Origin of the sequence: Vulcanisaeta distributa JCM 11217, from assembly GCF_001316005.1 — an archaeon.
Lineage (GTDB): Archaea > Thermoproteota > Thermoprotei > Thermoproteales > Thermocladiaceae > Vulcanisaeta > Vulcanisaeta distributa_B.
The window spans coordinates 1-53555 of sequence record NZ_BBBJ01000010.1; the positions used below are offsets into that span (position 1 = coordinate 1).

At 50.4% G+C, this 53555-nt stretch carries 82 protein-coding genes, 1 tRNA gene, 1 rRNA gene and 4 pseudogenes; 44 read left to right on the forward strand and 44 right to left on the reverse strand.

The window, feature by feature from the left end; translation table 11 throughout:
- The 9 genes and pseudogenes from JCM11217_RS16300 to JCM11217_RS16315 form a co-directional block, all read left to right on the forward strand.
- Positions 1–2180 (forward strand): 23S ribosomal RNA (locus JCM11217_RS16300); the annotation flags it as partial.
- 11 nt (positions 2181–2191) lie between these two features.
- Positions 2192–2365 carry a hypothetical protein gene (locus tag JCM11217_RS16305; protein WP_243679185.1) on the forward strand — a complete coding sequence of 58 codons (174 nt, stop codon included), beginning with the start codon at positions 2192–2194 and terminating at the stop codon, positions 2363–2365.
- Positions 2366–2401: 36 nt separating this feature from the next.
- Complete coding sequence (locus JCM11217_RS10495) at positions 2402–3232, forward strand: hypothetical protein (protein ID WP_243679186.1); 831 nt, start codon at positions 2402–2404, stop codon at positions 3230–3232.
- 134 nt (positions 3233–3366) lie between these two features.
- Positions 3367–4221 (forward strand): annotated as a pseudogene (locus JCM11217_RS10500) (S-methyl-5'-thioadenosine phosphorylase).
- A 5-nt stretch (positions 4222–4226) separates the two neighbouring features.
- Positions 4227–4808: a hypothetical protein gene (locus JCM11217_RS10505; protein WP_243679187.1), complete on the forward strand. Its 582-nt coding sequence runs from the start codon at positions 4227–4229 to the stop codon at positions 4806–4808.
- A gap of 58 nt (positions 4809–4866) precedes the next feature.
- On the forward strand, positions 4867–5226 hold the full coding sequence (locus JCM11217_RS10510; protein WP_054842896.1) for a translation initiation factor: 360 nt from the start codon (positions 4867–4869) through the stop codon (positions 5224–5226).
- Complete coding sequence (locus JCM11217_RS10515; protein WP_243679188.1) at positions 5223–5636, forward strand: hypothetical protein; 414 nt, start codon at positions 5223–5225, stop codon at positions 5634–5636. The genes JCM11217_RS10510 and JCM11217_RS10515 overlap by 4 nt, the downstream gene beginning before the upstream one ends.
- Before the next feature lie 32 nt (positions 5637–5668).
- Positions 5669–5992, forward strand: a complete 324-nt coding sequence (locus tag JCM11217_RS16310) for an RPB7/RPC8 family DNA-directed RNA polymerase subunit (RefSeq protein WP_243679189.1) — start codon at positions 5669–5671, stop codon at positions 5990–5992.
- Between the two features lie 23 nt (positions 5993–6015).
- On the forward strand, positions 6016–6273 hold the full coding sequence (locus tag JCM11217_RS16315; RefSeq protein WP_243679190.1) for a hypothetical protein: 258 nt from the start codon (positions 6016–6018) through the stop codon (positions 6271–6273).
- 9 nt (positions 6274–6282) lie between these two features.
- Here JCM11217_RS16315 and JCM11217_RS16320 read toward each other — a convergent pair whose 3' ends face one another.
- Together JCM11217_RS16320 and JCM11217_RS16325 are read right to left on the reverse strand one after the other, a co-directional pair.
- Positions 6283–7293, reverse strand: a complete 1011-nt coding sequence (locus tag JCM11217_RS16320) for a hypothetical protein (protein ID WP_243679191.1) — start codon at positions 7291–7293, stop codon at positions 6283–6285.
- Complete coding sequence (locus JCM11217_RS16325; protein ID WP_243679192.1) at positions 7208–8443, reverse strand: ABC transporter ATP-binding protein; 1236 nt, start codon at positions 8441–8443, stop codon at positions 7208–7210. The genes JCM11217_RS16320 and JCM11217_RS16325 overlap by 86 nt, the downstream gene beginning before the upstream one ends.
- Positions 8444–8706: 263 nt before the next feature.
- On the opposite strand from JCM11217_RS16325, the gene JCM11217_RS16330 reads away from it, so the two are divergent.
- The 4 genes from JCM11217_RS16330 (at position 8707) to JCM11217_RS16345 (ending at position 10472) form a co-directional block, all read left to right on the forward strand.
- Positions 8707–9138, forward strand: coding sequence for a hypothetical protein (locus JCM11217_RS16330; RefSeq protein WP_243679193.1), 432 nt, complete (start codon positions 8707–8709; stop codon positions 9136–9138).
- 172 nt (positions 9139–9310) lie between these two features.
- A complete protein-coding gene (locus tag JCM11217_RS16335) occupies positions 9311–9901 on the forward strand; it encodes an MFS transporter (RefSeq protein WP_243679194.1) in 591 nt (196 codons plus the stop codon).
- A 102-nt stretch (positions 9902–10003) separates the two neighbouring features.
- A complete protein-coding gene (locus JCM11217_RS16340) occupies positions 10004–10204 on the forward strand; it encodes a hypothetical protein (RefSeq protein WP_243679195.1) in 201 nt (66 codons plus the stop codon).
- On the forward strand, positions 10170–10472 hold the full coding sequence (locus JCM11217_RS16345) for a methyltransferase domain-containing protein (RefSeq protein WP_243679196.1): 303 nt from the start codon (positions 10170–10172) through the stop codon (positions 10470–10472). The genes JCM11217_RS16340 and JCM11217_RS16345 overlap by 35 nt, the downstream gene beginning before the upstream one ends.
- Before the next feature lie 105 nt (positions 10473–10577).
- Here JCM11217_RS16345 and JCM11217_RS16350 read toward each other — a convergent pair whose 3' ends face one another.
- From JCM11217_RS16350 to JCM11217_RS16360, 3 genes are read right to left on the reverse strand one after another with little or no spacing between them, the layout of a single operon-like run.
- Positions 10578–11369 carry a chloride channel protein gene (locus JCM11217_RS16350; protein WP_243679266.1) on the reverse strand — a complete coding sequence of 264 codons (792 nt, stop codon included), beginning with the start codon at positions 11367–11369 and terminating at the stop codon, positions 10578–10580.
- The gene (locus tag JCM11217_RS16355) at positions 11285–11722 is read right to left on the reverse strand and encodes a chloride channel protein (RefSeq protein WP_243679197.1); all 438 of its coding nucleotides are present in this window, start codon (positions 11720–11722) and stop codon (positions 11285–11287) included. Before JCM11217_RS16355 ends, JCM11217_RS16350 begins: the two co-directional genes overlap by 85 nt.
- 11 nt (positions 11723–11733) lie before the next feature.
- Positions 11734–12357 (reverse strand): chloride channel protein, encoded by a 624-nt coding sequence (locus JCM11217_RS16360; RefSeq protein WP_243679198.1) that lies wholly within the window; start codon positions 12355–12357, stop codon positions 11734–11736.
- 96 nt (positions 12358–12453) lie between these two features.
- Between JCM11217_RS16360 and JCM11217_RS16365 the strand changes: the two genes are divergently transcribed.
- From JCM11217_RS16365 to JCM11217_RS16380, 7 genes and pseudogenes are all read left to right on the forward strand, one after another.
- The gene (locus JCM11217_RS16365) at positions 12454–12861 is read left to right on the forward strand and encodes a hypothetical protein (RefSeq protein ID WP_243679199.1); all 408 of its coding nucleotides are present in this window, start codon (positions 12454–12456) and stop codon (positions 12859–12861) included.
- Positions 12846–13253 carry a hypothetical protein gene (locus JCM11217_RS16370; RefSeq protein ID WP_243679200.1) on the forward strand — a complete coding sequence of 136 codons (408 nt, stop codon included), beginning with the start codon at positions 12846–12848 and terminating at the stop codon, positions 13251–13253. Before JCM11217_RS16365 ends, JCM11217_RS16370 begins: the two co-directional genes overlap by 16 nt.
- Positions 13254–13291: 38 nt before the next feature.
- Complete coding sequence (locus JCM11217_RS10555) at positions 13292–14680, forward strand: hypothetical protein (protein ID WP_243679201.1); 1389 nt, start codon at positions 13292–13294, stop codon at positions 14678–14680.
- Between the two features lie 160 nt (positions 14681–14840).
- A pseudogene (locus JCM11217_RS10560) lies at positions 14841–15994 on the forward strand (cation:proton antiporter).
- A 254-nt stretch (positions 15995–16248) separates the two neighbouring features.
- A complete protein-coding gene (locus JCM11217_RS16375; RefSeq protein WP_243679202.1) occupies positions 16249–16443 on the forward strand; it encodes a hypothetical protein in 195 nt (64 codons plus the stop codon).
- Complete coding sequence (locus JCM11217_RS10565; RefSeq protein WP_243679203.1) at positions 16437–17597, forward strand: hypothetical protein; 1161 nt, start codon at positions 16437–16439, stop codon at positions 17595–17597. The genes JCM11217_RS16375 and JCM11217_RS10565 overlap by 7 nt, the downstream gene beginning before the upstream one ends.
- Positions 17594–17782, forward strand: a complete 189-nt coding sequence (locus tag JCM11217_RS16380) for a hypothetical protein (RefSeq protein WP_243679204.1) — start codon at positions 17594–17596, stop codon at positions 17780–17782. The genes JCM11217_RS10565 and JCM11217_RS16380 overlap by 4 nt, the downstream gene beginning before the upstream one ends.
- A gap of 125 nt (positions 17783–17907) precedes the next feature.
- Here JCM11217_RS16380 and JCM11217_RS10570 read toward each other — a convergent pair whose 3' ends face one another.
- From JCM11217_RS10570 to JCM11217_RS16440, 14 genes are all read right to left on the reverse strand, one after another.
- Entirely contained in the window at positions 17908–18315 is a 408-nt protein-coding gene (locus JCM11217_RS10570; protein WP_054842899.1) for a CoA-binding protein, read from the reverse strand.
- Positions 18316–18340: 25 nt separating this feature from the next.
- Positions 18341–18616: a hypothetical protein gene (locus JCM11217_RS16385; protein ID WP_243679205.1), complete on the reverse strand. Its 276-nt coding sequence runs from the start codon at positions 18614–18616 to the stop codon at positions 18341–18343.
- Positions 18606–18851 carry a hypothetical protein gene (locus tag JCM11217_RS16390; protein ID WP_243679206.1) on the reverse strand — a complete coding sequence of 82 codons (246 nt, stop codon included), beginning with the start codon at positions 18849–18851 and terminating at the stop codon, positions 18606–18608. Before JCM11217_RS16390 ends, JCM11217_RS16385 begins: the two co-directional genes overlap by 11 nt.
- The gene (locus JCM11217_RS16395; protein WP_243679207.1) at positions 18839–19213 is read right to left on the reverse strand and encodes a hypothetical protein; all 375 of its coding nucleotides are present in this window, start codon (positions 19211–19213) and stop codon (positions 18839–18841) included. The genes JCM11217_RS16390 and JCM11217_RS16395 overlap by 13 nt, the downstream gene beginning before the upstream one ends.
- A 28-nt stretch (positions 19214–19241) precedes the next feature.
- Complete coding sequence (locus tag JCM11217_RS16400; protein WP_243679208.1) at positions 19242–19433, reverse strand: hypothetical protein; 192 nt, start codon at positions 19431–19433, stop codon at positions 19242–19244.
- Entirely contained in the window at positions 19417–19884 is a 468-nt protein-coding gene (locus JCM11217_RS16405; RefSeq protein WP_243679209.1) for a hypothetical protein, read from the reverse strand. Before JCM11217_RS16405 ends, JCM11217_RS16400 begins: the two co-directional genes overlap by 17 nt.
- Positions 19859–21190 carry a hypothetical protein gene (locus JCM11217_RS16410; protein WP_243679210.1) on the reverse strand — a complete coding sequence of 444 codons (1332 nt, stop codon included), beginning with the start codon at positions 21188–21190 and terminating at the stop codon, positions 19859–19861. The genes JCM11217_RS16405 and JCM11217_RS16410 overlap by 26 nt, the downstream gene beginning before the upstream one ends.
- Positions 21160–21522 (reverse strand): hypothetical protein, encoded by a 363-nt coding sequence (locus JCM11217_RS16415; protein ID WP_243679211.1) that lies wholly within the window; start codon positions 21520–21522, stop codon positions 21160–21162. The genes JCM11217_RS16410 and JCM11217_RS16415 overlap by 31 nt, the downstream gene beginning before the upstream one ends.
- Positions 21519–21710 carry an AAA family ATPase gene (locus JCM11217_RS16420; protein WP_243679212.1) on the reverse strand — a complete coding sequence of 64 codons (192 nt, stop codon included), beginning with the start codon at positions 21708–21710 and terminating at the stop codon, positions 21519–21521. The genes JCM11217_RS16415 and JCM11217_RS16420 overlap by 4 nt, the downstream gene beginning before the upstream one ends.
- Positions 21707–22456 (reverse strand): hypothetical protein, encoded by a 750-nt coding sequence (locus JCM11217_RS16425; protein ID WP_243679213.1) that lies wholly within the window; start codon positions 22454–22456, stop codon positions 21707–21709. Before JCM11217_RS16425 ends, JCM11217_RS16420 begins: the two co-directional genes overlap by 4 nt.
- Positions 22432–22638, reverse strand: a complete 207-nt coding sequence (locus JCM11217_RS16430; RefSeq protein WP_243679214.1) for a hypothetical protein — start codon at positions 22636–22638, stop codon at positions 22432–22434. The genes JCM11217_RS16425 and JCM11217_RS16430 overlap by 25 nt, the downstream gene beginning before the upstream one ends.
- Positions 22639–22769: 131 nt before the next feature.
- Positions 22770–22970 (reverse strand): hypothetical protein, encoded by a 201-nt coding sequence (locus tag JCM11217_RS16435; RefSeq protein ID WP_243679215.1) that lies wholly within the window; start codon positions 22968–22970, stop codon positions 22770–22772.
- 1 nt (position 22971) lies between these two features.
- On the reverse strand, positions 22972–24423 hold the full coding sequence (locus tag JCM11217_RS10590; RefSeq protein ID WP_243679267.1) for an ATP-binding protein: 1452 nt from the start codon (positions 24421–24423) through the stop codon (positions 22972–22974).
- Between the two features lie 5 nt (positions 24424–24428).
- Positions 24429–24905, reverse strand: a complete 477-nt coding sequence (locus JCM11217_RS16440) for a hypothetical protein (RefSeq protein ID WP_243679216.1) — start codon at positions 24903–24905, stop codon at positions 24429–24431.
- Positions 24906–25012: 107 nt separating this feature from the next.
- Between JCM11217_RS16440 and JCM11217_RS16445 the strand changes: the two genes are divergently transcribed.
- The 9 genes and pseudogenes from JCM11217_RS16445 (at position 25013) to JCM11217_RS10620 (ending at position 29104) form a co-directional block, all read left to right on the forward strand.
- Complete coding sequence (locus JCM11217_RS16445; RefSeq protein ID WP_243679217.1) at positions 25013–25309, forward strand: hypothetical protein; 297 nt, start codon at positions 25013–25015, stop codon at positions 25307–25309.
- On the forward strand, positions 25282–25593 hold the full coding sequence (locus JCM11217_RS16450; RefSeq protein ID WP_243679218.1) for a hypothetical protein: 312 nt from the start codon (positions 25282–25284) through the stop codon (positions 25591–25593). Before JCM11217_RS16445 ends, JCM11217_RS16450 begins: the two co-directional genes overlap by 28 nt.
- Positions 25548–25952 (forward strand): hypothetical protein, encoded by a 405-nt coding sequence (locus JCM11217_RS16455; protein ID WP_243679268.1) that lies wholly within the window; start codon positions 25548–25550, stop codon positions 25950–25952. Before JCM11217_RS16450 ends, JCM11217_RS16455 begins: the two co-directional genes overlap by 46 nt.
- Positions 25953–25984: 32 nt before the next feature.
- Positions 25985–26167, forward strand: a complete 183-nt coding sequence (locus JCM11217_RS16460; RefSeq protein ID WP_243679219.1) for a hypothetical protein — start codon at positions 25985–25987, stop codon at positions 26165–26167.
- Positions 26168–26263: 96 nt separating this feature from the next.
- Entirely contained in the window at positions 26264–27172 is a 909-nt protein-coding gene (locus tag JCM11217_RS10600) for a CBS domain-containing protein (protein ID WP_243679269.1), read from the forward strand.
- A 23-nt stretch (positions 27173–27195) separates the two neighbouring features.
- Complete coding sequence (locus JCM11217_RS10605; protein WP_243679220.1) at positions 27196–27492, forward strand: hypothetical protein; 297 nt, start codon at positions 27196–27198, stop codon at positions 27490–27492.
- Between the two features lie 15 nt (positions 27493–27507).
- Positions 27508–27945, forward strand: coding sequence for a hypothetical protein (locus tag JCM11217_RS10610; RefSeq protein ID WP_243679221.1), 438 nt, complete (start codon positions 27508–27510; stop codon positions 27943–27945).
- Positions 27932–28506 (forward strand): annotated as a pseudogene (gene endA / locus JCM11217_RS10615) (tRNA-intron lyase). Before JCM11217_RS10610 ends, endA begins: the two are co-directional and overlap by 14 nt.
- Before the next feature lie 151 nt (positions 28507–28657).
- Positions 28658–29104, forward strand: a complete 447-nt coding sequence (locus JCM11217_RS10620; protein ID WP_243679222.1) for a DUF996 domain-containing protein — start codon at positions 28658–28660, stop codon at positions 29102–29104.
- Here JCM11217_RS10620 and JCM11217_RS16465 read toward each other — a convergent pair.
- The 5 genes from JCM11217_RS16465 to JCM11217_RS16485 are packed head-to-tail and all read right to left on the reverse strand — an operon-like array spanning position 29101 to position 31301.
- Positions 29101–29592 carry a hypothetical protein gene (locus tag JCM11217_RS16465; RefSeq protein WP_243679223.1) on the reverse strand — a complete coding sequence of 164 codons (492 nt, stop codon included), beginning with the start codon at positions 29590–29592 and terminating at the stop codon, positions 29101–29103. The genes JCM11217_RS10620 and JCM11217_RS16465 overlap by 4 nt on opposite strands.
- Entirely contained in the window at positions 29589–30212 is a 624-nt protein-coding gene (locus JCM11217_RS16470; RefSeq protein WP_243679224.1) for a thermopsin family protease, read from the reverse strand. Before JCM11217_RS16470 ends, JCM11217_RS16465 begins: the two co-directional genes overlap by 4 nt.
- Complete coding sequence (locus JCM11217_RS16475) at positions 30206–30373, reverse strand: thermopsin family protease (protein ID WP_243679225.1); 168 nt, start codon at positions 30371–30373, stop codon at positions 30206–30208. The genes JCM11217_RS16470 and JCM11217_RS16475 overlap by 7 nt, the downstream gene beginning before the upstream one ends.
- On the reverse strand, positions 30331–30660 hold the full coding sequence (locus JCM11217_RS16480) for a thermopsin family protease (RefSeq protein ID WP_243679226.1): 330 nt from the start codon (positions 30658–30660) through the stop codon (positions 30331–30333). Before JCM11217_RS16480 ends, JCM11217_RS16475 begins: the two co-directional genes overlap by 43 nt.
- 14 nt (positions 30661–30674) lie before the next feature.
- Entirely contained in the window at positions 30675–31301 is a 627-nt protein-coding gene (locus JCM11217_RS16485; protein ID WP_243679227.1) for a thermopsin family protease, read from the reverse strand.
- A 227-nt stretch (positions 31302–31528) separates the two neighbouring features.
- Between JCM11217_RS16485 and JCM11217_RS16490 the strand changes: the two genes are divergently transcribed.
- The 5 genes from JCM11217_RS16490 to JCM11217_RS16510 all read left to right on the forward strand — a co-directional run bounded on the left by JCM11217_RS16490 (position 31529) and on the right by JCM11217_RS16510 (position 33415).
- Positions 31529–31750, forward strand: coding sequence for a hypothetical protein (locus tag JCM11217_RS16490; protein ID WP_243679228.1), 222 nt, complete (start codon positions 31529–31531; stop codon positions 31748–31750).
- A gap of 64 nt (positions 31751–31814) precedes the next feature.
- Positions 31815–32261, forward strand: coding sequence for a hypothetical protein (locus tag JCM11217_RS16495; protein ID WP_243679229.1), 447 nt, complete (start codon positions 31815–31817; stop codon positions 32259–32261).
- Complete coding sequence (locus JCM11217_RS16500) at positions 32249–32518, forward strand: hypothetical protein (RefSeq protein ID WP_243679230.1); 270 nt, start codon at positions 32249–32251, stop codon at positions 32516–32518. The genes JCM11217_RS16495 and JCM11217_RS16500 overlap by 13 nt, the downstream gene beginning before the upstream one ends.
- Positions 32519–32564: 46 nt before the next feature.
- Complete coding sequence (locus JCM11217_RS16505) at positions 32565–33056, forward strand: hypothetical protein (RefSeq protein WP_243679231.1); 492 nt, start codon at positions 32565–32567, stop codon at positions 33054–33056.
- 8 nt (positions 33057–33064) lie between these two features.
- Entirely contained in the window at positions 33065–33415 is a 351-nt protein-coding gene (locus JCM11217_RS16510) for an EamA family transporter (protein WP_243679232.1), read from the forward strand.
- Here JCM11217_RS16510 and JCM11217_RS16515 read toward each other — a convergent pair.
- The 8 genes from JCM11217_RS16515 to JCM11217_RS16545 all read right to left on the reverse strand — a co-directional run bounded on the left by JCM11217_RS16515 (position 33410) and on the right by JCM11217_RS16545 (position 37870).
- Positions 33410–33730 carry a DUF1634 domain-containing protein gene (locus JCM11217_RS16515; RefSeq protein ID WP_243679233.1) on the reverse strand — a complete coding sequence of 107 codons (321 nt, stop codon included), beginning with the start codon at positions 33728–33730 and terminating at the stop codon, positions 33410–33412. The two genes, JCM11217_RS16510 and JCM11217_RS16515, sit on opposite strands and share 6 nt — an antisense overlap.
- The gene (locus JCM11217_RS10640; RefSeq protein ID WP_243679234.1) at positions 33619–34860 is read right to left on the reverse strand and encodes a TSUP family transporter; all 1242 of its coding nucleotides are present in this window, start codon (positions 34858–34860) and stop codon (positions 33619–33621) included. The genes JCM11217_RS16515 and JCM11217_RS10640 overlap by 112 nt, the downstream gene beginning before the upstream one ends.
- Before the next feature lie 175 nt (positions 34861–35035).
- Entirely contained in the window at positions 35036–35227 is a 192-nt protein-coding gene (locus tag JCM11217_RS16520; RefSeq protein WP_243679235.1) for a hypothetical protein, read from the reverse strand.
- Positions 35228–35256: 29 nt separating this feature from the next.
- On the reverse strand, positions 35257–36033 hold the full coding sequence (locus tag JCM11217_RS16525) for an amidohydrolase family protein (RefSeq protein WP_243679236.1): 777 nt from the start codon (positions 36031–36033) through the stop codon (positions 35257–35259).
- Positions 36033–36377 (reverse strand): hypothetical protein, encoded by a 345-nt coding sequence (locus JCM11217_RS16530; RefSeq protein ID WP_243679237.1) that lies wholly within the window; start codon positions 36375–36377, stop codon positions 36033–36035. Before JCM11217_RS16530 ends, JCM11217_RS16525 begins: the two co-directional genes overlap by 1 nt.
- An 80-nt stretch (positions 36378–36457) precedes the next feature.
- Entirely contained in the window at positions 36458–37219 is a 762-nt protein-coding gene (locus JCM11217_RS16535) for a hypothetical protein (RefSeq protein WP_243679238.1), read from the reverse strand.
- Between the two features lie 22 nt (positions 37220–37241).
- Positions 37242–37472 (reverse strand): hypothetical protein, encoded by a 231-nt coding sequence (locus tag JCM11217_RS16540; protein WP_243679239.1) that lies wholly within the window; start codon positions 37470–37472, stop codon positions 37242–37244.
- A gap of 26 nt (positions 37473–37498) precedes the next feature.
- Positions 37499–37870 (reverse strand): amino acid permease, encoded by a 372-nt coding sequence (locus JCM11217_RS16545; protein ID WP_243679240.1) that lies wholly within the window; start codon positions 37868–37870, stop codon positions 37499–37501.
- 231 nt (positions 37871–38101) lie between these two features.
- On the opposite strand from JCM11217_RS16545, the gene JCM11217_RS10655 reads away from it, so the two are divergent.
- The 4 genes from JCM11217_RS10655 to JCM11217_RS16560 all read left to right on the forward strand — a co-directional run bounded on the left by JCM11217_RS10655 (position 38102) and on the right by JCM11217_RS16560 (position 39908).
- A complete protein-coding gene (locus JCM11217_RS10655) occupies positions 38102–38680 on the forward strand; it encodes a gamma-glutamyl-gamma-aminobutyrate hydrolase family protein (RefSeq protein ID WP_054842901.1) in 579 nt (192 codons plus the stop codon).
- A 97-nt stretch (positions 38681–38777) separates the two neighbouring features.
- Positions 38778–38930, forward strand: coding sequence for a hypothetical protein (locus JCM11217_RS16550; RefSeq protein ID WP_243679241.1), 153 nt, complete (start codon positions 38778–38780; stop codon positions 38928–38930).
- A gap of 11 nt (positions 38931–38941) precedes the next feature.
- Complete coding sequence (locus tag JCM11217_RS16555) at positions 38942–39160, forward strand: hypothetical protein (protein ID WP_243679242.1); 219 nt, start codon at positions 38942–38944, stop codon at positions 39158–39160.
- A gap of 43 nt (positions 39161–39203) precedes the next feature.
- Entirely contained in the window at positions 39204–39908 is a 705-nt protein-coding gene (locus JCM11217_RS16560) for a hypothetical protein (RefSeq protein WP_243679243.1), read from the forward strand.
- A gap of 252 nt (positions 39909–40160) precedes the next feature.
- Here the strand turns inward: JCM11217_RS16560 and JCM11217_RS10665 are convergent, their stop codons facing one another.
- A complete protein-coding gene (locus JCM11217_RS10665; RefSeq protein WP_054842902.1) occupies positions 40161–40481 on the reverse strand; it encodes a phosphoribosyltransferase family protein in 321 nt (106 codons plus the stop codon).
- A 373-nt stretch (positions 40482–40854) separates the two neighbouring features.
- Between JCM11217_RS10665 and JCM11217_RS10670 the strand changes: the two genes are divergently transcribed.
- The 6 genes from JCM11217_RS10670 to JCM11217_RS10695 all read left to right on the forward strand — a co-directional run bounded on the left by JCM11217_RS10670 (position 40855) and on the right by JCM11217_RS10695 (position 43799).
- Positions 40855–41070 (forward strand): hypothetical protein, encoded by a 216-nt coding sequence (locus tag JCM11217_RS10670; RefSeq protein ID WP_054842903.1) that lies wholly within the window; start codon positions 40855–40857, stop codon positions 41068–41070.
- A 160-nt stretch (positions 41071–41230) separates the two neighbouring features.
- Positions 41231–41755 carry a hypothetical protein gene (locus JCM11217_RS10675; protein ID WP_243679244.1) on the forward strand — a complete coding sequence of 175 codons (525 nt, stop codon included), beginning with the start codon at positions 41231–41233 and terminating at the stop codon, positions 41753–41755.
- Positions 41756–41850: 95 nt separating this feature from the next.
- Entirely contained in the window at positions 41851–42108 is a 258-nt protein-coding gene (locus JCM11217_RS10680) for a hypothetical protein (RefSeq protein ID WP_243679245.1), read from the forward strand.
- 23 nt (positions 42109–42131) lie between these two features.
- Positions 42132–42335, forward strand: a complete 204-nt coding sequence (locus JCM11217_RS10685) for a hypothetical protein (RefSeq protein ID WP_243679246.1) — start codon at positions 42132–42134, stop codon at positions 42333–42335.
- Positions 42328–42588, forward strand: a complete 261-nt coding sequence (locus tag JCM11217_RS10690) for a hypothetical protein (RefSeq protein ID WP_054842907.1) — start codon at positions 42328–42330, stop codon at positions 42586–42588. Before JCM11217_RS10685 ends, JCM11217_RS10690 begins: the two co-directional genes overlap by 8 nt.
- Positions 42546–43799 (forward strand): hypothetical protein, encoded by a 1254-nt coding sequence (locus tag JCM11217_RS10695; protein WP_054842908.1) that lies wholly within the window; start codon positions 42546–42548, stop codon positions 43797–43799. The genes JCM11217_RS10690 and JCM11217_RS10695 overlap by 43 nt, the downstream gene beginning before the upstream one ends.
- A gap of 854 nt (positions 43800–44653) precedes the next feature.
- Here JCM11217_RS10695 and JCM11217_RS16565 read toward each other — a convergent pair.
- The 11 genes and pseudogenes from JCM11217_RS16565 to JCM11217_RS10725 form a co-directional block, all read right to left on the reverse strand.
- Positions 44654–44815: a hypothetical protein gene (locus tag JCM11217_RS16565; protein WP_243679247.1), complete on the reverse strand. Its 162-nt coding sequence runs from the start codon at positions 44813–44815 to the stop codon at positions 44654–44656.
- Positions 44816–44858: 43 nt separating this feature from the next.
- Positions 44859–45002: a hypothetical protein gene (locus JCM11217_RS16570; RefSeq protein ID WP_243679248.1), complete on the reverse strand. Its 144-nt coding sequence runs from the start codon at positions 45000–45002 to the stop codon at positions 44859–44861.
- 90 nt (positions 45003–45092) lie between these two features.
- Positions 45093–45173 (reverse strand) — tRNA-OTHER (locus JCM11217_RS10700).
- Between the two features lie 84 nt (positions 45174–45257).
- Positions 45258–46796, reverse strand: a complete 1539-nt coding sequence (ppcA, locus tag JCM11217_RS10705) for a phosphoenolpyruvate carboxylase (RefSeq protein ID WP_054842909.1) — start codon at positions 46794–46796, stop codon at positions 45258–45260.
- Positions 46797–47018: 222 nt separating this feature from the next.
- Positions 47019–47726: pseudogene (locus JCM11217_RS10710) on the reverse strand (prephenate dehydratase).
- 224 nt (positions 47727–47950) lie between these two features.
- Positions 47951–48631: a hypothetical protein gene (locus JCM11217_RS16575; protein ID WP_243679249.1), complete on the reverse strand. Its 681-nt coding sequence runs from the start codon at positions 48629–48631 to the stop codon at positions 47951–47953.
- The gene (locus JCM11217_RS16580; RefSeq protein ID WP_243679270.1) at positions 48592–49782 is read right to left on the reverse strand and encodes a glutamate synthase-related protein; all 1191 of its coding nucleotides are present in this window, start codon (positions 49780–49782) and stop codon (positions 48592–48594) included. Before JCM11217_RS16580 ends, JCM11217_RS16575 begins: the two co-directional genes overlap by 40 nt.
- 84 nt (positions 49783–49866) lie before the next feature.
- Positions 49867–50211 (reverse strand): hypothetical protein, encoded by a 345-nt coding sequence (locus JCM11217_RS16585; RefSeq protein WP_243679250.1) that lies wholly within the window; start codon positions 50209–50211, stop codon positions 49867–49869.
- Between the two features lie 68 nt (positions 50212–50279).
- Positions 50280–51686: a glutamate synthase gene (locus tag JCM11217_RS10720; protein ID WP_243679251.1), complete on the reverse strand. Its 1407-nt coding sequence runs from the start codon at positions 51684–51686 to the stop codon at positions 50280–50282.
- Positions 51665–52294 (reverse strand): hypothetical protein, encoded by a 630-nt coding sequence (locus JCM11217_RS16590; RefSeq protein WP_243679252.1) that lies wholly within the window; start codon positions 52292–52294, stop codon positions 51665–51667. The genes JCM11217_RS10720 and JCM11217_RS16590 overlap by 22 nt, the downstream gene beginning before the upstream one ends.
- Before the next feature lie 195 nt (positions 52295–52489).
- Positions 52490–53509 carry an isocitrate/isopropylmalate dehydrogenase family protein gene (locus tag JCM11217_RS10725; RefSeq protein WP_054842910.1) on the reverse strand — a complete coding sequence of 340 codons (1020 nt, stop codon included), beginning with the start codon at positions 53507–53509 and terminating at the stop codon, positions 52490–52492.
- Positions 53510–53555 lie beyond the last annotated feature (46 nt).

Sequence of the window (53555 nt, forward strand, 5' to 3'; positions counted from 1 at the left end):
ATGCAGGGGGCCGAAAGGCCCCGGTCCCCCCCGGTCAAACTCCGAACCCGTGGGCTCCGAAGAAGGGGGGGGAGGCGGGTTCCTCGGGGGGGTAAGCCTGAGGGCCGAGAGGGAAACAACCCAGACCGGGGGGGTTAAGGCCCCCCCTAAGTGCGGGCTAAGTGTCAACCTAGAAGGGTGTCCCCCCCCGCCCAAGACAGCGGGGCCGTGGGCCTAGAAGCAGCCATCGGCTAAGAAGTGGGTAACACCTTACCCGCTGAGGCGGGGGGGGCCCCCGAAGATGTCTAGGGACTCAAGCCCGCCGCCGAGACCCCGGCCCGCGGACCGTTGGTCCGCGTGGGGTAGGGGGGGCGCGGCCATGGGGGCGGAAGCCGGGCCGTGAGGTCCGGTGGACCCGTGGCCGATGCAGATCCCGGTGGTAGTAGCAGCGAAGAGGGGGTGGGAACCCCCCCCTCCGCCGGAAAGGACCAGGGTTCCATGGCAACGACAATCAGCCATGGGTTAGCCGGTCCTAAGGCGGGGGCCTAATTGGTACCCGCCGAAGGGGGAAACGGGTTAATATTCCCGTGCCGTGGGGGTAGGCCTCGCGGCAACGCAGGCCCCCCCACCCTCGACGCCTCGGGATAGGGTGGGCGGGGGGGAATACCCCCGCTTAACCGCTGAAGGCCGGGGGGGAGTGCCGTAATGGCGAGAACCGGCTGAAGGCGGGAATAGCCGGGCCTTGAGCCCGGTCCACCCGACTCCCGGGGGGGCCCATGAAAAGGGGGGGTGGGGGGGAGCGAGCCCCCACGACCGTACCGAGAACCGACACAGGTGTTCCTGGGTGAGAAGCCCAAGGCGGCTCGGGTGACCCCGGGCCAGGGAACTCGGCAAATTAGCCCCGTAACTTCGGGAGAAGGGGGGGTGCCCCGCGGCTCTGGTGGTTACCACTGGAGCCGTGGGTCGCAGTGGCAAGGGGGGGACCTGACTGTTTAACAAAAACATAGGTCCCCCCCGCTAGCCCGTAAGGGTGTGTACGGGGGGGCTGAATCCTGGCCACTGGCGGTACGTGAAACCCGGGTTCAACCGGGCGAAGCGCCGCTGAAGGCCGGGGGGGGTAACTCTGACCCTCTTAAGGTAGCCAAATGCCTTGCCGGGTAAGTTCCGGCGTGCATGAATGGATCAACGAGGTCCCCCCCACTGTCCCGGCCCGGGGGGGCCCGGCGAACCCACCTCCGGGTGCAGAGTCCTGGGACCCCCCCCGACGGGGGGGCGAGAAGACCCTGTGGAGCTTTACTGCAGCCCGTCGTTGGGGGTGCGGGAGGGGGGGTGCATAGTGTAGGTGGGAGCGATGAAGCGCGGTCTCCGGGCCGCGCGGATGCGCCAATGAAACACCACCCACTCCCTCCCGCACCCCTAACCCCGGGTAGCACCCGGGGGGGGACAGCGGCGGGTGGGCAGTTCGGCTGGGGGGGCGGCACACCCCTGAAAGGATATCAGGGGGGGTGCCCAAAGCTCGGCTCAGGCGGGTCAGAACTCCGCCGTAGAGGGTAAGGCCAAATGCCGGGCTGACTGCGCCCTTGAACGCAAGGGGCGCAGGGGGGGGAAACCCGGGCCTAGCGAACGCTCGTGCCCCCCCACCAGTGGGGGGGCCGGGCATGACAGAAAAGTTACCCCAGGAGTAACCGGCTCGTCGCGGGTGAGAGTTCCCATCGACCCGCGGTTTGGTACCCAGACGTCGTCTCTTCCATCCTGGGGGGGTGCAGCAGCCCCCCAAGGGTGGGGGGGCTGCCCGCCCATTAAAGGGGGGGGAACGTGAGATGGGTTCAGACCGTCGTGAGACAGGTCGGACTCTACCTGTCGGGGGGGGTGCTGGCCGCCTGAGGGGGGGAAGGTGCCCTCAGTACGAGAGGAACGGGGGGGCGCCGCGGCCTCTAGTCTACCGGTTGCCTACAGGGCAGAGCCGGGCAGCCACGCCGTAGGGGGGGATAACCGCTGAAGGCATCTAAGCGGGAAGCCCTCCCCCCCGAAAAGAGGCGGCCGCTCGGTGCCCGGTGGGGGGGAAACCCGCCGGGTGCCGGGTGAGGGTCCCCCCCGTAGAAGACGGGGGGGTTGATGGGGGGGTGGGGGGGGTGTAACCCCCGAGGGTTTTCCCGAGGGGGGGGAGCCCGCCACTCCCAATCGCCCCAGGTGCGGGTGGTGGGGGGGTTTAATGGGTGGGTGCCTGGGTGTGGTTGGGGGGGTTGGGTTGCTTTGTTCATGTTTTCTGTCTGAGTTGCGTTTTAGCTGTGTGGTTGTTTGTTGGTGGTTTGGGGGGGAGTTTAAGGGTGTTGTTTGTGATGCTGAAGTTTTAAGGGGGGGGTTCTGTGGTGTGGGGGGGGTTTGATGGTTGTGGGTTTGAGGGTGGGGGGGGTGGTTTTTGGTGGCTGTGGTTGTTGTGGCTTCTTTGTTTGTTTTTAGGTTCTTTATTACGAGGCCTGTGGGTTTGCCAACCCCCGTCCCCAGCGAGGTTTCCTATGGTTACCTCCTTTGTTATGGTGATTATGTGGTTATTCCCGGCAACACCATGGTCATACTTTACTTTCACCCGCATGGTTCTGTGGTGGTTAATGGTGTTGGGGGGGTTTTCATAGCCTTCCCGCTGGGTATTATTAATGAGACCCTGTCTGCCTTATCGAGGTTGCCTAGTTGGGAGGGTTCGATGGTCATGGGTGTTTACGTAAATGGTAGGTTAATCGCCATTAATGATAATCAGTCTGTGCCGACTGAGTCGCTTATACACGCCGTTAACCAGCCATACCCATATGCCCAGGGTAACACCACGCAGCCCAGTCTCACCACGTTCTGGCAATTCGCGAGGTCTGTGAACTTGCCGGCGATATACACGGTGTTCAGTGTTGGTTTTTCGGCGATTAATGTTACGCCTGGCGACACAATCGCCGTTGTTATTTACTCCGCAGTGCCCTACGCACTGCCGGTGTGTAACATAACCAGTGAGGCTGAGGAGGTTCAGCTCATGGTTGGGAATGGGTGGATCGGCCACGTTGGCCCACCACCAAACGCAACGCCAACCGCGGAGCAGCTCTACATGGAGGGTGAGTACGTGATTGAGGAGCCCGTGATATACGTAGTCAATGCCTCAGGCTCCGTGCTGGGGGCTGCCTCGGGTGTTGTCGAGTGGTGCGAGGCCGTATGCCGTGGGTGTGGCGCCATCCTACGGGATAGGGCTGGCGTTGCCTCGGGGGTAAGATAGTTGTGTGTAATGCAACTGGTGGTTTCGGGTCATTGCCTTAGCTCCGGGCTTATCCCCCCCGGCTTCTTTCTCGTGTTGTTTCGTGGGTTGTGCGGGTAACGCTTTTATAGTTTGTTTTCCCGGCATTACCGTGGTTGGGGGTTAGGAAGTTGACGGTTACCAAGGCGCCCGTTGACCCGCGTGAGTTGGGTCTTGATGCCCTGCCTACGTGGGTGTTATTGGTGGTAGTGGGCTTTATGAGGCTGGTTTCTTCAGTGAGTATTTTGAGGTTCAGCTTCACACGCCCTATGGCTTGCCAAGCGATAATGTCGTGATTGGTAGGGTTGGTAATGAGTGGGTTGCCTTCCTGCCTAGCATGGCCGTGGGCATAGGTACCCGCCGCATAAGATTCCGTATAGGGCCAATGCCTGGGCCTTGTGGGCCCTTGGTGTTAGGGCTGTGATTAGTGTTAGTGCTGTGGGTAGTCTTAGGCAGGACTTCGCGCCTGGGGGGGATTTCGTGATTCCTGACCAGTTCTTTGATGCTACGAAGGGTAGGGAGTACACGTTCTTTGATGGTCCTAGGACCTGCCACATACAGATTGGCCTTGAGCCTTCAACCCAGTCATTAATCAATTGCTCTTTGAGGAGGCTAGCAAGGTTAATAGGACTCACCTCGGTGGTTGCTACGTGTGTATTGAGGGCCCGAGGTTCAGCACAAAGGCTGAGTCCAGGGTTTGGAGGGATGTCTACGGCTGTGACATAATTGGCATGACGCTCGTGCCCGAGATAAACCTGGTGCGTGAGTTGGGCATGTGCTACTCATTGCTTGCCCTGGTGACTGACTACGATATTTGGGTTCCGCACCAACCCGTGACTGCCGAGCTTGTGGAGAGGGTCATGAGTGAGAAGCTGGAGCTAGCCCGTAAGGTACTCATAAACGTGATACCTAGGATACCAAGGGACGTGCACGTCAAGTGCGAGGAGGCTTTGAAGAACGCCTGCGTCTGATGGCCATGGTTGTTAGGCAATTCGGCGGTAAATTCCCCCCCGCCACCTCCCTGGATGAGTTGGAGGCCCTGTTTAGGGCCTCGAGTGTTGAGTTGGGTAGGAGGTTTGGGGGGGCCCGTAGGGTTGGTGATAAGTACCTACTGCCCATTCAGGCGGTTCCCTGGTTTACCCTCGTAGACCTGGGCCGTGAGTACCCAATAAGTGGCCTCACCATTAGGGGTGTGGTGGTTGAGGGGCCCGTTGACAAGCCCTGGTTTGACCTGGTCCTTGGCTTTCTCGTTGGTGACTACGTGATTGGCGTCTCGGTGGTTGGGCGCAGGGCCGTTGGCTGTAGGTCACGCCCACTCAACCCACCGCTCGATCTTTGGGACCTCCCAGGGGCCTTGACTTCCCGAGGCCCATGGCGGTCACGAGGGATGTGGGTGGCGGCGTCGTCGATATCTCGGCCCCCCATGGACTGCGTGATGGGGGGGCTTGGGCTTAGCCCAGCCTCATTAACGCGCTTCCTCCTTGTTTACGTGGGCCTCGTTAGTGTTGGTGGTAGGGTCTTCATCGACCTCAGCGGTTCGTCGATTCTCGTTTCGTGATGCCGTCCTTTCCTGGACGCAAAAGATATAAATACATGCATTACTTACTTACCGGTCCATGAGTGGGGGGGAGGGTCAGGGAGACATAGTTGATGAGTTGCTTTCGTCGGTGCTTGGTGGTGAGAGTACGGCTGAGGCGGAGATTGCGAAGGAGCAGGCGTTGGTTAGGGTTAGGGTTGAGAGGAGGAAGAGGCATTTAGTTACTGTTATTGAGTTTGATAGTTCTGATGTTAAGGCTATAGACATCAATGGCATTGCCAAGGAGCTTAAGCGCAGGCTTGCGGCTGGTGGTACTGTTAGGGATAATGCCATTGAGGTTCAGGGTGACCAGAGGCAGAGGGTTAAGAAGTTGCTCGTTGAGATGGGGGGGTTTAGGGAGGAGAACATATTGATTGATGAGACTATCGTTGAGGCATGATGATTAGGAGGGATGAGGCGTTAATTAAGTACCTTAGGGATGAGTTGCCGGGTAGGATAAACGAGGCTCTCAGCGGCGATGGTGCATCAATAATCAGGGGCCTCTCGAGGCTATGCATCGAGGCGTTGAACAGGTCCTGCGGCGCCCTGGGCGTTGATTGCGGTGGTGATGAGTTGGTGAGTGCCTGGAGGGTTATGGAGAGGGTTGTTGAGTTGAGTGGTGAGTTTGTCCTGGCTAGGTACATGGCCATTGCCACCTCCTCAAGCCTCATAGCCTCCGTGGCGAGTCCAGCGATTGCGGATATGCTTGGTAGGGACCTGCTCACGTGTGTTGAGAAGGTTAGGGTTATGATACTTAGGATGGTTGAGGAGGGTAGGCCGTGGAGGGAGATTTACGGGTTGGGTGATTAGTTTTTTAAAGGGTTTATTAAAACGAACCCTGCATGTTTAGGGTTTTGACTCTCGAGGACTACATCAGGATCCCACCCAGCAGGTTTGGGGGGGAGCCGCTGGAGAGGGTTGCCTTTGAGGTTTTGTGGGGGGGTGAGTACGTGGGTAGGGTTGAGAGGGACGTGGGCGTCTACGTGGCGATATTCGACGTCGAGGTGAGCAAGAGGGGGGGTGTGATAATATTTGGTGATGGGGGGGCCACATACAACAGGGTTCGCTTTAAGGCCCTTGTCTACACGCCGTTGATTAATGAGGTTGTTGAGGGTGAGGTGGTTAGGACTGAGGACTTTGGTGCATTCGTGAGGGTTGGGCCATAGACGCCTTGATACATAGGACTCAGATGATGGAGGATAACGTGGTTCTTTATGACAAGCAGAGCGGTGCCTTTGTTGGTGAGCGTAGTAGGCGTAGGCTTGGTAGGGGGGGTGACGTTGTTAGGGCTAGGGTTGTGGGGGGGGTTAGCTATGTGACGGCGGGTAACAGGGACGTGGTTAGGGTTAGCCTAACCCTTAGGCAGCCAATGCTTGGTAAGCTTGAGTGGATTGAGGAGGAGTTGAGTGGCTCGAGGAAGGGTCAGAAGGCCCAGCAGAAGCAGTGACGTGGTTTGTTAGGCATTTTTGCAAGCCCTAAGTAACCAGATTAGGGCTAGGGCTAGCACCATTGTCTCCACGGCGCCCGTGATCACAAGCGCCATTGTTGAGTAGGTAATGCTCATGGTCAGCACCTGGGCAGTAAAGAAGGCTATGATGGGTATTGAGGTTGCGGTGATTATGAGCACCGTGTTCACCAGGTTAAGTAATGCCAATGCCTGGGAACCACTTAGGTAGTCCCTAACCTCCAGCTGGAACACTATGGCCGACATGACAGTGGAGGCGAGGGGGGGCGACACTGCGAGGGCTAGGACCGGCGGTATGGCGAATGAGCTGTGGAGGGCCGCCAGTATGGCGATCATCGGTGCCGCCAGCGCGTAGTAAGCCGTGACGGCCATGGGGATCTTAGCCAGCATCCTCCTAATCGGCGTTACCGGTATCGTGAGTATTATGGGTAATGCCGAGTACTCCGCGTTATACATCATGACTGGTAGGAACGAGGTTATGAAGGCGAGGGGCGCGGCGTAGGCCATGACGCCCATGACCAACCCAAACTGGGTTAGGCCCTTCATCGAGGTTGCCAGGGAAATATATAGGAATGCAGCCATCAGGAGCCCGCCAATAACCATGCCCAGGGAACCCCCCCTGGCACTGAGCAGCTGCCTCATGTAGTACCTAACGAGGCCGATAAACGCACCCCCCCTAAACCTGAAGCCCCCCCTGAATGGCTTGTTAGTGGTGATTAGGGACTCGGGACCACCTGGGATCCTCGGCATTAATAGCCTCGACCCAGCATTAATCACTAAGTATGCGTCGACGGTGGTTAACACGGCTGTTGTGGCCACGGAGTTTATGAGGGCCGTTGGGTGGCTCATGATTAGTGGATCGCTGATTAACGGTATGTACTGGGCAATCCCAGGGCTTATGATGCCGGGGGGGTCCTCACTGAGCATTAGGAGAGCCATCGCTATTACCCAGGGTATTGAGTTTGTGACCACCACCAGGGACCTTGTCAGGAACGCACTCACCGAGCCCCCTCCTCCTGACCACGGTGTCCAGGGCCACAATACCCATTAGAGGGCCAATGAGACCTAGGAGCAGGGCCTGCACGGTGATTAGTGCTGGGGGGGTTGGCGTGTGAATCACGGCCGTTATTGCCGCGGCTGTGGTTAATGACGATATTAACGGCGCGTCCACGGCCCTTATAATGGCCATTGTGGCTGCGAGCCTTATGGAGCCCTCATCAAGGCCCAGGGTCCTGAGTAGGTCGCCGATAACTGGGTAGCCCATTACAGAGGTTATCATTGGTGAGAGTAGCATGTATGTCATTAGTATTATGAAGTACATGGTCATGTACTCATACGGTGGTGATTGATACAGGTTAATCACGCCTCTCAGGTGCATGGTTGAGGCAATGATTAATGGTGTAATTAGGTAGGCGACCATTAGTATTGATGCTACGGCCTTAATAACCCTATAACCGCCGACAACCCTATCAATCCTGACGGGCCTAGCCCCAGTCCTCCTGACCTGGGTTATTGCCTGGACAAGCAACTCCCTATAGACCAGATCACCGAGCTCCCAGGGATTCATGGTCACAAACCCTCCAATAAGCCTTAATCTCGTCCTCAGCCTAATGGCCCTTAGGAAGGCATCCTCGAGACTACCCGCGTTGACTGCGTTCATTATTTCCATGGGCGTACCCTCCACGATCAACCTACCCGCGTTTATTATACCAATCCTGGTGCAAACCCTCTCGGCAACCTCCATTATGTGAGTAGTGAATAGTATCGAGCCCCCCCCAGACTCTAGGTGCCTCTGCATTAACTCCTTGACGATCCTCACGGACTTAGTATCGAGGTAGTTGAATGGCTCATCCATGAGCAGGAGCCTAGGCCTATGCATTAGGGCAGCCACTATGGCCACCTTCTGCCTATTACCCGCCGAGAGGGACATTATGGGCTTGTCAATGAACTCCTCAAGTCCCAGGGCCCTAACCAATGTCTCCACGTACCTCGAATCCCTAACACCCCTAACAGAGCCCACGAACTCCAGGAAGTCCCTTGGGCTCAGGGTTTCAAGGACCAACGGAGTCTCCAGGACAGCACCCACGTTGTTCATGACCTCGGGCCTTGGTGGTCCCATGCCCAGTATGTCTATGACCCCCTCATACCTCACGAGCCTAGCACGGCCTTAATAGTCGACGTCTTACCAGCCCATTAGCCCAGGAGGCAGTAGGTCTCTCCCTGCCTTACGCAGGTGCTTAGGCCGTTAACGGCGACCTTACTCCCGTACCTAACAGTCAATTTTTCAACTCTCAATGCACAACCCATTCAATTAATCACCAACACACCCACTTATATTGCTTTATTGGGTCATCACCCCCCCAATCTAACGGTGATTATGCTTAAATCGGTGATTCCCCCCCTCGCCCAGTTAGGATGCACAGGAGTGTTTACCTGATTTTATTTGTTAAGGGGTTGAGGACCTTTGTCTTCGGCATGGTCAGTGTGCTGACGCCGATTTACCTGGCAATGCTGGGTTTTTCACCAATCTATGTTGGTGCATCCATATTCCTGGTAGTCCTCGGTAATGTCTCCTCAAACATACTACTTACGTGGTTTGGCGACGTGATTGGTAGGAGGAGGTTATTAATCATTTTTAGTCTCCTCACGTTCGTCTCCGGCATCCTCCTATCCTCATCCTCGCTATACCCCCCCATACTAGCCCTGGCGCTGTTCATGGGCAACATAAGTACGACAGGGACTGAGGCGGGTCCCTTCCAATCCATTGAGGTTGGCGTACTGCCCAGGTTCACGGGCAATAGGTTGGGTAGGGTCCTGGGTATCTACAACCTAATCGGTTACACCTAATCGGTTACTCAGCATCATCCCTGGGCGCCCTCGCATCATCAATACCGGCCTACCTGGGGGATAAACTGGTGCTTGTTAGGTCGATGTACCTCATATACGCCATGGCCGGTTTGTTCATGGCGATAATCTACAGTGCGTTGGGTAATATTGAGGCTGGGGGTAGGAGGCCTGGTTGAGGAGTTTGGGTAGGGCTGCCGTTGTTGATATTAGGAATTTATCGATACTGTTCTCGGTGGATGCCTTTGGCGGTGGTTTGGTTACTCAGTCCCTACTGTCCTACTGGTTCTATGTTCGTTATGGGGTGACCCTGAGGGAGTTGGGGTTGGTTTTTATGGTTGTTAATGTGGTTACCGCGGTCTCGCTGGTTATTGCGCCGTTGATTGCTGAGAGGATTGGTAATTTGAGGACCATGGTCTACACGCATTTGTTATCAAACGTATTCCTAATCCTAGTGCCACTCGCGGGCTCCTTCATGGGGGGGAGTCTCGCATTCCTCCTACTTAGGCAGAGCGTTTCCCAGATGGATGTGCCGACTAGGCAGGCGTTCATGGCGCAGATATTCAGTGATGAGGAGAGGGTCCCGGCGAATGCAGTGACGAATACCGCGAGGAGCATAGGCTCCCTGCCCGGTCCATTAATTGTTGGTGATTTAATATCCCAGGGGGGGCTCTACTCCCTACCATTCATAATCAGTGGGTCCATGAAGATCATGTATGACTTGACGATTTACCTAATGTACAGGAATAGGGTTGTGGGGGGGTAGTGAAGCTGGGTATTGATGGGAATGACGCATTAGGGAGGTTGGGGGGGTATCTAGGTAATGAGGCTGAGACTTAAAGTGCAACCGCAGTAGTTAACAGTGGCTATGCTTGGGTATAAGCTCTATGTGCGTAGTTACTACGAGGCCCTGGGCACCAGGTACCTGGAGCTTTACCTAAGGGATAGCGTGCTTGGCTACCTAGGCGCCGCGGAGGCGCTGGGTGTTAGGGGGGGGTGCGAGGGTGTTGGATGTTGGTTGTGGGGGGGTTGGCGTGGGGGGGGCCGGCCTTCTGTCTGGTTCGGCTAGGCAGTACGTGTGCCTTGACATCGCCTGCGGTGTGCTTAGGTACGCCAATAACCTGCCAAGCGTTGACGTGGTGTGCGCAGACGCTGCATTATTACCCATTAGGCCTGGCTCTATGGACTACGCCCTGTTGATTAATGTGGTTAATGCGGAGGCCGATGGTGAGCAGGTGCTTAGGGAGGCCCTGAGCCTCGGTGCCCGCGTCTATGCGGTGTCGCCTAGGGCTGTGGATAATGAATTGATTAGGCGCTTGATTTTTCATAGTCTTTAATGCAGTGCCAGTTGGTGGTTTGGTAATGGGTTCTAAAGAGGTGATTATGGTGTTGAGGGACGGAGGGCCAGGGGGGGATTGGGAGGGCTGGATACACTCACCCCATCAATCATCCAGGAACGTCAACCCCCCTAATCTCTTCAATCCCTCTGAGTAAGCCTTATTCATGCTTTCCATGGTTAGTATCCCCAGGAATTCACCATTATTTACCACAGGCACCCACGTGGTGCCTGACTCACTCATCACACCCAATGCATCATAAAGCGTCGACTCCGGCGTTACGTAGCGCATGGGCTTCACGTAATCACGTACCCTACCCCCCCTGCCCCCCCCACCCATGTCGTAGAGGTTCACCACACCTATGAACCTGCCCTCAGAATCAACGACAGGTAGTGCTGTGTACCTGTACCTAAGCATTTTATTTAGTGCTGTGGCCGCATCCTCATCGGCGTGGGCGATGGGCTCCTTAACCAACCCGCACTCACCAACCCTAATCTCCATTAATAGCGGCACCCTGTACTCATTAACATGAGCCGGTGAATCCCTCCTCGTGGGCACCTGCGCCCTATAAATCGTGTAGTCACCTGAGATTAGGTAAGCTATTGCCACGGCAATCATTGCGCCGGGCAGTAGTTGATAGCTACCCGTCATCTCAACGACCATGAACATCACCGCCAACGGCGCCTTAGCCGCGGCGCCAAAGAGGGCTAACATGCTTATTATCACGAATGGGGCTGGGTCCGAGGCTAGGCTTGGCACCAGGTAGTGGAAGATCAACCAGACGTCAAATCCGGTGAACGCCCCCCCAATGACTATGCCTGGAGCAAAGACACCGCCACTACCCCCCCCGAGCCTATTGAGAATGACGTGGCCACTATCTTGAGGAAGGGTAGTAATACGAGGATTATCAACGGCGGTAGCGCGATTACCGGTGATATGAAGGCATTGGCAACGTTGAACTCCGCCAGGTTTAACCAACCATAACTCGTGCCCAGAACCTCGGGAAATAGCAACCCAATTAACCCGGTCACGGCCCCCCCACCCACCACGGGCTTTACGTAATTATTAACCCTCCACCTCTTGAACGCATCATGTACTGAGTAGAAGGTCTTAACGTAGAGCATCGCCATTAACCCATCGATCACGCCGAGCACGGCGTAGAGCGGTAGCCTCAGTGGGTTAAATGTACCGGTGTAATAACCAAATATTGGTGTGAAGCCCACCACCGAGCTAAATATTACGTAGCCCACCGCAGAGGCTATCAGGCTGGGAAGAGGACCTCCGACTCAAAGTCCCTCTTGTAGAGTATCTCCGCAGCCAGTATTGCACCGCCTATTGGCGCCTTGAATATTGAGCCTATGCCAGCCCCAATACCCACGGCAACGGCGACCCTCCTATCCTCAGGCGTTAGGGAGAATAGATCGGCAATGATAGACCCAATACCGGCGCTTAACTGGGCCGTGGGCCCCTCCCTACCAGCACTGCCGCCAGACCCAATGGTTATTGCCGAGGCAATCAACTTAATCGGTGGTATCCTCCTCCTAATCCTACCCTGGAGCCTATGGAATGCGTTTATGGCCGCATCAGTTCCGTGGCCCTCGGCCTCGGGAGCCCAGGTATAGACTATAAGCCCCGATAATAGGCCGCCGAGCACCGTTGATAATGGTATCAACCAAACACGCTTCGCATGAAATACGTAATTTAATGAGCCACCCTCACCAAGGGGCTCGGGTATCTCATAACCAACAAGCCTCCCCCCCATGAATAAGGACTCCATGAGCTTAAGCGTGAAGTAGAAGGCCAGTGCTGAGAACCCGGCCACAACACCAATTACAATACCCAATATGAACCACTTAGTGAAGTAGGGTAGCTCCCTAATCCTCATTGCCGGGAAGACTAGAGTATCACTCTTAAAAGGTCTTTCTCCCTACAATAAAGGATTAATATTTAGGGAAGTTGGGACTTAGAACGTGAAATCCGCATGACACAGGTAACTACGGCATTACTCGCAACCATATACTTAATCACAGCCTCCGCCATAACCTACGTCCTATTCAGTAGGTTTGCCTGGCGTGGTAAGGCTTCGTGGATTTTAATTGGCATTGGTTTCATGCTACTTTCACTGGCGCTGCAGGTTGTTGTTCAGGCAGTTCCATTCCTCATATTAATCCTTACTCACATTAAGGATGTGTTGATTAATGTCTCATCAGCCACAAATGTGGTGTTGGGTTTTGTTAAGTTGAACATTTACCTGGTAACCATTTACACGGGTCTCGTGGCGGGCGTGTCCCAGGAGGTCTTTAGGTACTTGGCCGTTAGGGTCGTGAACTCAAGTCAGCCCCATACATTGGTTATGGCTTCGCCCTCGTGGACGTGGCATTCACGATAATGAGTGTGGTATTGCCATTGTTAATACCCACACCAATAAATCCCAGCATTAAGTACACCACGGCAATACCCATCATAAGCCTGGTCGGCCTTACCATTCAGCCCATTGTCTCCTTCCTATTCCACCCAGGTTCGTCGATGCTCCTTAAAGCCTATCAAACCGTTAACAGGGGGTTGAGGGGCTTAGTGCTCATGATCCTAGCTCACGCATACATGGACTCATTTACCTGGTACATGGACAATGCCATCATCCTCGGACTCATTAATTCATCATTAATAATGCCCCCCCTATCCATGGCCTACTTCATCACCGTGGTTTCATTGTCGGTGTTTATCTTTATCGTTGGTTTTAGGGTGCTTGATTACGTAATTCGCAGGGCGCATTTTAACTGAACTCTCAAGTTAAAAAAGAGTCTTGGGTGGTTTAATGATTGGTTATGAGACGAGTAATCTATGCCCTAGTTAGTGTTGCGGTGGTGATTGTTGCCATATCCTTAATGCAGCTTCACATGTCTCATGGGTCTATGGTGAATAATAGCAATGCCCTCTCTGCCTTACTCAGCAGTGTTCCTAGGCCTACAGTGTGTATTGTCGGCTCCTTGAGCAGCCCATACGTGGCTAGCATTGCTAAGGGCCTGGGCATGGTTAATGCGCCCTTCACCGTGGAGTCTGAGCTTCCGGGCAATGCCTCGTGCAACATGATTGTTATTGAGGATGACTTACTAAGTCTGAATAGTAGTTATTATCGGCGTGAAGTGATCAACTACTTAGGGCGTGGTGTGTCCATTGAGGTTGTTGGCCCCCCCAACGCAGGTAATGCATTACTGAATTTAATAGGTGGTTTTATCGGTGAAAGAGCCACCGTGGTTATTGGTGAGCCCGGCCCCCCCAACAAAACCGTTATATCTAGGTTGCCGAGTGATGTCACTGCGGTAATGATTATAATGATGCCATCAAAGAACGCCAGCAGATTTGTGACGGGTTGGGACATTTTTGAGGGGTTACCGTTAAACAACCTGACATATGCTGTGTTGAGGGGCTGGAGGGATTATAATAGTATGCTGACAGACATGAACAATAAGCTTTATGTCCCAGCATCAACCTTAATGCTCGGAGTCCCAAGGATTGAGTTTCAATCAAGCGCGACGTCAACCACGGTATTCATTGAGGGATTCGCATTCGTGGGCTACGTGGGTTGGTACTCATCAAGCACCTACGATTGGTTTGGCGAATTGGCGGGTGAGCAGTGGGCCATGGTCAAGTTCTACTACGCCTATCAGCAATCCCCTGGCCCGTACTGGTGGTTCCTAAACCTAATACAGCATGAAGTGGAGGGTTTCCCAACGAGTGATCCCAGTCTTGGTTTTGTACCATGCTACGCAGATGAGGGCGTTAATGCATATTCCAATATCTATCCAGGTCAGGTATTCTGGGGCGCCGCACCGACAGGCTCATCATCCAGTCAGCAAACAATATCATACACACTTAGTGCTGGCCCATCCGGCGTCTATGTGCAGGTGTCTGAGACTGTTACCCAGGGAACGATTGGTTGGGGCTACTCAGGCAATCCAAGCCTTGGTCAGGACTTATGGACTTGGAACTTCAATAATCCAGAGATTGGTTATACTTATGTCGTGATACCCAGCGACATATTTATGCTTGACCCAAGCAAGCCTGGTGGTTATCCGCCGCTTTATGAAACTATAAACTTCACGTCAACCTTTGGCAACTTCCTAGGATGTTTCAATAGCCCGTCGCCAATAACGGTTACAGTTGATGTATTTACCAATCAGGTAACGGTGATTAGTTCAAGCACATAGCGCATGGTGGCGCTGCGTCATTGCATGGTATTAAAAATCGTTTTATTTTCTATTCCCCATTAAAAACCACCGAAGTATTGTTTATTAAGGCGAATACTCGACGTAGCCTGTGCCCGCTGGCGAGGCTATTTTCCTCACGCTCCTTGAGGTTAGTATCCTGGTGCTACTTGCTGACTTGGCGGGCGGTGTCCTCGCTAGGTATGGCTTTCCAAGGGTCGTTGCCGAGCTCCTCATTGGGCTTACCCTAAGCCCATACGCCCTGGGCTCCATATTGAACGCGATACTCCACATGGGGGGGTTATTCGCGATTAATGACTACCTGTTATTCCTGACCAACCTCTCGGTGATACTGCTATTATTTGCCTCGGGCCTTGAGCATGGCCTATCCACACTTAGAGGGTGGTGTCTATGGCATATTAGCCGCGGTATTCGGCGCCATAGTCCCCCCCTACACCCTGGTATACTGGGTCCTAGTAAATATGGGTCTGTCATTTGCTGAATCAACAATCATTGCCCTATCAACGGCGCCCACAAGCCTAGCCGTGGTTGCCGGGATCATTGAGCGTGAGGGCTTGACTGGGCTACCAAGCACTAAGGTTTTGATCACGGCTGCCTCCATTGACGATGTCGTTGCCCTAATACTCCTCTCCATGTCCACCGCGGTGATTGGCGCCGGCGTTTTTACATACGGCACCCTAATCACGGCAATCAAGATAGTCACCCTCTGGCTATTGATATTTCTACTCTCCGTATTATTCATACCGAGGATCCTAGATAGGGTTGGTGAGGAGACCATTGTGTATGCATCCCTGGTGGTCCTCTTTGGTATTGTTCTCATAATGACGACCATGGGCTTCTCCGAGGTCATTGCCGCGTTCATAGCCGGCGTGGCTGTTGCCGAGAGCAGGTTTTCGCAGAGGGTTAGGGAGGCCGTGAACGTGCTGCTCGCCATATTCGGTTCAATATTCTTCATAGTCATGGGCCTCCAGCTAAACTTTAGGTATATGCTTAACGTTGAGGTCTTGGTAATGGCTATCGTGGTCTCTATCGTGCAATCATGGGTAAGGTCATTGGTATATACCATTCGCCTACCTGAGGCTTCGTAATCGCCGTGACTCAATAATCGTTAGTTACGGCATGATACCCAGGGGGGGTGAGATGGGCCTTGTGGTCGCGTCCATTGGGTTGAGTAGTGGGTTTATTACCATGAGTGACTTCGGAGTTATAATACTCATGGTGTTGATAACCACCATAATAGGCGCCGTAGCCTATAGGCGGGAGGCCTGCAGGTTCAGGTCAGTGAGGACGCGCTAAACGGTGATGAGTGAGAGCTTTGAAGATTGGCCAACTCGTTGCTTATTACCTCAGCGTGGTTTATTAAGTGTGTTATGGGACTAAAGAAATATCGGCTCATCAACCCCCCCTCATTAGCGGCTCAACCATGGCCGCCTCCTGTTCATTAATCCCTTCATAATGCATGTGAATTGCGTTGACGTGGATCAAGGCCTCCTTTCAATTACTTGCTTAAGCCTGTTCAGTACCTTCCTAATAGTGACTTATTAGTTTGGTTGTGTATTAGGCTTACGGATGATTCATGGCTCTTGAAGCCATTAAACCAAGGATCTGTTGGGGGAGTAAAGGATAAAGGCTCAAAGAGGCTTAAATGCGGTGAGGAAGTCGATGACCCAAGAATCGTTGAAGAAACAATGAAGTTAATCAATGAGTTCCTCAATAGGGTCGAGAGGTATGAAGCTTGTTGTTAAGCGATGAGAACACGCCATTTGATAAATCAATAAGGGCATTAAATAATTGGTTGCAGGAAATCAAGGCGAAAATTAAGAAGGGCTATGATGAAAGCATCACTAAGCTAAGGAGGGCGATTCTTGACGTTGGCAAGAAGATGCTGAAGCAACTAAAGCAGGCAAAGAAGAAGTGGTTTAAGACGTACAGGCAGGAGCTTGAGGAGTTGATTGAAAAATTGAGGAATGGCAAAGCTAAGGTAATCATTAGCGGTGACCCATTTAATAAGGATAGGGGCTTCATAGCGTACTTATACGCGGGAAACTTAGCGATTGAGGTGGCAAGGGTAGCTGGCTCAGGAAGCATAACAATGCGCATAGCACTTACTGGTCTTAAGGGTGTACACGTAATTACGCCCAAGCTATTCGATGATAGTGAGCTAAGGGCAATGCAGTATGGACTATTACTGACTGACGGTTCAATTCACAAGAAGGGCTATCTAGTGATGGATACGAACCAGCTTTGGCAAGCCATCGCCTGGCCACTGACTTGGCCTGGGAAGAACCACGTGTACGTGCACGGCATAAGTCTCAATGACAGTAACGTGGACATCACATGGCATTTAACAGCAATGGAATACAAGGATTCACTCGAGAGTAAGGCTGTGGTTGCCGAGGAGGTTAGTAAATTAAGCAATGAGGAATTTCTATTGTTCCTACTATTTGCAATACTCGGTGATGGCGATGTAAATATTGAGAAGAAGAGAGTTAGGCTTGCGATGGGTAAGTCGAAGCACAAACTCTGGGGGGGTGAGGCCATTAAGAGGCTTGAGGGCTTGGGATTTAGGGAGAATGATAGAGGGCATGTAATCAATTACGTGGTTAAGTCCTCGAAGGCCGTCGATTTAGCTAGGAGGACGCTTAGTGATTTATTAATCAAGGCATTAATTGATGACTTGAGCGCCTTGCCTGATGCGGAGAAGCTTAGGCGATTAATAACGCTGGTGGGCATGAGGATAAAGCCAAGGGGCAGGTTTTTAATTGAGGTTGCTAGCATTAAAATGAGCGTCTACGTGAATAACAGTGGTTGCGTTGAGGTTAGGGTCATGCGTAAGGACTATGGGGGAAGCCAAAGCCATCTTAGAGAGGTTGAAGGGCGCTGGTTACGAGGAGGTTGAACTGGGTAAGTGGGGGCAATTATTTCGTGGTATACATGGGCATGGACACAATAAGGAAGCACCCAGAGCTCACCACCAAGGTATGTGAGGTATTGAAGAGAATGCATGATGAGGTAATACGTGAAGGCAACGTCGAGAGGGCTTGGAGGATAGCCAAGGCAATGAAGAACCTAGGTTGCCAATAACCCGCCCAAGGCCCACGGGTCCGGTAAACCACATACCTGGAATAATCATTTTTATTGCGCCCAAAGTACATTAACCTTAGGAATATCAATGATTCATTAATAAATATTTAAAATGCAAAGTGCACTTATGAAACATCAGTGATTAGAGGTATCTTAACCCTGCCCTGAGCTGCATTCTTAACCTCCTTCTCGAGTTTCGCCCCCCCATCCTCACCGGCTTCGCTGAATCCACCACTAATTACTATAGCCGCCCTAACGCCCTTCGCCACGCACTCGCTCATTATCCTTGGCACGGTGGGTGCCGGGGTAACTATTACGGCTAGGTCAACCTCATCGGGTATCTCAAGCACGGACCTGTAGACCCTATGGCCCAGTAGCTCCGTGTAGCTTGGGTTAACTAGGTAGACCCTGCCCCCCCGGAACTTCGTGAGTAGGTTCCTGGTTATTACACCGCCAACGCTCCCCTCCCTCGCCGTGGCGCCTATCACCGCTATTGACCTGGGATTGAATAGGTAGTTAAGGCCCTCACTCACGGCTTATGAATGTGGGCTGGGCTTATTACGTATTACTCAATTGCATGGGCGCTATATACACAGGGAACCAGTCCTCCCTCCTAATCACTATGTTGTTGTATGCGTATACGTACCTCAGGGCGAGGTTCAGGTAGAGGAGCGTTGGTAGTGATGTTGTTGGTGTCGCGTTGCAGTAGTACCAAGTACCCAATGGCTTCAGTGTGCCGTTTATTGAGGATATGTTTATTGCGAAGTACGTGGGGGGGCCACTCGGCAATACCGGTATTGGCTCACTGACGTTGCACCTAACCTCACCAATCACCTGCCAAGGGAGACCAGGTTGAAACCCGTGATGTTCGTACTCCCCATTGGGGGGCCATCTGGAATATGTAGACCCCGAGGATCGGTTTCGAGAGGTTCGTTATCAACGGTACCGCGTATACAATGCCTGAGTCCTGGGTCGTTAATTGAAAGAGCTCCCTCTTAACCACGCCGTAGACTAGGGCTGTGGCGTTGAATTCATAGGCAATCCCCCCCGACTTGGTTAGGTTCGACAAGTCCCCCCTGGATAGCCAGTCACGCTTAGCCCTGGGGCTATGATTACGGTGTTATTCAGCCCCCCCTGGTAAACCATGACTAGGAAGTATGAGCCGCTGGGTATTTTACCGCTTATCGTTATGTTCGTGCCAGTCCTGGGTATGTAAATGTTTAGTTCCGTTATTGGGAAGTTGAAGTTGTTTGTGCCCATTATCACGAGAAGGTTACTCCCAAAGCCTAGGTATGCATTTGCGGTTAGGTTTAGGTAACCAGTCACGGTGGTTAGTGGTGACGGTATTGAGATTATGAGGGTGAGGGATGCTATGAATCCCACGAGTATTATCAAGCCACCGAGGGCGTAGGCCGGTATACCCCTAGCCATAACCTCAGGCTAATGATTCAGTTTGCAGTTATAAAATTACTTCTTCATCATGAGTTTGCGAACATACTTTCCCCCCCCTCTCATTAACGAAGCCAACCCTAATCACGTTATCGGCTATTGTCTCCAACGCGTCGACGTGCGACGTTATTATGACGGTCCTAACACCATTACTAAGGCTCCTAATCCAATCACCAACCCTACGCCTATGCTCCTCGTCCAAGTGCTCCGTGCTCATCAAGTATTAGTACTGGTATTAGGCCCATGACTACCCTGGCGATTGCGTACCTAAGCATTAGGGAGACTAGGTTCCTCTCACCTATGGACAGCGCCTCAACGGGTAGTGAGACCCCCCCGTCGTTCCTCCTGACCACTACCTCATACTCCTCATTAACTTCCATGGACGCGTATGAGGCCTTATGCATTAACTCCTTCATCATCACATTCAACTCCTCATTAACGGAATCAAGGAATATCCTCCTAACCACGGGCTTAACATCATCAAGAACCTGCTGAAGCCTACTGAGAACATCCGACGCACCGACATACCTATTCAACTCACCCCCCCTAACCCTACTCACCTCCGATTCCCTACTCGCCAACTCACCCCCCCTCAACTTCTCAACCCTATCCCTAAGCGCGTTAACCCTACCCCCCCTCAACTCCCCCCCCAACCTCCCTCATCAACGAATCCCTCTTCGCACTCAACTCCTTAATCTTAGCCCTCACACCCTCAAGCTCCTTAATCCTCCCCCCCTCCAACTCCCTAAGCCTACCCTCAACACTCAACTTCTCACTACGTATACCCAACAACCTAGCCTCACCATCCCTAACCCTCCTCTCAAGCTCATCAACACTCGCCAACTTACCCCCCCTCAACTCAGCGAGCTCAACCTTAGCCCTACCTAACTCCTCAAGCTCCCTATTCAATTTACCCAACTCATCCTCAATACCCTCCAACTCCCTCTTTAATGAGTCCTCATCATAACCACCAATCCTCGATAACTCCTCAACCAATGAGTTCCTCCTATTACGCAAATCCTCAAGGGATGCCCTAATCACGTCCTCCCTACCCAACTCACCCTCAATACTCCTCAACTCACTCTCCAACCTGCCCAACTCCTCAGCCTCATCATTAAGCCTACCCAACCTACTCATTAACTCCTCCCTCCTCCTCATCAACTCCCTCAACCTAACCTCCCTACTGCTCACAAGCTCCTGAGCCAACTCACTATCCAGTGGCCTACCGCACAACGGGCACCTCTCGACAGAGCCGCCCCTTAGTAGGTTCAGTTCCAGTTCCACGTGCTCAATCTCCGCATTAACCCTCGCCAGCTCCTCCCTAGTGCTGTTAATCTCCACGTCTATTGACGCCCTCCTACTTAGTTTCCTCCTCAACTCATCCGCCCTCGCCTTAAGTCCATTAATCCTATCCAGTTCATCATTCAACTCCTTAATACTCACATCAATACTCTCCAACTCCCTCCTAATCTCCTCAACCCTCCGCCTATAGTTCTGGGCGAGCGTTAACCTAGACTTAACATCATCCCTCCTCCTCATTAACTCCTCAAGCCTAGCCCTTAACTCACCCTCCCTCGAAACCACAGACTCAAGCTCAAGGACCCTAGCCCTTAATTGACCCAGTTGGTTTAGGGTACTCCTCAAGGTATCCAACTCGTTCATGACCCTACCCTCCTCCTCACCGAGCATGGAGAGCCTCTGCCTCAACTCCACGTACTCACCCTCAAGCCTCTCCAACTCCTCCTCACTACTCATTAACCTACTCAATTCCTCCTCAACGGACTTAAGCTCGCCCTCCTTCTCACTCAATGTCTTCTCTGCACTGGAAACCTCGCTCTCCAACCTACTTAATTCCTCCCTCCTACTGTTCGATTCACGTTCAAGGACCTCAAGCCTACCCCCCCTAAGCCCCCCCTCGGTAATGCTGGTCACGGCCCTAAGCCCCCCCTCCCTAACCACGTCCTGCCTAGCCCTCTCAATGGCATCAAGCTTAGCAGGGTATCAAGCTTAAACTCACCCCTCCTACCACTCCTGAGTATCTCCCTAATCTCTCCCTGTCTCACGTAGAGGAGTTCCGAGAATGTGTCAATGTCGATGCCCGTGGTCCTAACTACGAATTGCGTGACCTCCCTATCCCTAGCCGCAACCCTCCTACCGCCCTCATCGAGGACGTAGGTCTGCGACTCAAGGGTCTTCTCGGTGCTAAAGGCCCTCTGTACCAGGTACTTACGCCCATCAATCCCCCCCACGTACTCTAGGCGAATAATGGCGCTGGATGCGCCGCGCCTCACGAGGTCACTAAGCCTATACCTACCCCCCCTAACCCACTCAGAGCCGTAAAGGCTATTGCGATTGCCTCGAGTATGCTCGTCTTACCGGAGCCGTTTGGCCCATGTATGAAGTTAATGCCCTCAGTGATTACGGCCCTACCCCCCCTAATTATTGACCTAAAATTCTCAATCTCAATCCTAGTGATCATCTCTGAACACCCAACCAATCAGTGATTGATTTACTACCCCTGAGTGGCACGCCGACCAAGTTCTCCAGTGTCTTCAGGGCACCATCCTCATCATCAGCCCTAACCCTCTCAATTATGTCCATGACAGCGCCCACCAACTCATCATTACCCAGCCTCGACTTAAGGGCTTGCCTAATTATCTCATTAATACCACCAAAAACCCTAATTGACCTCTCACCCTCACCGACCTGCCTCTCCAGGCTTAGCCTAATGTCGACCCAAGCCCTACTGAAGAGCTTCCTAAGCTCATTGGCGTTGAAGTCCCTCGTGGAGTAGCCGCCGGCTACCCTACCCTCGATCTCAAGGATTATTAACGAACCCCCCCTCTGATCCATGTTACTGGCTATGTATGACACGTCACTCCTAACGACACTGGGCTTGGCCTCCTCATACCTAACCCTCACCCTGACAAGTCTCCTGGAAACCCCCCCAAGCCTAACATCGCTGACCCTAACGCCATTACCACCAACGTCAAGTAGTAGGAAGCCCTTTGGGTCCACATCCTTAACCTTCCTTAATTTTCCGTTGGCGTACTCATAAACCTCGAACTCCCTGGCATCCCAAACCTCGAGGGAACCTGGGTAAACAGCGTTAATCCTCGGGTGCCTAAGCCCATGCTCGTGTATGTGCCCCCCCACGGCGAAGTAATCAATGCCCAACTGAGCCAGTGGCTTTTCATTAATCATGAAGACATCCACGTTAGGCATTGGTATATGTACGGCGCGCCCTCAATGTATTGGTGAATAACGGCTATGTTAATGCCATTGCCCCCCCTCAAGGCATTTAATGAGTTAACTAATTTGTTCTGCATGTCCGTATACACCGTGCCAACACCGATCAGCCTAACACCACCCAGGTCCACGTAGCCATTATCCAGGTACTGAATCAAACCCATCTGATGGAGTACGGCAAGTGGGTTCTCGATTGGGTTTATGACGGATGAGTCGTGATTACCCCCCCTAATGACTATGACCCTGATACCAACCTCCCTAAGCCTTGTTAACCCCCCCCTAATCGCCGTTATGTATATGCTGGGCGACGGCCTCTGGGTGTCGAAGAAGTCCCCCCGCTAATAATCACGGTATCCAACCCCCTCTCCTCCCTGAGCCGTACCAGCTCATCGACTGCGTTCAGGAATGCCCTGTTGTAATCCTCGAGCCTCTCCTCTAGCCCGTACTGCCGATGGCCCAGGTGTATGTCGGCTAATTGCGCAATTAGCATTCTAACCAACCTTCAGTAATCCATCCTTAATTGCTTTTGCTGTCAGTGCTATTACGTGTGGGCATGGCTCATACGCAGAGCCACACACTTCGCAGCTCCAGGTATTCTCGCCAAGCCTCACCTCAACATGAACATCACCAACCCTGCCGCTGAGGACTCCCGTGTCCATACTCACATCATTAACCTCACTGATTAATGGGGGGGCCGCCTCAAGCACGCTCCTTGCACTAACCCTGGTGCTCAGGGCTTTCTCGACCTTATCCCTCAACTCCTCAATACCTAGATTGACCTGGGTGTTCCATGCCTCGCTCAGGTCTATGTCTGAGCCGCCGTAATCAAGCACCCTATCCCTAAGCCTAATCACCAGTGGCAGCGGTGTTATTGGGCCCACGACTATTCCCTCACCAACGTCAAGCATGGGTATTAACCTGCCCAGCTCCTCATTAAGCACCTCACTGGCGCTGAGTACGGCCATTACGTCCCTCTGATTAACAAGCCTCAGTATTATCTGACTATTGCACTGACTGAGTACGTCCGGGTCAACCTTAGACGGCCTCTGGGTTATCACGACTAGGTAGACGCCGAACTTACGTCCCTCACCAGCTATCCTAGAGATAATGCCAAGGCTCAGTGTTGACTTAACGGCCCTGGGCTGGGCGAACCTATGGGCCTCCTCCAGAATGATAACCACGGGGGGGAATGGGTACCTAGGCCCTGGCAGGTTCCTCACGTAATTAACCCTAGCCCTAAACACCCTACTCAGTACGTGGTACACAACGTGGTCCTGAACCTCGTCACTTAAGCCGGCGAGGTTGATGATCGTTACGGAGCCAGGCCTTAGAACCTTATCAAGTGGTAGTGACCAATACGTGTAAAGCCCAATCCTCCTAAGCCTCCTTAGATAAACCCTGGTGCTAACGAGAAGCGCCTTCTTAGTCTTACTATCTATTAAATCCTCGAGCTCCTTCAACACCTTCTCCGCCTTCCTCCTACCCTCATCATTAAGCGATGCATTGAGCTTCTTAAGTATCCTATCAATGCTCGTGTTTGTTCCATACTCAAGAATCTCATTAATGACCTTAATCATTGAGTCCAGGGTACCCAATTGCCTGGCACCGCTGTACTTAACGATGGTCCTGACGAGGGTGTGGACCAGGTATATGACGTACCTAATCTTGGAGGCACCCCCCCTCGGAACGCCGGCGACATCCGCCAGGACCTCCGGCTGAACCTTCATCGTGTTTATCCTATACCTCAAGTCACCGGTACCGACCTCGGACGCCGTTATCACAATGACCTTATCGAGGAATTGAGGACCAAGCCTTGAGATGCTACCCTTTATGTGTACGTATTCGCCGTGCGGGTCTATGACGAGCACCGTGGCGCCCTTCTTCAGTAACTCCTCAATGAGTATTACCGAGGACCAGGTCTTCCCAGAGCCCGTGGATGCTATTATGGCTAAGTGCTCCTGAGACCGTTCATGTCTATGCAGTAGGGCACGTCGGACCTAAGGGAGAGCCTACCAATGCATAGGGCCCTCTCTGGGTCTACCTTCACGAACTCACTAACCATGCCTGCGTCGGCTAGGTACACGGGCGTGCCCACGGCAGGTGTTGTCCTTGGCATGTATATCTTATCGCCGTACTTATAACCGAGCACCATTACCCTGGCCTGGACAACCTCGACGATGCTTTCCCTGGGCATGTCGTCCAGGACGTCGGCCACGTAGCCGTCAACCCCCCCAACCCTATATGGTTCACGCCTTATCCATAGTACCTGCCCAAGCACGTTGACGCTGACCTCCTTACCATCGACGTAGTCCCTCATGGGTATGTATACGTAGTCATAGCGGTTAACGCCACTGTTCCTCTTTATGGAAACCACGTACACCAACGGGCTCTCCACATTGACGATAAAGCCAACCTCATTGGCCATGGCTTAGCAAGCAACTCTCGAATCACTGGGTATTTAACATGATGCTGACAGGCGTTATGTAGAGCAGGACAAAACTTTTACCCTTATAATTAATCATTAACTGAGGGATGAAATTCGGCGTAAGACTCAGGTGCTTGAGGTGTGGTTATTCGGGACCAGGTGATGGCCCATTGTGCCCCAGGTGCGGCTTCCCGTTGATAACGGAGCCGAGGAGTGCATTGAGGATTGATAGGGAGAAGCCGAGCATCCTTAGGTATGCATCGGCGTTGAATTACGGCGATAGGGTTGTATCGCTTGGTGAGGGTTTCACGAGGATTAGGAGGGTTAATGGCGTGCTCATTAAGGATGAGTCTAGAAACCAACGGGGGGGTCCTTCATGGATAGGGGGGGCTCATCAGTACTAATTAGTAATGCGGAGGGTGAGGTCAGGGTTTTGTTTGAGGAGGACTTCACGCTGTCAATAGCCACCTACGCCAATGCGGCGGGTATTAATGTTAGGGTTTATGTGAATCCTGACAGGGTTGGTGCCTACACAGAGCTCCTCAAACTATCAACCATGGGTAACGTGGTCATTGAATTCAGCGGTGGGAATGGCATCAACGCATCCTATGGCGAGCCCTATTCCTTGATGGTGTTAAGACCATCGCCTACGAGCTTTATGAGCAGGTTGGTGAGGTTGAGGGCGTAGTGCTACCCATGGAGAGGGGTTACCTAGCCCTGGCAGTTTATGAGGGCTTTAGGGAACTGCGTGAATGGGGGGGCTTCATTGGTGACCTGCCGAGGCTAATACTCGTTAAGCATAGGGCTGGCAGAATGACGGAAATCAGTGATTGGCTTGTCAGGGCTGCTGGGGCTAGGGTTGTCGATGTTGGCGATGAGGAGACCATAAGATCAATGATCGAATTGGCCAGGGATGGGATGTACGTTAAGCCCGTGTCCGCCATGGCATACGCCGTGGCCTCAACACTTGGTAGGGATTACGTGGTTGTTATAACGGGTACGGGGGGGTTAAGGAGTACAGGGTTGGTAGGGAGCTCGGTGGGTTAACGAAGCTTCAGGAGGCCATACTCGGGGGGGTTTTGGAAGGCTCGAGACCGTTAACGGCATACGAGGTTTGGGAGAGACTGGGTGGTGCGGCGACGGTTCAAGGCGTTTACAAGGCTTTGAACTCGCTCGTGAGGCGTGGCCTAGTGGTCTTTGATTACGAGGTTCGTGGTAATAAGAAGGTCAGGGTTTATCGTTCATTATCGAATTATAAATAATTAAGGATAATTATTAATAATGGATTATTGGGCCCGTGGATTCTGCGGTGAATAAAAATTATATAAATATTTTATTATTAATTAGTCTTGGTTGAGGTGGTTGGTATGATGATTGAGAAGCTGCCTTCGACGTACGCCTCAATACTTAATGCGCTTGTTGAGTTGTACATGATGTCTAAGAAGCCCGTTAAGTCTAGGGATATTGCTGAGAAGCTTGGTATTAATGAGGGTACGGTTAGGAATTCCATGGTCGCCCTGAGGGCCATGGGGGGGTACATAGAGTCTAAGACTGGGCCTTACGGTGGCTATGTGCCGACGCAGAAGGCCCTTGAGTATGTTAAGATGCCTGCTAACACGGTCTTTGCTCTGGACATAGCCCCCCCCATATCGATTAATAAGTTGCCCACGAACCTGTACGTGACTGGTATTGAGCTACTCGACGTAATTAACCCGTTCAGTAATAGGGCGCTTGTGAGGGTTATTGGTGATATGAAGAATATTAGGATTGGTGATAATGTTAGGATTGGGCCTACGGCGAATAGTAGGGTGATTATTGAGGGTGTGATTACGGAGAAGAATGAGGGGTTGAGGGAGTTGGTGGTCGCCATTAATAAGTTGATAGCAATACCGAAGGTTAAGGTTGAGATGTTGATGAGTAAGAACGTGATAACCATAAGGCATGACTCACCACTTAAGGAGGCGGCTAAGGTATTTGCCGAGAGGAAGATCAGGGCTCTCCCGGTCATTGATGATGAGGGTAAGATAGTTGGCTTAATAACGACTAGTGAAATAGCCAGGGCTTACTACGAGGGTAACCTAAACGCTAGGGTTGAGGATTATGCGAGGAGGGATGTGCCTACGATTGATAAGGAGGCCGACATATACGATGCTATGAGGCTCATGACGGCTAACAAGATCGGTAGGTTAATAGTGGTTAGTGGTGGTAAGCCCGTGGGCATAATAACAAGGACGGACATACTGCAGTACCTGGCATCACTTGATTAAGTATTTTAAAAATGCAATACTCCTTGTCAAGCATTAGGTCAGTCCACATATGCGAAATTTGTGAGGAGAAGCCGGCGGTGATTAGGTGCCGAGTTTGCGGTAGGTACGTGTGCAGCGACGACTTTGACTATTCAATGAGCGTTTGCAGGGCCTGCTCAGCAACGCTTTGTCAGGTATGCCACTCAAGGCTTGCCGTTGGGCATTGCGCTAGGTGTGGTAGGTTGGTTTGTAGGAGGGATAGTGTTAGGGTTGGGCTTAGCAGGTACTGCATTGACTGCGCCAGGGAGTTGGGCTTAATCAGTGAGGTTAAGAATAAATAAGGGGGGGTTCATGCAATGGTTAGGTTGATGAGCGAGGGTAAGCCAAGCGAGAGTAAGCCTGCGAGGAAGCTTTTGATACCGAGCTTCCTAACGCCGAGCGGGATCAAGCCTGAGGAGAAGAGGGAGAGGCGTGAGAGGAGGTTGAGGATTAGGCGTAGGAGTGATGTGGATGAAGGTAAGGCGAAGATGAACCCGGAGACGATGAAGGAGTTGGAGATTAGGGACAAGGTCGAGGTGGTGCTCGTTGGTGGCGGCTCCAGAGAGAGGAAGTACGTGTTCACGGTGATACCGAGTGAGGATGTGCCGAGGAACGAGGTTTGGTGTAATGAGGAGGAGATGAAAAAACTTGGTGTTGCAGATAATAGCATAGCGACTGTTAGGGCCCCCCGAGGGAGTAAACACGCAATGATGTTTATGGGGTTTGGTTTTAATAGCCGTAATGCATTACAGTGACGTGTTCAGGGGTTACCTGGTGGGTGGTGCTGTGGTTGTTACGGACATTAACGAAGCCAGGAAACTCTACTCAATGGGGGGGTTCTACGGTAAGTTCGTTAATGAGGATAAGGTTAAATTAAGCGAGGTTAACAACGTCAACTCACCACTGCAGCTCTCAATTGTCGAGGCCCTATACCTGGTGGATAAGGGATTACTGGAGGTCTTTGATGATAATGGCAATAAATTGACGAGGGATGACTTGGTTAAGGTTGGGCGGAGCACAGTGGTTAACTTTGACCAGGTATACACGATTTATAGGGAATTGAGGGATGGGGGGGCTTCGTCGTAAAGAGCGGGCTTAAGTTTGGCTCGTTATTCGCGGTTTACGAGAGAGGACCTGGGATTGACCACGCACCGGTCCTACTTCACTTCATAGAGCCCAGGAGGGCCGTGAGCGCCCTAGACATTACGAGGGCCGCGAGACTCAGCCACAGTGTAAATAAGAGGTTTGTCCTGGCTACCCAGAGTGAGGCTGATGGTAAGATGCACTACATAGCCTTTGAATGGTGGAGAGCGTAGGACTTTTCTCATTTACTCCCCCCCAGCGTTTATTGATTATTTTTGTATATTCAGGGATATGCTTATTAAGTAATGTGTTGATTAATGCGCCGATGAGTTCTCAGGAGGATATTAGATCGCAGGTACTCTTGGCTTTGTTGGTTCAATACTCATGCTAATACCCTACGTAAGCATAGTGGGTGATATACTAGTCCTGATAGCCCTATACAGGCTATCAAGGGCTTATGGGAACAATGCGATTTGGAATAATGCCCTTTACGCGTTGATAACTGCGATAGTTGGTGGTTTAGTCCTGGCATTCATACTGGCGGGTACGACCTACCTATCGCTCATTTACATGGGCCCTGGCGCATTGAGTAAGCTGGGTATAGCCGCGGCATTCTTCGTGGCCTTCTACATAATTATTTTGATAAGTGGTTTCTTCCTAAGGAATGCCTATAATGAGTTGGGCAGGTCGAGTGGCGTTGGCGATTTCTCAAATGCGGCTAGGTGGTATTGGCTTGGCGCAATATTGACGATAATAATCGTCGGCTTCATACTCTACATAGTGGCTGATGTATACGCCATACTCGGCTATAGTAAATTGAGGGGGGGTTAGTGCCTTCGTATTAATCGTGTAATTACTAATATCGCAATTAAAAACACGGCAATTACCAGCGCAATGCCGTAGTAACCAATCACCGGCGCTTCGACAACGCACCCAGCATTAATCGGCACTAGCAATTCCTGGGTTACTCCATAGGCATTTGTTACGCCACTTAGCTCCTGAACGCCGCACTTAATAATGACTTGTGTGAAGGGCTCGGGTAGGCCCAGGGCATCCCTAACGCTGAACTCCCTGTACTCTGCATTAAGCACTGCCGTGTCATTCACACCGCTTATGATTAACGGAGTCCTCAACTCGTAGGTGATGCCGTTAATGCTCACGTTAGTCAACTCCTCACCATACCTAACCCACCCCAGGTATACCGTGCCGACGTAAGCCCCATTAATGGTGTATAGGGTTAACGAGGCGTTGTACTCCCTGATCCAGTTAATGGTGACGGTCACGGGCCTATCCATGAGTAGGATAAGCGTATTATTCATAATGACGTAGTGCGTGGCGTTTGTGGTGAAGCCTGCGAATACAAGCTTGTTTCGTTACCTAGGTAAATAATTGTTTTGGGTAAGGTAATGTTGACTATGCTATCCTCATTATACCAACCACTTAGGTTCGTGAGCTGGTTCGACACGTCGACTATGTCTAACCTGTAATACCTGGTCCATAGGTAATTAACCACGTATGACTGGTTCATAATCAACATTAGCTCCGTGGAATTGACGTACTCATTATTAATGAGTAAACCCGCCAGCCTAAGTAACGTGTTATTCCCTAGGTAGACATCCCGTGGGGGGGTCGTTACGACTACCCTGGAATTAACGGGTAGTGGTAATTCTACCGTGGTCATGCTTTGATTATTGATTAGGTAGTCACTGAGTATGAGGAATGCCAGGTAATCAGCGTTGATTAGGGGGGGCCCGAGGTACTCATCGCCGGTCGTCACCTCCACGGTACCTGGAGCGATGGCGTAAGCCCTTGCATTAACCACAGTCTCACCAGTGTCGCTGCCCATGCTCCAGGCGCTCGGTATCGGCAGTAAATCGCCACCGGGTCCCCCCCTGTAATAAAGGGACAATAATGCATTTAGCTCATTAACCCTCACCATAGCCCCCCCACAACCTGGACCCCCCCAATCACGAACTCGGCATCAATTAGGTAACCCAATGGCGAGTACTCTGAGCCGTTCACGACTAGGTACGGGCCCCCCCACGAAGGGGGGGCCATTAGGAATGTGACATTATCAACAAGTGTATTGACGCCACCCATTGAGTAGCCAATGAGTACCTGGGGGGGAAGCCATTAACGGTCTTATTCGTCATTATTGTCAGGTTCACGGTTAAGGGCATTTCATATGGCGTCCAGTTACCCATGTATGCGTAGACCTCGTTATTCATTACCGACCCACGCCCAACGATGAATAGCGGATCCATGAATAACTCAGCACTACTCATGTTCCAAACATTCACAAGCGGTGCCATTAAGCCGTAGGCGGGGGGGTCGATAATTAAGACATCCTGGACCCAGTAATACTGGGTTTGATTGTTAACCACCATCTCAAGCACAGCATTTAGTTGGAGCGAGAAGGAGCCAGGCGGTAGTGGGGGGGGCAGTTGGTTAGTGGTTGAACGCCAATACTCAGTATCCTCGCCTCACCAAGGAATTCACTTGTTGTGTATGAGTATGGTATGTAACCCACCTGCGAGGGCGTTAACCCATAATCAACAATACCAATTGGCGCGTTAATAATCGGTGTTGAATAGTTGCGGGTTGTCGCGAGCATTACCTGAGCCGTTGCTGAGCCATTGTTGATAACGACAATGTAGTACTCACCACTGGGTAATTCGATGGTGGCATTGAGTTCCTGCCCATAATAAGCAAATAATGGCTTAACCGTGGCTCCAGACTTCAACTCACTGAAACCCTGACCACTCAGTATAAGCAATAGTACATTGGTATTCGACGTTAAGTACAACCCCCCCATTGATCCAGGACCGTAGGCGTTCACCGAGTAGTACGTGCCTGGGGCTATCGTCATTAAATACGTGCCTGAGCCAATCACGTGGTTGTAAATCACGGCATAATTAATTGGGTATGTGTAAACCCCCCCATAGTTATTAATTAATGGGCTTACCTGGTACGTGGTGCCGTTGGGTAGCATCACGAGTATTGCCAGCAGTGTTAGTGGGTCCAGCACACGATTGATTAACAGGACCGCTTAAAAGGGTGTCTAACTAATGGAATAACTTATAGAGTGGTGTCACCTGTCAATTGATTGAATGGAATTAAGCAATAAACTCGCCCTAATAGGCGCCGTAAGGTCACTGGGTGGTTCACTGCTTTGGTCATTTACGGGATTCGCACTATTCCAGTACTATAAATTGCCCCCTAACCCTGGTCTCCCTATTCTACGTGGCCCAGGCGGTGGTCAGCTCGATAGCCTTCATGATAGGTGGCTACTTAGCGGACTTCCTCGGTAGGGTCCGGACAATGGTCATTTCAGCGGTGGCGTCGTCAATAGCCCTACTCATCGCCTACGCAGTTAATAAGCCACTCATTGTCGTTCTAATGGTGCTCACCCAATCATTCTTCAACAACGCCTATGGTGTGGCTAACACGTCGATAGTCGGGGGGGGACTACGCTAGGGAATTCACATCGCTTGTTAAGTACTTCAGCAAGCTTAGGGTGGGAATTAACGCTGGGTGGGCAGTGGGACCAGCCATTGGTGGTCTACTCTATGAAGTCTACGGCTTCAGAATACTCATGCTCCTTGGCTCGGTAATACCGCTGGCGGCATTACCACTATTAATGACTCTGCCAGAGCCCAACTACACGGTTGAGGCTGGGTTAACATTCCACGTGAATAGGGCATTCGCGCTGTTCCTAATACCGTCCTTCCTAACATTCCTGGTAATGGGCCAATTAGGCTTCCCGCTACTAACATACTACAACATGCATGACGGCTTAACCACCTTCCAGGTTGGTCTGCTGTACATGGAGAATGGATTACTTGTGGTCTTCCTCCAGGACCTCATTGGCAGGTACTTAAGGAGGCCAAGCCTGATATCGCTTGGCATGGTTATTTACGGCGTGAGTTACCTGGCGGTGGCCTTCATACCAGGCTTTACCTGGCTGTGGTGGACATGTTCTTCATAACGCTTGCCGAGATGGTTGTTTCACCGCTATCGCAGAGCATAGCCAATGCCCTGGCAGACCCAAGGTCCAGGGGGGGTAGGTACATGGGCCTATACTCACTCATTACCGGCCTGGGCCGGACCCTGGCATCATCAATCTCCGGCGTGCTCCTAACCTACGCAATCAAGCAACCACTCGCACTGTGGGGGGCTTTGTATTCGCGGTTGCCCTATCATCATCGGGCCTCTACTCAATCATCATTAAGGATGCCCTGGTGATTTCCCGGACGTAACACTCATTAAGAACGCCCACATCCACTGCAACGTGGGCAGTAGGGGTGGACTGTGGCCTGGACTTTACATAGTGGCTGCGGCGGCGCTTTGGTCAACAATAGGCGTGGCCAGCGTATATAGCGGGAACCCAATTATGCTTGGTCTCTTTAGGTCCTTATTCGCGTCCCTGGTCTCATTGTTTATACGGAGAGTCCTTAATAGGGCCTCTGTATTGACGGGCATAGCTCTCGGCATATTATTCTCAGCATACCCATTGGCGGCCGTAACGGCCGGCGTGGGTCTCGCGGCCTTCCTACTCTATACGGCACCCCCCCTATGGACGACGCTGGTGGCCCTTGGCATGGGTGAGAAGCCCAGTAGGCGTGGTGTTGTCGGTGTTTCGTTGGTGATAATTGCAATTACATTAATTGGTGCTCAGGCGATTAAGGGTTCGATAAGTCTCATTGGTGTGCTTCTGGGCCTGCTCTCGGGCATCTCCTATGGCTCATACATAGCCCTAGCCAGGAGGTTTGCAGGTGGGTAATGAGGTTGATGTTTCCTGGGGGCGCGATACCATATACCTTAATAATCACGGCACCGACAGCCATAACCTACTCAATAATTACAGATTCATGGAGGCCAATAGTCAATCCAGCCCTGTGGGGTGTTTATCTGGGCATTGTGACCACAGTGATACCCTATAGACTCTTCGCAATGGGTGTGTCTAGGGTAAGGGCCTCCACGGCCTCGGTCATAGCCACGGTGGAGCCCGTGCTGGCGGCTCTTTGGGGATTTCTGCTCTTTGGTCAGGTGCCCACGGCATTGACATTGATAGCCTACGCCCTAATAATAGCTGCGTCAATAATAGTGTCCTTTGAGGGGGGGCTTAATGGGGTTTTATGAGGATGGGCAGAGCAGTCTTAGTAATTGGGTGTTTGCGTGTAGGTGCATTATTGATGGTAATACGAATATTGCGAGCATTAGGTTCATGAATACCACGGCCGTTATGAATACGTAGAGCCAATCCCTCTCCATTGCGAAGGACGCAACGCCAAGGGCTACCCTGAGCACTGGGGGGGTTGCTATCAGCACCATGAGGCCAAGTATTATGAATGAGAGTGGGTCGAGGTTGGGTAGTCTAGATAGGGCGTATGCGGCGGTATTACCGTGGTGTTTATTGGGGGGGATGTTGGGCTCATGACTAGGGATTCGCTGCATCCAAGGGCCTCGCCCTTAACGTGGAATAGGGCAATACCGATTAGTATTAGGGCTATGCTTATTATCACGCCGTACCTAAGGGTTAAACCGATTACGTAGTCCATATCCCACTTAGGCATTCCCACCACCCCCCCTACCGCAGTCCTCTTCTCATTCCTAGCCATTAACACGCCATAGCGGTAGTAGAGTATCGTCATAACTATCGCCGTGAATATTATACTCAATATGTACTGGGTTGCCACGGCTATCGTTATTATGTGGTCCAGGTATAGACCCTTCAGCAGCATCTCCATGCCGAGGAAGGCGAGTATTGCCAGGAAGACCCACCTAACCTGCTTATTCGTAATCCTCACCAGTATCTTCGTACCACTCATGGCCCCTATCAAGACGCCTATTGCCGTCACTGCGGCCAACATTGGCTGTATATAACCGAAGTACCAGTATAGGGCACTACCTGTGGCGGCGGTCACCCCCCCTATCATGAAGTTGCTTGTTGTTGTGCTCACCTTCATTGGTAGGTTCATGGCCCAATCCATACCGAGAACCTTGAGTGCGCCGCTACCAATACCCAACAAACCACTAATAAAGCCGGCGAAGAACATTATTAATTCGCCAAGCCACCAACGAACACCCCCCCAGTACTTAACCTCCATCTTAAGGGCATCATCGTAGTAACTACCATATAGCTTAAACACCCTCGTGGTCCAATCAGGCTTTCTTGGGTCTGGAATCTCGTACTTACCCCCCCTCTGGGCCGTTGGTATTATTGAGGTTAATATGACTATGCCGAACACCACGTACACGATCCAGGCAAGCCCGTGGCTATATATGTAGGCTGCCGTTAATGAACCAACTATCGAGCCCGTTGTCGTGGCTATCTCGAGGCCCATGCCAATCCTCACGTTTGTTATCCTATCCCTAATGTAGGCGCTGGCTGCGCCGCTCGAAGTGGCTATTGTGGATATTAACGATGCGCCGGCGGCGTAGGCGATTGGTATGCCAAGGAATAATGTAAGCAATGGCACAAGGACAGTACCACCTCCCAACCCAGTTAGTGAACCGAGCAATCCAGCTATTATGCTAAATACAAGCAATTCAATATAACTCTCTATTATTTTAAGCAGGACCATGGCTACCTATGCTGATTAGAATGACCTTAAAAAACTAACTTGCCCCCCCGAGGGGGGGCTTGTTGTGCATTCTACGTGCGTTATTAAGGAATTTTCAAATTTAAGACATTAAATAGGTTCATGCCTTATAAACCTCCATATTCCTATTATTTTACTTAAGTAAAATGAAATGCCATTAAACCATATTACTCAATTTCCCATGAATCTCGGGAATCACGTCATACAGCTTCTCAATCAATTCCCCCCCCTCATCAATACTGACTAATCCGCCATCCCTCACCACAAATCTCCCGCCAACAATCACGTCATTAACACTGTGGCCATTCAGTAATGACACTATGGATTCCACTGGGTCGTATATGGGCAATGCCCTGACATCATCTAGCCTAAGCGTTATTAGGTCGGCCCTGAAGCCTCATTAATCACGCCCACATTATCCCCCCCAACCAATAGTCCACCCCCCCAGCCTGTGAGTGCCCTGAGCATCGTTACCGAGTTAAAGGAGGACTTATCATAGGTCATGCCAACTGTAAGTGCCTTACCCACGGCCCTAGCAACCTTAACCTCATGGAGAATGTCAAGGCTTGTGAACGCACCACCATCACTGCCAAAGCCAAATAACACGTCGCTAAACATTGGTAACCAATGCTGACCCATCACCAGGGAGTCGACTGTTGGGCACCAGGCAATTCCCAAACCCCTATCCCTGACAATTGCTCTCTCCCTATTTGACAGGTAAACCGCATGCGCAATAACCGTGGGCCTAATCAACGTCAAGCCCAACCTATCAAAGACCTCAAGTGGCCTGGCGCCGTACCTAGTGAGCGCATAGTCTACCTCACCCTGATACTCGCCAAGGTGGTAAGTCACGCCCAAGCCTCTGCTTAGGCAAAGATCCTTTAAACCGAGGAGTAAGTCCTCGGTAACCATCATTATCTGCCTAATTGAGCACCAAACCCTGACCCTCTCGTTAACCTCAGGTAGTAGCTCCTCAATCCTACGTATTACTTCCTTAGCATTGATTACATCGTTATCACGTAAGTTGAAGGTTGAGGGCGTGACCACGCCCCTAATACCAACCTCATTAATAGCCCTAATCAACTCCCTAGGTTTTGGTGCGCCTGCCTCTATGAAGTATGTAATGCCATTCTTAGCCATGGCGGCAACGCTCACTAGGATGATAGGCGTGCTAAGTCATCGGTTAGTAAATCCTCAAAGGGTATTAGGAGCTTAACCCATATCGGAGGTAACGCAAGCCTCTCATCACTAATGAACGACCTAAGCAAGACTTGTTGGGTGTGGGTGTGGGCGTCGATGAGGCCCGGCATCAGTATGTGCCTACCCCCCCTATCAATGACCTCCTCACCCCCCCTATATTGACTGAGTACCTCGCTCGCCTTACCCACGGCCTTGATTAAGCCGTTATCTACGGCTACGGCCCCCCCATCCTCAATAACCATCGGATTTGACATTGTTACTACGTACCTAGCCCTAATGACTAGGTCAACCCGCTCCATCAATAATCACTCAGGCGGTATCTCGACGTACGCCACGGAAATGTCCATGCCATACCTCCTCAGGTATATGGACCTAGCCACTAGGTAGGCAATGACCCCCCCAGTACGAAGGCGCCGATTATTACACCGTAGGCGAGCCAGTTACCACCCCCCCAAATCTGCGGGTAGGCTAGGAACTCATAGTCCAGGTAAATGAACACCAGGAATTGAAGAATGCCGGCAACGATGAGTGCCGCCTTAGCCCTGCCACTCAGTTCATAGTTCTTCCTGAGCGCTATTATCACTGCAGCAATACCTACAAATGCCAGGTACGTTAATGGCCCGACCTCAGTACCGTAAAGCGCCGTGAACGTCCCGTAAAACAACCCAGTAACCGCAATGAGGGCTGAGGTAACGATTAAGTCAAATAAATGGGCGTATATTGGTGTTCCGAATCTTGGGCTTACGTAGGCGAAGGCGCTCGGCCAAACTCTATCAAAGGCGAGGGCGAACCAGTATCTAACGATGACTATGGCTCCGTAGGCGAGTATTGCAAGGTACCAGGTAACCGATGAGATTCCAATGAACCACTTAAGTACGTAGTTATTGGATAAAACCATAGCAATCGTCCAGAAGTTAATAACACCATTAACGTTGGGGTTGGATAGGGCCTCAGTAACGAAGTTAAAGCCCAGGGAGTAATACATGGCCTCAAACCCTATGGTTGCCATTACCATGGTGATGAGGGCTGCGACAGGTACGTTGTACTTAATCGCGCTTTTACCCCCCCTTATTTCAGAGGCTATTGCAGGCCCTGCCATTAGCCATGGGTATACGTAGAGGGCGAAGAAGGGTATTACCATGAGTACGCCACTTAATGTGGCCTCAGGCCCCCCTATAGCTACTGGCCAGTGATGAGTATGTGTAGCCGCTTGGTAGTAGATTATTAATTGCTGCTATTGCCGTTTGCCTTGGTGTTAGGAGCATTATGGCTATCGCGATTACTAACCCAATCATCGATATCGTGGTTAGTATGGTCATTAACCTAAAGCCGTACTTAGTGCCTAATATGTTAGCCAGGACTATGACGGCGAAGAAGGCTATGGCTACGGCCACCACGTCCCAGGTACTAAAGGACGTATTTAAACCCAGTATGGTAGTACCGACTCGAGCTGGAAAACTCCGGCTATCGCAATGAGCGCGTAGTACGCCAATGCCTGTATAACGAATGCCATGACCAGGCCATTAACGAGCCAAGCAACCCTAGGCCCAAAAGCCCTTGTTAACCATACATAATCGCCGCCGGTGCGTGGTATTAACGTGGTAAGTAACGAATAGACAATTACCTGGGGTATTGAGAGCAGGAACGCAATTAATGATGCATATACGAAGTTAACGCCAACCACCGTTGGTAGAGCAGCCAGCGTGAAGCCTGCTGTGCCGAGGGCAGCGCCTATTGACATGTTGGCGATATTTATCGACACGGCATCCCAAAAACCAGCCTCCTTAACCAAACCCGTGGATTCCCTAAGGAATACGCCCTGTTTAGCCCCCCCATTGTTCCATCGAGAATTGGAATATTTAAAAATCTTTCGCGTGAGAATCTACGATTTTTCATTTAAATAATTAATTAAATTGTTTAATTAATTCATTAAACAATAAATCGATAGCAATACTGTGCCAATTGCGTGGACCTGGCTTATTGTTGATGAAAAATATTTAAATAGTTATGAAGTAGTTATTCCGTGGTTGTTGGGATTCTTGATTTCGGTGGTCAATATAATCACTTAATACTTAGGCGTGTGACTGAGTTAGGCTTTAGGGGGGGTGAGTTTTTAAGTCCAGGCGAACCGCTTAATAGGATCAGGCAGTTATTTGATTGCTTAATTATTAGTGGTGGTCCGTGGAACATACCCGAGGACCTGCCCAAGACAGGCAATGCCATTAATTACATTCTTGAGTTCCCAGGACCTGTGCTTGGTATTTGCCTTGGGCATCAATTAATGGCATACGCATACGGTGGTGAGTTGGTTAGGGATAGGCCCGAGTTCGGTGGTGTTAGGGTCTATGTCGATAAGGAGGACACAATACTTAGGGGGGGAGTTCCCAGGGAGTTCATTGCCTGGGAGAGCCATAACATAAGCGTTGCCAGGCAGCCCAGGGGGGGCTTTGAGGTAATTGCGCATAGTGATGCCGTGCCCGTTGAGGCAATGGTTAATGAGGGAATTAATAGGTTTGGTGTTCAGTTCCATCCCGAGGTTAGGCATACGGAGTATGGGCTCGTGATCATGAGAAACTTCCTTGAGCTATGCCATCGCGCATGATATGGTATTATTTATATACTTGATTAAATAATTAACTGGGTAATACGGGGATTTATGAGGCTAAGGTATTTAAACAATCCATTGAACATAAACTAACATGGAGTTGACATGGATTGATAAGGCGGTTGAGGACATTAGGTCATTGCCCATTGGGTGCGCGGTCGCGGCAATATCGGGTGGTGTTGATAGTACTACGGCAGCGGTCCTGATCAGGAGGCAATCGGTGATAGACTTAGGGCCGTATTCATAGATACGGGCTTCATGAGGCTTAACGAGCCGGCGCACGTTAGGGAGTTGCTTAGGGATGTCCTTCCAATAGAGATTATTGATGCGCATGATAGGTTTTACCGTGAAATGCTTGGGCTCGGTGATGCCGAGGAGAAGAGGATTAAGTTTAGGGAGGTTTTCTATGGAGTTCTCTCCGAGATTGCCAGGAGGTATGGCTGTGATTGGCTTGTCCAGGGTACAATAGCCCCCTGACTGGATTGAGACGAGGGGGGGTGGAATTAAGACGCAGCATAATGTGCTTGAGCAAATAGGCATAGACACCGCGTCTAAGTATGGCTTTAAACTCCTCGAGCCACTTAAGGAGCTTTATAAGGACCAGGTCAGGGAATTAGCCAGGGCGCTTGGTGTGCCGGCTGAAATAATTAGTAGGCAGCCATTCCCAGGGCCTGGACTTAGCATTAGGGCTGTGGGTGAGTTAACGCTTGAGAAGCTTGACGTTGTCAGGAGGGCTACGGAAATCGTTGAGAGTAAGTTGGAGGGCATGGGTTTGAGTCAGTGGTTTGCGGCTGCGTGGGAGTATGACTTGGCATATAGTGAGGATCTCTCAAGGATGATTAATGGATTTGGCGGTTTAAACGCCTACCTATTCAGGGTTAGGGCTACGGGTGTTAAGGGCGATTCCAGGTCCTATGGAAATATAGCGCTGGTTAGGGGGGGCGACCCAGGTGATTGGGGCTTGATCTACGACCTATATAGGTACCTGGGTACGTCTCGCGAGGTCACCCACGTGGTCTATGAATTAATGGGGGGGAGGGGGGGTTCCGGTAAGTACTTCGTCTCAATAAGGGCTGTGCTCACCGAGGACTTCATGACGGCTGACGTGCCCCCCCGGATACCGCGAGACACGCTTATGGAGGTTGCACAGGAAATACTGAATAATGATGATAGGGTTGCCGCGGTTGGTTATGACGTGACGCCGAAGCCCCCCGGCCACGATTGAGTATGAGTGATTTAACGGAGGAGTCTCGTTAATTTAGTAACGAAGTCATCACCAAAATATTCGCTAAGTCTCAAATTCCTAATTACGGATTCAGGGTCTGAGCCCTGGGCCTGGTTCCTAACCACCTCACCAACCTCCCATGGGAATAAAACCCACTTATCCGTGACGCCGACGTAGTAATCAGGCTTAACCCTTGACCAGGCTTAACGTAGAGGGTTGCCACCCTAACCTCCCTGGCACCATAAAACCTAGTTAGATCCCGGGCGTGGCTAGGGTCTTACCCGTATCTGCCACATCATCCACAACTAAAACGTTCCTACCCCTTAAATCACGTATTATTGGGTAGGTGACGACGGGTTCCTCACCCTGGCCGATCCTCGTACCATAACTCACAAGCCCAAGCACCACCAAGTCATCAATGCCGAGGAAGTCAGAGACTAACTTACCCACTATATAGCCACCCCTTAATATCGCAATTATTGAGTCAGGCCTATAACCCGATTCCTTAACCATCAACGACAAGTCCAGCGTCAAGTCAACAAGCCTCTGCCAATTAAGGACTAAAAACTCCATTAACCAACTCAATTAAACAATAATGTTAAAAGGCTTTCCTCAGTTAGTTGCTGATCTTTACCACAAGCAATTAAATAATAATTGAGATCAAGAATTTTGCCCCCTGCATGACCCACACCATTGGGTCCCGCGGCCCGGTTTTGCCGGGTCGTGGGTGGCCCAATGGTGTGAATGCAAGGCAGGTATGGGCTTTTTCTCTACTGTATTTGTCTCTTAGTTATTTATATTAATTATCCCTGGCCTATTGTCTATATTATCTATAAATTATCTTTAGATTATCCATGAGATACTTATGTATGTTCGTGATCTCTTTTTATTTTACTTTTTATTTGGGATAGAAAATAATTTAAGCCTATCTGGAATAGAAAATAATGTGAAGAAGTCCCTTAGGTGCCTTGGCACGGAATTGGATAAATTCCTTGATTGCGCATTTAGGGCTGTCATTGAGGCTAAGCTTGGTCTCGTGGATAAGGACGAGGCGCTAGACGCGCTTTGGGAGTACCTCGTGAACATAGATTATGAAGTAAAGATTCTCGAAAGGAGGATCGGCATAAGCGATAACGTGAAGAAGGAAGCCAATAGTGGCTAGGCGTATTCAAATCAATGCTCTCAATCATCGAATACCTCGCCTAAGGAGTACGTTAATGAGCGGGTATTCATAAACCGTAAAGCCTACTCAACCTCATTCGACTCACTTTTTATGAACACCCGAAGTAAAAAAGTCTGCATATTTATTACTCTTGATGGGTATGGGTTCTAGATCAGGGCTTTTGCTTATTATTGCCGTGTTCGTAGTCGCCATTGCCGTCATCTCATTCGTGGTTAGGTACTTCCTCATACCCAGGCACTTCCTCCCATCGTATGTAATGCCTAAGGCCATTGATTACGGCTTCCTCTATTGCAACAATCACTTCATAGTTATTCCTGGAAATTCAATGGTTATCCTCCGTTATCACGTTCATGGTAATGTAACCATTAATGGCGTAGTCATCTACATGGCTTTCCCAGCCGACTTAATTAATGCATCCTTAAATGCCTTCTCGAGACTGCCAAATCCGAGTGATGCCATGATGCTTGGTGTCTATGTTAATGGCAAGTTAATTGCCGTGAATAATGACTCGTCGCCAATCCTTGGTTTAAAGACTTCTGTGAGTATACCATACCATTACGGTAATGAGACCGTGACCTTCTGGCAACTACTGAGCCTTAGGAATGAAACATACGCCCTAGTTGAGTACACAAGCTATGGAATCGCCTCCCAACAATCAACCTAACGCCAAGTGATAACTTAACGGTCATCATCTACTCAGCAGTACCCTACGCACTACCCTCGTGTGCTATGACCAACGAGAGTTCTGAGGTTGGGTTAATGGTTAATAATGACTGGATTGGGTTGATCGGCGTTTACGGCGTGTCCAACGCCACACCAACGGCTAAGCAGCTCTACGTGGAGGGTAGGTACATAACAGAGGTGCCCATAATCTACGTAATAAACGTTACAGGCCCAATAAGCCAATTACCGCAGGAACTAACACCAGGACTACTCACCAATGCAAGGCCACTCGCCATTGGGTACGCGCCATCATTCGCAATCGGACAAACACTACCACCAACAGGCAATGGGTGATGGACATGGTGAGCAAGCTCATTATGGGCCCAGGAATAAGGTGGTTGGTTGTGATGGTTCTGGCGTTCTCGGTATTATCGGTCTTGTTGGTTGCGTTCATCGCCTTTAGCCAACAGCCTAGGGCTGGCTTGAGGCCATTCATGGTGATTAATAGGACTGATTATCAGGTGGATTACTACGGATTATCCGTTGGTGAACCGACGATAGTGATTAGGGGGTGTGTATGATGGTTCGCCTGTACCAATAACCGTTAGTCTCTTCGCCATCACGCCCGGCAAGCTATACGTCGTTGGCTATTACTACGGTAATGGCGCCGTGTCAATAAACCTCACGGGTAGCCTAATCACTCACGTGGCCAATAGGTGGCTTAGCAGGTATGGTGAGGCCCTATGGCCGTCATTAATAGCCTTCATAACGTATACCTCAGGCAATAAGTCGTGGACTGTAATCACGGCAATCCCTACGACCCATCTTGGGTAGTCACGAGGAAGCCCGTATCAATTGCGGTCGCGACTAAGCTCGATAAGGTCAAGCCGGCAATACTTAAACCGGTTACGTCACGTACGAGCAGTGACGCCATAAATAACGCATCTAAGGTGGAGCCCGCGGTGATTACTGGCAGTGGTAGGGGGGGGAGCTACTTCGGTTATTTATACGTTGGTAATTGCTTGGGAAACGGCGAAATCAATAATGTGGCTAATCAAATACCCACTGACACAGCTGCAGCGTACTGGGTGCCTAAGCAGTGCAACGAGCTTGAGGGACCAATACCGCTGATGTTCGTTGGCTGGGGCCAGAACGCGATACGAAGCAGCATATCCGCCATTGATCTTGATTTCGCTGGCACTGCGCAAAAGGGTTCTGGGCTTTACGGCATTATCGACTTATCGTACCCCCCCGATACATCATCCCTAACGTCGCAATTATTGCTCGTAGGCCCAACAATAACATTTAACAATAACTACTATTTAGAAGGCGAATATGCATCCTTTGTTGGTGGTTATGTAAACAATGAGGGAGGGGGGGTTGGAGTTGTTGTCGTTGAGCATGGTTCATCAACGAGCTCAACACTGTCGGGGGGGACGGACTTGACATACACAACCCCCCCAGGCCAGGGCTTCGTCTATCTAGGACTCTACGGCAATATTTCCTATGTATCCTTTGAGGAGTACGTGCATGGCCGGCCGTTAAACGACTGGGCCAATGGAACGCTACCACTATCAATCTCCCCAAGTGAGATCTCCGGTAACGTGCTTTTCGTATATCCAGGCCTTGACACTGGTAATGGACCTATCACGGGGGGGATGTTCACGGCAGTACTGTATGACTATAAAATAACTGGTCAATTACCAATAAGCCTATTGGACGGATACTCATACCCAGTAAACCACCAATGCAGTAATGCACCGCCGGCGACGCAAACCGGTTCGAATCAGATATCCTACATCTTAAGCACCGTGACTAATACCTACTCGCCTAGCCCCATTGGGTGGGGGGGCTTCCTGACGGGTTCCCTAGTAACTGGAACATTCCCTACTGATTTACCTTGGCGGTTACAAATGACTGGCGGTCCAGCAATTTTAGGTGTTTTCATACTCACCAACTTATACTACAATCAATTCGCGCTGCAAGCCACCGTAGTCATCAATTATTACGTCTCCCCACCAATTCGTTCTACGTCACGTTCCTAGGCACGCAGCAAGCCTCCAATGCCCAGGGCTTCCACTTAATGGGCATGATAATAAACAAGACCAATTACTACTTAGGCATTCAGAGTTGCTAAGGCTAATCACTGGCAGGGTTAGTCGCCAAGACCTGTGAAGTACTCGGAAAAATGCTTAATGAGGCGATGAGTGAGGGCAAAGGCAATTAGGACTCAAACCATTAAAAAGATTTCAATAGAATATTGAAAGAGCAGGAGATTACAGAAGGGCCTCCTTTAAGCGACTACACGGTTATGTTCGTGCAGTAATTAATTTCTTATGATGAAGCAACTAATAATTCTTAGATTGCAAATACGTGAGCCATGTAATTGCTCAGTCTCGCCCTCACGTTCAAAATCGGTGCTAGTTGCATGTGGTGTTGATTAGGGAATTTCTTAATTTAGCAGGTATACCTTTTAAATCATGGTTCCTTAATTGTTACTGATTGGCATTGATGATTATGATGTGCGGGGGGGTGGGGGGGGTTAAACCCGATGACGTGTGGTGGACCGCCTGAGTGATGATGATACGCCGGCACCGATGGGGGGGACCAGCCCACCCCGCTGTTTATGCTTTATACCTAAAACTTAATTAAGTTTCTCCTAAAGGGAAAATCACCGACACGGCAAATATGGCGCATTCCTTAGGTACCAATTCCTAAGCTCCTCATGCTCAGGCAGCCAATAATGCTTGATGAGGGTTCTGTTCTCGCTTGGTGGTGCCCTATCCCGCAGGATATTCTCGATTAACTTCGGAACACCCTGCCAATTATCCAGGTCGTGAAGAACTTACGCGGTTCATAAAGCTTGAACTCACGGTTAAGAATTTGCTTAGCTGCGTCTTTAATCTCCTAAACTCCTCAAAATCTCAATTAGAAACAACGTACCTACCACTAACAGAACAAACACACTAACCAAATAACGCTTAAGGTATGAAAGGAGTGAATCTCTAAACTCGGGATTGGCTTTAACCCTGGCGATAACCTTAATGATATCGCTCACCATTGTCAGCTCAATTTCAGGAACCTCCTCAGCGAACCTACGCTTACTAGAGCGAATAATCGAAATAAAAATTAAGAGTCACGCCCAAATCCCTGGCTTTAACACGCTTCTGCTCCATCACGCAATTAATGACCCTAACCCTAACATTACTAAGAATCCTCTTAAGGTCATAAAGCCCACAAGTAACCATACCGTACAAGCTAATGCAGAATCCTATTCAAGTACTCTGTAACACGAAAACAACGAACTGTAATGTGGTAAGGAAGTCTGAACGCTATTTTGGTGCGGCCGCCGGGATTTGAACCCGGGTTCTGCGGCTCGGGGGGGGCCGCCATCCTAGACCAGTCTAGACCACGGCCGCTGTGGGATTTACTTGTTTTGGAAATTTAAGTTTTCTCGGTTTTACCCCATGGCTATCGATTTGGGAATCAATAATAGCTGTTAATTACCCTATTGCATGCCTTATTTGCGCCATCTCAACCATGTACCTGGCCGTATCCTCCTCCTTACCTTCAATCAATGAGTTAATGAGTAATTGAGCCAATAATTCATGCTTTTTACCTTCATAATCCCTAGGCCCTGTCTTTATGCCCATGTCCTCGAGCGCCTTAATGTCTCTCCTCACGGCATTAATTACCTCATTATCAACTCCAAAGACATCGCTAAACCTGGCCATTAAGTCAACGCACTCATGGCATATGTAATTAGCGGCTCTGTTTAGGTCGTGCACCAGGTTTACGTAGGTCTCCCTCAGCGTTGCGTACTCCCCCTCACTAAGCTCATTAATGACTGATGCGCCGAGTATCTCGGGTGGTATGCCCAATGAGTATAGCGCGGCCACGAAGGTTATGGCGCGGGGGGGCAGCACGATACCCCTGAAGCCCCTACTATAGCCGAATAGGCCTATGTGTAGTTTCCTGGCCCTCCTCCTGGGCACGTAGTTTGAAACCCTATTTATGACGCTTGCCAAGCCCTCGATCTCCCTTTGGTAATTGACTACGTACTTATTGATTATGGTAATGAGAGTATCATGGTCAGGGATGGCGCAGTCATTGCTTGGCGCCCTATTGTTTAGCTTCGAAATGGCGTTAATAACCTCACCCTCTGGGTAATCATACCTAAACGCTGACTGCACAGTGAACGTGTGCACGCATGGGTACTCCCTAATGACGTTGTCCACATTATACGGCGTTAGGTGACCCCTAAATGGTGTGGGTCCAACACCAATTATTGGGTAAATCCCAAGCCCAAGCTCCTTACCCAAGTACAACGCCTTGCTAAGGGCTATCTTAGCCATGAGGACTGCGGGTACTAAGCCGTAGTTCATTGCTGGGTCTGACCTGGCTATGAAGATCCTGAGGTAACTCGGCCTAACCGCTTTCCAATAACCAATGATTATCTTATCAATACTAAGCATTGAGTTCAAGTCCTCTATGAGCGGTATCACGTCTATTGTACTCGGCTTAACGCTGCCCAGGACGTCCATGACCTTGACGCTGGGAAGTAACTCAATGAAGGCCTTGCCGGAGACTACCTTCTCATAGTACCTATACGTAAATATGAGCTCCTCAGCCCTCGAGGTCAATGGAAGTATTACTTGGAATACCCCATTAATGTCGTCAGTGCCGTAGAATTCCCTAGCCACGTCATAGGCCGTGGGTATTAACTCAAGAGCCTGCGAGAATAACTTCCTCTCGGCCGTCTCAGCCCAAGGATTAGGTAGTCTGAGTGTTAGGTATACGTCTCTACCAATAACGCGCTCCCTGAAGAAGTCCGGGTATCTACTGAGTAGTTTTCTGACCACGTAGATGTCCACGTCTTTACCCTCGAAGTCCCACATGACCTCATGACAGCCATATAGGCTGTAGGCCAGGTAGGCTTCGTGAACCTCATCATCGCCCTGGATTATGCTATCCCTAGCCCAGCCAGGCACCCTGGCGTTGTCTGGGTGTTGCGTGCACATGCTCCTTGGAATGCGGTTCATGGCTAAGTGGTTAATGGAGTGCTGCTTAATAAGCTATACTTATTTTATATAAATTCGTCGATTGAGTATATAGAATTAGCCAATTAATGAATACGGGATACTGGGTAACTACCCAATAACTTCACGTAAACAGCAACCCTACCCAACTCATTAAACGCTCCCGAGCACTCCTCATTGGACAATTGGCACTCCGCTTCAAGCAGGAAGTCGTAACCCCAGGGACTACCCCCTATTAGGCCTTGAGTAGATCATTGACAGGTTAATACCGAGTTCGGCAAAGGGCTTCAATGCGTTGTATAGGGAGCCCGGCCTATTGGGTACTGAGAATATCGCCAGCGTCCTATCCCCCCCAGACCTATTCATGTGCCTAGTTATTATCAGGAACCTGGTATAGTTTGGGTTATCCTCAATGCCGCAAACCAGTGGTTTAAGCCCGTAGAGCTCAGCCCCCCCAATCCTAGACGCAATCGCTGCCCTATGCCTATGTCCCTTAACTAGCCTTAGTGCCTCTGACGTTGATTGTGTGTAACTTATTGAGGCATTAAGCCTGGAAATGAAGTTAAGTGCCTCATTAATCGCGTGTGGGTGTGAGTAAACCTCCTTGATCTCTCCCAATTCAACGCCATCATTAACCACTAAGCATAGGGTCACCCTGTAATCAATTGCGTAATTTACGTAGACCCCCCCCACCTAAGCAGTGCCTCCATGGACTCCCCCCCAACAACCCCCCCGCCTGGTTATTCTCAATGGTATAACACCGAAGCCATAATCACCCTGATAAACACCCCCCCTAACCACATCACTTATGGACCTAAGTGGCGTGAGCATAGCCCCCCCACCGCCAAATAACTGAATCGCAACCTCATGGGAATAACTGCCCTCAGGCCCTAGGTAGGCAACCCTATCATTATTAATCAGCAACTCATTCACGAACTTAAGGAGTAATGGTTCACGTATTGATTGCACAAGCTCAGTAATCCTCACATTACCTCCATGCTTAATCAACAAATACCTCAACCTGTCCAGGTCCTCCTCAACCCTAATTATTGCGTCAATTAGTTCTGAAATTCCTGGTTAACCACGCAGTTGCCTATTGGCTATACTTTATAAATATTACCATGGCGTAAACTACTTATTATATTTTCAACCGGCAATTACCTATAAAGTGCGTCTTCGCCGGCGAGCTTAACCATGAGCATATTCCTAACCCTACCACTCAACGCCCTGAGCAATTCCCTATTGCCAATTATTGATTGAAGCGAGTATATGCCGGCTGCGCCAAGGAGTTGGGCAATCTCCCTCTTAATACCCGTTAGGAACCTCATTAGCCTGAGCCTAAAGTCCTCAATACCCTCATAACCATGCAAAGCCCTCTCCACAAAACCACTTATGATAACCGCGTCCGCACCAAGGGCCACTAACTTAACAATATCGCCACTACTCCTAACACTGGGCATGTGTATTATCAAATCCACGTAATCCCTGACACCCCTCCTCCTAAGCTCCAAATCAAGCCTTACCAGGCTCACCTCTGGATGGTCATCATCAATGTCGATTATTACACCACTAAATCGACCATCACTGCTCACTAGCTTATTCACGGCATTACCAACCTCACTGGCACTGGTGACCCTCAGGTACGTAGGTACGCCAACGCTAAACCCAGCCTGCCCCCCCACGTGATTCACCACAAGTGCGCCCAAGCCATCAACATACCTATCCCACATAACCCTCATTAAGTGCTTATTATCTACCACGTCCATACCCTCAAGGTCTATCATCACCGAATTAGCCCTTACCACGAATTTAGCGGCTTTAATGAGTTCATCATCCAAGTCCTTGGTGGCCTAATTATCACCGGCATGGAGAGCCACAGCTTACCACCGGCGAGTATTGTTGAGACGTCTATGTCCTCCCTATATGGGTCTATGGCTGGTTTCGTGACCTGAGCACCGTCAAACCTAAGCCAGTCAATTAATCTCTTTGGAGGCTCAACCTCAGGAGGTCCATTACTACCCATACTAACTATTACCACGTCACCGCTCCTCACAAGCTGCGTTGCATATATTGAGTAGTCGGGGGGGGTCCAGACATCGCCCTGGCTCGTAATATCCCCCCCATCCCCCCCAGTATCGCAATCCACCTCTTTAATGCCCAACACCCTAGCCGTGATCTCATCAATGCAGCGACCCCGTAATAAATCCCTCCTACCCACAAGCCCTTTAACGTCATTAATGCCCAAGTGATCCAGGATTAACCTTAATTCCTCCATGAACGCCACCAGGAAGTTCCTTGAGGACTTTAGGGCGAAGTCGTGGTCGACAATCACAGACCCGTCTGCAATCTTACTTGTTATTCCCGCCGGGCAATTACCCCTATGGCATGTCCTAGCCATGACGCACCCCATGGATATCAGTAGGGCTGTTCCAAGGGCAACCGCGTCTGCCCCGAGGGCTATGAGCTTAGCAGCGTCATCCGACGTGGAGACCCTCCCAGAGACTATTAATGTGACCCTGTCCCTCAAATCCTCCTCCCTAAGCATCCTATCGGCAGAGGCCACAGCTAACTCAATGGGTATGCCCACGTTATCCCTAACAATCAATGGCGTGGCTCCCGTACCAGCTCCATGGCCATCGATTATCACTCCATCAGCGCCCATTCTGGCTATGCCCGTGACAATGTACGGCGTGTAATTCGTGGCGGCGATCTTTACAAACACAGGCTTGCCCGTCGCCTCCTTGAGTGCGTCAATCCTCTGCTTCAAGTCCTCTATGGAGTATATATCATGGTGTGGCGCAGGCGATAGCGCGTCAACGCCTACCGGTATTCTCCTGACCTGGGATATGACCTGGGTAACCTTGGAACCAGGTAGGTGACCGCCAATACCAGGTTTCGCACCCTGCCCAATCTTAATCACAATGCCCATGCCCGCCATCAACGTGTTTATGTCAACGCCAAACCTAGCCGAGGCCCATTGAACGAATATCCTCCTGTGCCTAGCAACCTCAGGGTGAAGCCCACCCTCCCCCAGTGCCGCTAATAAGCATTAACTCGTCCGCGAGCTCCGCCTCTACGATATTTGGGACTCCGGCGAGGGATCCGAAGGACATGTCGGCCAGGTATATGGGCGCGGACACCTCGATACCCCCCCTATGAATGATGTGAGGCTAGCCTTACCTCTCTCATTACCCGTCAGCTTGATTTCGTCAATCCCAAAATCAACATTATCAAGGATCCTAAACCTCCTAACGCCCCCCCTCCTAAATATCCTAATTGGCCTACCGTGCATCGCCATCTCCCTAATCTCCTCAATAACGCCACTATACCAGAAATCGCTTGTTGGTCCCTTGTTCGTTAACCTAATGAAGTCTCTAATTACCTGCCTAGGCTTATATTTATTATATAATTCATTCAATGATTAATAAATAACCTATTTATAAATATTACCATCCTATCTAAATAATATATCAAAATAATAAAGCATTACTCAGCGGTTATAATTGTGTATTTAGAGCTTAGTAAATAATCAATTATTGACTCATTTAAGTTAAAGTCATGGGCAAATTTACGTAATATGGGCTCCAATTCCTTAACCTCGTCTTTGTTCAAGTCTCTATACTCAATACTATTCCTCCTGACATGTTCCGAACGCATCAACACACTAAGTAACCTATTAACTTCATCCTGTCCTAATTCCTCATCCCTTGACGCATCGAGGAATTCCCTGAGCTCAAAGTAGGGTATTGTTAAGCCTACCTTATTCTCAGGTACCCTGCCCCCCCTGATATATATCCTACCGCCCACCATGCCACTACCCACGTGCTTACCTACCAACTGGGCATTACACTTATTCAATGCGTCAATACCGAGAACCATGACTACACCGCCTGCCATGTACTCACCGAGGTAATCATCGACCCTACCACCAATTATTAAGTAGGGCCTCCTATCACGGTACTCACGCATTTGAATACCAACCCTATTACCTGCGTTACCCCCCCTCACGAAGACCTCACCACCCTGCAATGCCTGGGCGAGTATGTCCCTGGCATCGCCGTGTATTATCACTCTACCGCCGTGCATCGTGTCAGCGACATCATCCTGAGCATTGCCGTAAACCACGAACTCAACGCCATTATTGAGATTGGCTAATGAATTACCTGGAATACCATATATCTCAACCCTGACATCCCTTATGCCATGCCTCGGTAAGTTCACGCCTATGAATCTATGGCCCCCCCTAACGTTTATGACCCTGATGATCCTTTCACCGCTCAATGCTCTCCTCAATATTTCCTCATTTAGCTCCCTATAACTAAGGCCCTCAGCATTTATGGCGTCTCTACCAACATAGGTTGGGAATGACCTCTGTGGGAAGAAGGTATCAACTTCCTCCTTAGCCCTACCCCCCCATGAAATAATGCCACGCCTTAATGAGGCTATGAAGTACCCACCGGGTTCGAGAGTCCAAACCCTGGCACTCGGTGACACGGTCCTAATGGCTGCCTCCTCGCTGGCCACGTAGTAATAATGATCATCCATGCCTATGACGAGGGGGGGTCTCAGCTTAAACCTATCGACCATCGCCACGAGGTAAAGGTCGTCATTATGGTATATGCCCATGAGTATTGCGAAGGGGGGGCCATCCAGCATGGCCCACCTAAATTGCTTAATTAGCGATAGCGCGTTACTGTCAACTGCGTACTTAGGTGATGAACCAATTAGTACCTTTATGGCATCCTCAATGTCAAGTCCATGCACATTAATTAGATAATGCATTAGGTATGCGGCCACCTCACTATCCGTGCCCACGAATGAATTAAGGCCGTATTTATGGGATAGGGCATTCACGTGGTTACCGTAACTACTTAACTCACCATTATGAACCACGGCAATGTCCCCCCCACAGAAAATGGGTGTGACCAATACGGTAAATAGCCAGGTGAGTTAGTTGGGAATCTCGTGTGGGCGATCCATAGATCAGCCGTGTATCTCTCTATTCCGTAAACGGACGCTATCTCGCTTGGGTAACCAACACCCTTAAACACGTCAATATGCTCACCCCCCCAGTAATAAACCCTGCCAGCCCTATCCTCCCACAGTAAGTCGTTAATGGAATTAACAATACCTGCAAAATTAGGGCTAGGCTCAGCACTATTGAAGACCTTAACCTCCAAATCCACTATTGGCCCCCCCAGCTTATTCCTAACCCTCACATCCACCGAGTCAATACCGCTATCCCTCATCACAGACTTAATCGTGTCCACGGCATTATTCATCAACTCCTCCTTAACGAAAACACCCATCCTAAGGCCCATGGATTCCCGATTGAGCAGTGCAAAGCCCGAACCCAACCCTGCACCTCTGAACTTAATGGCCTCCATAGCCCTAGCCACAAGATCGCCATTAACCCTATCAGAACCCTCACCACGCTTAATAACGCCAAATATTCCGCAATCCATTGGGTACTTAACGATAAATACCATATGTATTGGCAATAAATAAGCACATGTAAAGAGTATTTAAGTTTTATATTTCCTAGGGAATTTGTAAATAAGTTATTTTTATTCCCTGAATATTTATATATTAAATAATGATGAAAATAACCAGGAATGCATATGATTATTTTCAAAAATTTAACTATAATACTTAATTAAATATTTATTAATAATATTAACTATTACATTAATGAATTAAATGCGTTTAATTACCTCCGTAGTAAAGGATTCGGTAGTGTAATTGCCTCCTAGGTCAGGCGTGTGTATTCCCTGGCTTAGGGTGTTAATTACGGCATCCTCAACCGCACCTCCCGCCGCCACGTAATTATTATTCCCTGTCCTCTCCCCCCCATACCACCTGAGCATCCATGCTGCACTTAGTATCATTGCCGTTGGGTTTGCGATTCCCTTACCGGCTATGTCGAAGGCTGCGCCATGTATTGGCTCAAATAATGCCTTATTATCGCCCACGTTGGCTGAGGGTGCAAGCCCTATGCTACCGGTTACGTAGGCCGCCAAGTCACTCAGTATGTCGCCGTATAAGTTCGTCGTTACTATGACGTCGAAGTCCTGGGGGGGCCTCCTAACGAGGTCCATGACTGCCGCGTCTATGTACATCTCATTAATCAACACCTCAGGGTACTCCCTCGCGACATTCCTAACGACACTTCTGAACAAGCCGTCTGACACCGTCAATACATTGGCCTTATGCACAATGGTGACCCTCCTGCGCCTAGCCCTCGCCATATTGAGGGCCACCCTGGCAATGCGTTCGCTAGCCCTCCTCGTTATCACTCTAAGGGCTACTGCCGTATCATCATTAATCATGTACTCAGCCCTCACGTAGACATCCTCAGTATTCTCACGCACTATGACTAAGTCCACGCCATCCCTAACCGCCTTAACCCCCCCTGGGTAATTCCTCGCTGGCCTAATATTGGCGTATAGGTCAAGCCCCCCCCTCCTTAGTTTGACAACAACATCACCCGCACTCTCACCCACGGGTCCCTTCAATATTGCATCTGCACCCTCTATTATCGGCCAGTACCTACTTGGCAATGCCTCCCCATACTTTCTAACTGCATTATCGCCGGCCTCAACGTAGGCAATATCGATGTTTAAGCCGTACTTAGACGCAGCCATCTTAAGAACCTCAATGGCGGACTTGGTCACCTCAGGTCCAATGCCATCACCCTCGATTACGGCTATCCTCATCAGGAGTAATTACATAGCCTATTTTTATGCATTGCCAATCTATAGA

What these genes read in the sequence shown, in the direction of transcription:
- JCM11217_RS16555 (WP_243679242.1), top strand. Translation starts at nt 38,942, where the DNA reads ATGAGGCTTAACGAGCCGGCGCACGTTAGGGAGTTGCTTAGGGATGTC.
- JCM11217_RS16365 (WP_243679199.1), top strand. Translation starts at nt 12,454, where the DNA reads ATGACACAGGTAACTACGGCATTACTCGCAACCATATACTTAATCACA.
- JCM11217_RS16310 (WP_243679189.1), top strand. Translation starts at nt 5,669, where the DNA reads ATGTTTAGGGTTTTGACTCTCGAGGACTACATCAGGATCCCACCCAGC.
- JCM11217_RS10505 (WP_243679187.1), top strand. Translation starts at nt 4,227, where the DNA reads ATGGTTGTTAGGCAATTCGGCGGTAAATTCCCCCCCGCCACCTCCCTG.
- JCM11217_RS16570 (WP_243679248.1), bottom strand. Translation starts at nt 45,002, where the DNA reads ATGGTTACTTGTGGGCTTTATGACCTTAAGAGGATTCTTAGTAATGTT.
- JCM11217_RS16420 (WP_243679212.1), bottom strand. Translation starts at nt 21,710, where the DNA reads ATGATCACTAGGATTGAGATTGAGAATTTTAGGTCAATAATTAGGGGG.
- JCM11217_RS10510 (WP_054842896.1), top strand. Translation starts at nt 4,867, where the DNA reads ATGAGTGGGGGGGAGGGTCAGGGAGACATAGTTGATGAGTTGCTTTCG.
- JCM11217_RS10610 (WP_243679221.1), top strand. Translation starts at nt 27,508, where the DNA reads ATGGTTAGGTTGATGAGCGAGGGTAAGCCAAGCGAGAGTAAGCCTGCG.
- JCM11217_RS16440 (WP_243679216.1), bottom strand. Translation starts at nt 24,905, where the DNA reads ATGGCCAATGAGGTTGGCTTTATCGTCAATGTGGAGAGCCCGTTGGTG.
- JCM11217_RS10665 (WP_054842902.1), bottom strand. Translation starts at nt 40,481, where the DNA reads ATGGAGTTTTTAGTCCTTAATTGGCAGAGGCTTGTTGACTTGACGCTG.
- JCM11217_RS10685 (WP_243679246.1), top strand. Translation starts at nt 42,132, where the DNA reads ATGGGCCCAGGAATAAGGTGGTTGGTTGTGATGGTTCTGGCGTTCTCG.
- JCM11217_RS16340 (WP_243679195.1), top strand. Translation starts at nt 10,004, where the DNA reads ATGCTTGGGTATAAGCTCTATGTGCGTAGTTACTACGAGGCCCTGGGC.
- JCM11217_RS10675 (WP_243679244.1), top strand. Translation starts at nt 41,231, where the DNA reads ATGGGTTCTAGATCAGGGCTTTTGCTTATTATTGCCGTGTTCGTAGTC.
- JCM11217_RS16435 (WP_243679215.1), bottom strand. Translation starts at nt 22,970, where the DNA reads ATGCTAATTGCGCAATTAGCCGACATACACCTGGGCCATCGGCAGTAC.
- JCM11217_RS16360 (WP_243679198.1), bottom strand. Translation starts at nt 12,357, where the DNA reads ATGAGGATTAGGGAGCTACCCTACTTCACTAAGTGGTTCATATTGGGT.
- JCM11217_RS10725 (WP_054842910.1), bottom strand. Translation starts at nt 53,509, where the DNA reads ATGAGGATAGCCGTAATCGAGGGTGATGGCATTGGACCTGAGGTGACC.
- JCM11217_RS10515 (WP_243679188.1), top strand. Translation starts at nt 5,223, where the DNA reads ATGATGATTAGGAGGGATGAGGCGTTAATTAAGTACCTTAGGGATGAG.
- JCM11217_RS10680 (WP_243679245.1), top strand. Translation starts at nt 41,851, where the DNA reads ATGGTTAATAATGACTGGATTGGGTTGATCGGCGTTTACGGCGTGTCC.
- JCM11217_RS16425 (WP_243679213.1), bottom strand. Translation starts at nt 22,456, where the DNA reads ATGCCTAACGTGGATGTCTTCATGATTAATGAAAAGCCACTGGCTCAG.
- JCM11217_RS16450 (WP_243679218.1), top strand. Translation starts at nt 25,282, where the DNA reads ATGGATAGGGGGGGCTCATCAGTACTAATTAGTAATGCGGAGGGTGAG.
- JCM11217_RS16470 (WP_243679224.1), bottom strand. Translation starts at nt 30,212, where the DNA reads ATGGTGAGGGTTAATGAGCTAAATGCATTATTGTCCCTTTATTACAGG.
- JCM11217_RS16445 (WP_243679217.1), top strand. Translation starts at nt 25,013, where the DNA reads ATGAAATTCGGCGTAAGACTCAGGTGCTTGAGGTGTGGTTATTCGGGA.
- JCM11217_RS16305 (WP_243679185.1), top strand. Translation starts at nt 2,192, where the DNA reads ATGGGTGGGTGCCTGGGTGTGGTTGGGGGGGTTGGGTTGCTTTGTTCA.
- JCM11217_RS16465 (WP_243679223.1), bottom strand. Translation starts at nt 29,592, where the DNA reads ATGAATAATACGCTTATCCTACTCATGGATAGGCCCGTGACCGTCACC.
- JCM11217_RS16475 (WP_243679225.1), bottom strand. Translation starts at nt 30,373, where the DNA reads ATGGGTGGCGTCAATACACTTGTTGATAATGTCACATTCCTAATGGCC.
- JCM11217_RS16500 (WP_243679230.1), top strand. Translation starts at nt 32,249, where the DNA reads ATGTTCTTCATAACGCTTGCCGAGATGGTTGTTTCACCGCTATCGCAG.
- ppcA (WP_054842909.1), bottom strand. Translation starts at nt 46,796, where the DNA reads ATGAACCGCATTCCAAGGAGCATGTGCACGCAACACCCAGACAACGCC.
- JCM11217_RS16565 (WP_243679247.1), bottom strand. Translation starts at nt 44,815, where the DNA reads ATGGTGAGCGATATCATTAAGGTTATCGCCAGGGTTAAAGCCAATCCC.
- JCM11217_RS16515 (WP_243679233.1), bottom strand. Translation starts at nt 33,730, where the DNA reads ATGCAGCGAATCCCTAGTCATGAGCCCAACATCCCCCCCAATAAACAC.
- JCM11217_RS16330 (WP_243679193.1), top strand. Translation starts at nt 8,707, where the DNA reads ATGCACAGGAGTGTTTACCTGATTTTATTTGTTAAGGGGTTGAGGACC.
- JCM11217_RS16530 (WP_243679237.1), bottom strand. Translation starts at nt 36,377, where the DNA reads ATGGAGCGGGTTGACCTAGTCATTAGGGCTAGGTACGTAGTAACAATG.
- JCM11217_RS16395 (WP_243679207.1), bottom strand. Translation starts at nt 19,213, where the DNA reads ATGGCTAGGGGTATACCGGCCTACGCCCTCGGTGGCTTGATAATACTC.
- JCM11217_RS16480 (WP_243679226.1), bottom strand. Translation starts at nt 30,660, where the DNA reads ATGGTGGTTAACAATCAAACCCAGTATTACTGGGTCCAGGATGTCTTA.
- JCM11217_RS16550 (WP_243679241.1), top strand. Translation starts at nt 38,778, where the DNA reads ATGGAGTTGACATGGATTGATAAGGCGGTTGAGGACATTAGGTCATTG.
- JCM11217_RS16510 (WP_243679232.1), top strand. Translation starts at nt 33,065, where the DNA reads ATGTTTCCTGGGGGCGCGATACCATATACCTTAATAATCACGGCACCG.
- JCM11217_RS10620 (WP_243679222.1), top strand. Translation starts at nt 28,658, where the DNA reads ATGCTAATACCCTACGTAAGCATAGTGGGTGATATACTAGTCCTGATA.
- JCM11217_RS16315 (WP_243679190.1), top strand. Translation starts at nt 6,016, where the DNA reads ATGATGGAGGATAACGTGGTTCTTTATGACAAGCAGAGCGGTGCCTTT.
- JCM11217_RS16535 (WP_243679238.1), bottom strand. Translation starts at nt 37,219, where the DNA reads ATGGTAATACCCTTCTTCGCCCTCTACGTATACCCATGGCTAATGGCA.
- JCM11217_RS10640 (WP_243679234.1), bottom strand. Translation starts at nt 34,860, where the DNA reads ATGGTCCTGCTTAAAATAATAGAGAGTTATATTGAATTGCTTGTATTT.